The organism is Streptomyces malaysiensis subsp. samsunensis (genome assembly GCF_024519315.1).
GTDB lineage: Bacteria > Actinomycetota > Actinomycetes > Streptomycetales > Streptomycetaceae > Streptomyces > Streptomyces malaysiensis.
This window is the reverse complement of sequence record NZ_JANIIC010000060.1, coordinates 1-57,671: the sequence shown is the minus strand read 5'-3', so window position 1 is coordinate 57,671 and position 57,671 is coordinate 1. Positions and strand designations below refer to the sequence as shown.

The following is a 57,671-nucleotide window of genomic DNA, read 5'->3' as shown; positions in this document are numbered from 1 at the left end:
CTGGCTGCACACCGCGAGGACCGTGGTGCCGCCCTCCGCGATCTCCCGGAGCAGCGTCCAGATCCGCTCGCGCTCGGCGTCCGAGAGCTTCATGTCGGTGTCGTCGATGCCCAGCAGCCGCGGCCGGGCGACGAGGGCGAGCGCGATCGACAGCCGCAGCGCCTCCAGCCGCTCCAGGTCCCGTACGGCCGTACGCGGCCCCTTGGGCAGCGTGTCGGGGTCCAGCCCGGCGGCCGTGAGGGCCGCGTCGATCACGGCCCGGGACGCGGCGGCCCGTTCACGGCGCGGGCGCAGCAGCCCGCGCGGGGAGTCGGTGAACCGGCGCCGCAGCAGGGCCCGCTCACGCAGATGCTCGGCGACCGTGAGCACCGGGTCGAGCTCGGCGACGCCCGGCACATGCGCGAGCGCGCTGATCCGGCGGATACGCGCCATCTGTTGGGGAACCCGGAAGTCCCCGACGCGGCCGTGCCCCTCGGTGGGGCGCATCCGGCCGGTGAGCGTGAGCAGCAGGGCGGTGCGGCCCGAGCCGGACGGACCCTCGATCGCGATCAGCGACCCGGGTTCTGCGGCGATACCGGCACCGCGGAACGCCCAGCCGTGCGGCCCCTTGACGCCGAGTCCCCCGGCCGTCACCGCCGCCCCGGTCGCCGCCTCTGGGGTGCCCCCCACACAGATCACTTCCTTTGGTTTTGAACTGACTGGTCAGTGCAAAAATAGTATGGGGCATGGTGAAGCGGGGCTTGGTGTCGGGGTCGTTCGCGCTGGTCAGAGCCGATTGTCAGTGGTGTGCCCCAGGATGGGCCCATACGGCGGTCGCTCTACCACATGACCGGCCGCCACGCGACGACAGGAGGTTCGTCATGGCCAGTACCGCCGCAGCGCGCCGGCACCGTGCCGCCGCCCCTGCCCCCTCGTTGACCGGTCCCGCGAGCGATGTCCACCCCGTGCTGCGCCGCGCGTCCGCCCCGCCCGCCGCCGTCGGCCTGCTCACCCAGGCCCATCAGGGCCTGGAAGAGGCCGCCACACTCGGGACCCCCAACGAGCGCTTCGCGACCGCGCATCTGGCCGCCCTGCGCACGGCCGCCGCGGTGCTCGCCGTGCACGGCCGCCCCGAGCCCACCGCGCGCCGCCGCGCCCGGATCCGCAGCGCCTGGGAGGTGCTGCCGGAGGTCGCTCCCGAACTGGCCGAGTGGAGCGCGCTGTTCGCCTCCGGCGCCGAGCGCCGGGCCCGCGCCGAGGCGGGGATAGAGGGCGCGGCGACCCGGCGGGACGCGGACGATCTGCTGCGTGCCACCTCGATGTTCCTGCGGCTGGTGGAGCGCATGCTGATGTTGCAGCCCGCCCTGCCCCATCAGAGCCCACCGGGTGACGAGCCGGGCCCGGCGGGAGCCTGAGCCGGGCCCGGCGGGAGCCTGAGCCGGGCCCGGCGGGAGTCTGAATGCGGCCCTCCGGTCGCCCCGGTATCCGCTTGGAGGGCGGCCCCGGCCGCCCCAGCGCGGGTCGGTATCCGGCCGGGGACGGCCCGTGTCCGCTCCGGGGCGGTCCTTCGGCCGCCTCGGAGCACCCGGCCCCATGGAGGCAATAGGCTGGGAGCGCCGACGTCAGTAAGCCGTCGTCACCGCCTCCGGGCGGTGGCGGCACCGCGCCGAGGAGCCACCCGCCGTGTCAGACCCGCAGCGCCCCCGTGCGTCCCTCCGTACCGCCGTGGTCTGGGAGGTCCTGAAAGACGCCCTGGAACGGCGGGCCAAGGCCACGGGCCGGGAGGCGGTCGGGGGCGAGGCCGTGCATGGCGCGCTGGACGTCCTGGACACCGGTGGCGGCAGCGGCAACTTCGCCGTCCCCGTGGCCCGCCTCGGCCACCACGTCACGGTGGTCGACCCGAGCCCGAACGCGCTGTTCGCGCTGGAGCGGCGGGCCGCCGAGGCCGGGGTCGCCGACCGGGTGCGCGGAGTCCAGGGCGATGTCCACGGGCTGTTCGACGTGGTCGAGCGGGGCGGTTACGACGTGGTGCTCTGCCATGGCGTCCTGGAGTACGTGGACGACCCCGCCGAGGGCCTGCGGAACGCGGCGGCGGCCCTACGTCCCGCCGGAACCCTCAGCGTGCTTGCCGCGGGCCTGGGCGGCGCCGTGCTCGCCCGTGCCCTGGCCGGTCACTTCACCGAGGCCCGGCAAGCGCTTACCGATCCCGAGGGCCGCTGGGGCTCCGGAGACCCCATGCCGCGCCGCTTCACCGCCGACCAGTTGTCCGAGCTGGTGACCGCGGCCGGTCTGGAGATCGCCGCGGTGCACGGGGTGCGGGTTTTCGCGGATCTTGTCCCCGGCGTGCTCGTGGACACCGAGCCCGGAGCGCTGGACGCCCTGTTGCAGCTGGAGGAGGCCGCCGCCGAACTGCCCGCCTTCCGCTCGGTCGCCACTCAGCTGCACGTTCTCGCCGAGCGGGACTGAACGCTCCTCCCGCCCCACCGGACGACGGGCGGTGCAGGTGGAGTCGGCCACAGGAGACCCGCTTGGACGTCCGGCGCCGTATGATCGGGGTACACCGTCCGGCATGGCCAATCGGCGGGAGGGGAATGGACGTCTCAGCGTCAACTTTCGCCACGCCCGAAGGGGTGGGCGAATTGGCGTTGAGGGGCGGGTTTCACGGGGGCGATTCCCTGCCTATCCTGAAAGGGTCGCACCCCGGTCGCCCCCCGCGACCGACGAGTAGGAGGACTCCGTGCCGCTCTCGGAGCACGAGCAGCGCATGCTCGAGCAAATGGAGCGAGCGTTGTACGCCGAAGATCCCAAGTTCGCGACAGCGCTTGAGGGAAGCGGCCTGCGCACGTACACCCGGCGACGGGTCTACCAGGCGGTCGCGGGTTTTCTGGTGGGTATCGCACTCCTCATGGTCGGAGTGATCGTCCCCCAGATCTGGATCAGCGTGGTGGGCTTCCTGATCATGCTGGGATGCGCGGTGCTCGCGGTGACCGGTTGGCGTAAGGCTCCCAAACCCGGCGAGGCGCAGCAAGGAGGCGGCGGGGCGGCTCCCCGCCGTCAGGGCCGTCAGCGCCGTTCGATGATGACGCGTATCGAGGAGCGGTGGCAGCGGCGCCGCGATGAGCAGGGCCATTGAGAATTCAGGGATGAACGATTGAGGGGCGGTCGCCGACTGGCGACCGCCCCTCAACTGTGCTGTGCCCTTCCGCTGTGCTGTGTCCTTCCGCGCCGGTGCCCTTCAGCCGTGGAGTAGCCGTGGGCTGTGGGCGTGGCTGTGGCTGTGGGCCGTGGCCGTGGGCGTGCTGTGGCCTCGCGGCCCTGAACCCGCGGCCTGAGCCTCGCGGCCCTGGAGCCGCCAGGGCTCAGGGCCGCCCGGGGATCAGCTCTCCTGCTCGCCGCGCGGGGTCCGCAGCTGGGCGGCCCAGCGGGCCCAGCGGGGCGCTCCCCACCGCTCGACCAGCGCGGACCAGCGCTGTCCGGCCGCCCACGCCACCTGAGCCGCGGACCGCGGGGCCAGCAGCGCCCGCAGCCGCTCCCGCCGCCCCGCCTTGGCCCGGAGACCGGCCACCACCAGCCGGACGTCGTCGGCGACGCCCGCGGCCGGGCGCGGATGCGGTGCGTACAGCACCTGCTCGACCGCCGTGGCCACCCGCTGCGCCGCCTGGGCCGGTTCGTCGTCGAGCCCGGCGATCCGCACCATGCGGGCCACCGCCCTGCGCGAGGTCAGCGAATCGTCCGGCATGACGCCGAAGTCCCAGGCCGAGTCGGTGAGTTCACGCCATGCGGCGAGGATCCGGTCGGTGGCGTCCTGCTCCGTGCGCCCGCCCGAACCGTCCAGTCTGCGGGTGCGTGTCCGCCGCCGCCACAGCATCGGCAGCAGGGGCACCACGAGCAGCAGCACCGCCAGCGAACTCCAGCTGGTGACCTTGGTCGCCGACCAGCCCCCGCCCGAGGCGCCGTTGTCCGGCTGCTGGGCCGCGGCGCCTCCACACGTGCCCAGCTTCTTCATCTCCGGGGAGCAGCTGTCGGACGCGGTCGGCGCGGCCGTCGGCTCGGAGGTCTCGCTGGGCTCGGTCGTCGGCTCGTCGGTCGGGGTGCCGGAGGGCGTCTGCTCCATGGTGTAGTCGGGCTGGGTGCCACGGCTCGGGGTGGGCTCGAAACGCGTCCAGCCCACACCCTCGAAGTACAGCTCGGGCCAGGCGTGCGCGTCCTTCAGGCCCACCGAGACCGAGCCGTCCGCCTGAGCGGTGCCGGGGGTGAACCCGACCGCCACCCGCGCCGGAATGCCCAGCGTCCGGGCCATCGCCGCCATCGAGAAGGAGAAGTGGACGCAGAAGCCCTCCCGCTGCTTCAGGAACCGGACGATGGCGGCCGAGCCGCTGCCGGACTGCACCTGGGTGTTGTAACGGAACCCTCCGCTCACCGCGAACCAGTCCTGGAGCTTGACCGCCTTCTCGTACGCGTTGGACGCGCCGGCGGTCACCCCCCGCGCCGTATGGGCCACCACGGACGGCAGAGAGTCCGGCACCTTGGTGTATTCGCTCCGCAGCCGCGAGGGGGCGGCCGGTGCGTCCGCCAACTGCTCGGCCGTCGGCTCCACCAGCAGGCTGGTGACCCGGTAGCGCGCGCCCCGGGTGGTCTGGCCGCGGTCGCCGACCAGCGTGCGGCCCTCCGGCTCGTAGCGCCAGCGCCCGTCGATCTCGACCTTGGACGCCGGGTAGGGGAGGGGCAACCAGTTCTGCGCGTACCAGTCGGCGGCCGAGATCGAGGTGTCGATCGAGGAGACCTGGACCGAGGGGCCGAGCCCGGACGGCGAGGGAAGCTGGTCCGGCACATCGGTCACATGCCGCTCGGACGACTTCCACGAGGTGCCGTCGAACCGGTCGAGCGCCACGATCCGCAGATAGAGGTCCTGGGTGGTCTGCGAGGAGGTGCGATAGCGCAGCACCTCCTTGTTCTCCGGCTGGTTCAGGCTGTCCTGGAGCGACACCAGCGGATTGACCGCCGAGATGGTGCCACCGCCGCTGCCCGCCCCGCCGGCGCCGCCCTGCCGGTCCAGCAGCCCGCCGTCCAGGGACGGCAGCGCCGCGGGCACCGCGAGCGCGATGCCGAGCGCCAGCACGCCGATCCTGCGGCCGGTGCGGACCGGGGCGAGCGCCGGGCTGCCGCCGGCCCCGGCCAGGCCCGAGGGCGGCATACCCGACGGATGCGGGGCGCCGCCGCTGAAGACCCGGCCCCACTGGGACAGCCGGTCCCGGCCCTCGGCCAGGAGCAGCAGCAGATAGCCGGCCGCCGCCAGCAGGAACCACAGCCAGTCGCTTCCGTCGTCGGACAGACCGGCCGCGACCGAGTACAGCGCGAGCAGGGGCAGTCCGGCGGGGGCCGCGCTGCGGTATGTCACCGCGAGCGCGTCGACCACCAGGCCGATCGCCATCACCCCGCCCACCAGCATCAGCCGGATGCCGTCGGTGAGCGGCGCGGGGATCGCGTACTGCCCCACGTCGTCGGCGCCGTCGCGCAGCAGCAGGGCGAACTCGTGGAGGGCCTGCGGGCTGGGCAGCACCCCGCCCAGCGCCTGGTCGTGCGCGAAGACCAGGGTGAGCAGCAGCAGCGTCACCACGGCCTGCGCGACCACCGTCAGCGGGCGGGCCAGCGGCACCCGGCGGACCGCCACGCCCGTAGCGCTCTGGATCGCCAGCAACAGGACGGCCTGCAACAGCCAGCTCGCCGGATCCACCAACGGCAGCAGCGCACAGGCCGCCGCCACCGTGGCCAGCGCCGCGCATATCGCGAGCCGAACGCTCCCACTCATGTCCAGCTCCCTGTCATACCGCCGACCGCGGGACCTCCGGCGTCCGCCCGGGTGGCGCCCTGTGCGTCGGCCTGCCGCCACAGCTGGGCCAGCGAGGCCCCCGGGCCGACCGGCAGCGCCGTCCACCCCGCCTCGCGCAGCCGCCGCAGCGGCTCCTCCAGCTCCTGTGCGCCGCCGAACTCCGCCCCGCGCGACCATGCCGCGCCGTCCAGCACGAACGCCACCGCGGCCGTGGTGCGGTGCCGCATCCGGGCGGCCGTCGCCGCCTGCTCCTCGTCCAGATCGCCCAGGAAGGCCACCAGCAGCCCCTCACCGCCGCCGCGCAGCACCTCGAAGGCGGGCGAGAGCCCTCCGCCGTCGGAGTGGTCCACCACGGCGAGGGTGTCCAGCATCAGCCCGGCCGTCTCCGCCGAGTCATGGGTGGAACCGGCGAAACCGCCTCCGCCGTCCGGGCCCGGCACCGAGCTTCCGGTGTCGGTCAGCAGCCGGACCGCATAGCCCCGCTCCAGCAGATGGACCGCGGCCGAGGCCGCCCCGGAGACCGCCCATTCGAAGGCGGAGTCCGGCCCGGAGCCGTAGTGGGCCGTGCGCCGGGTGTCCAGCAGCACCGTGCAGTGGGCCCGCTGCGGCTGCTCCTCGCGGCGGACCATGAGCTCTCCGTAGCGCGCGGTGGACCGCCAGTGCACCCGGCGCAGATCGTCGCCGACGCGATAGCCGCGCGGGATGACATCGTCCTCACCGGCCAGCGCCAGCGAGCGGTGCCGCCCGTCCCCGTACCCCGCGGCCTCGCCGGTCAGGCGCACCGGGGGCAGCGGCTCGACCCGGGGCACCACCGTGAGCGTGTCGTAGGCGCTGAAGGTGCGGGTGAGCTCGCACATCCCGAACGGATCGCTCAGCCGCAGCTGGAGCGGGCCCAGCGGATATCGGCCGCGCAGATCGGAGCGGACCCGGTAGGACACCTCGCGCCGCCCGCCCGGCTCCACCCGGTCCAGCACGAACCGGGGGCGCGGCCCCAGTACATAGGGCACCCGGTCCTGGAGCATCAGCAGCCCGGTGGGCAGCCGCGAGACATTGTCCATCCGCAGATGCACCCGGGCCTCGGAGCCCGCCGGCACCCGCGCGGGCGCGAGCCGTCTGCTGCCCGCCACCCGGTACCGGGTGCGGTGGACCACGGCCACGCAGACCAGCGGCAGCGCGGCCAGCAGCAGCCCCACCCGCAGCAGATCCGCCTGGCCCAGCACATAGCTGCACACCGCGGCGGCCATCCCGGCGGCCAGGAAGGAACGGCCGCGGGTGGTCAGACCGGCGAGGGCGGCCCGCAGTCCGCCGGAGCGCTCGTCGGCACCGGGCCCCTCGGGGCCCATGTCCGTCCCCCCTGCGGCCATCACAGCCTCCGGGCGCCCGGCTGCGGCCGGCCGTAGTCGGCCGGAGGCATGGGCGGCATGGGTGGCATCCCACCCGTGCCGCGCGGGCCTGAGGTGGGCACCGGGGTGCGCTGCACGATGTCCGTGACGACCTGCTCCGAGGTGCGCCGGTTCAGCTGGGCCTGCGCGGTGGGCAGCAGCCGGTGGGCCAGCACCGCGACGGCGAGGGACTGCACATCGTCCGGCAGCGCGAAGTCCCGCCCGGCCAGCGCGGCGGACGCCTTGGCCGCCCGCAGCAGATGCAGCGTGGCGCGGGGCGAGGCGCCCAGCCGCAGATCGGGGTGGTTGCGGGTGGCGGCCACCAGGTCCACCGCGTAACGCCGGACGGCCTCGGCGACATGCACCGAGCGCACCGCCTCGACCAGCTTGACGATCTCATGGGCGTGCGCGACGGGCTGCATGTCGTCCAGCGGGGAGACACCGCCGTGGACGTCCAGCATCTGGAGCTCGGCCTGGGGGCTGGGGTATCCGATCGAGACACGGGCCATGAAGCGGTCGCGCTGCGCCTCGGGCAGCGGATAGGTGCCCTCCATCTCGACCGGGTTCTGCGTGGCCACCACCATGAAGGGGTCGGGCAGCTCGTAGCTCTCCCCGTCGATGGTGACCTGGCGCTCCTCCATCGACTCCAGCAGCGCGGACTGGGTCTTGGGCGAGGCGCGGTTGATCTCGTCGCCGATCACGATCTGGGCGAAGATGGCGCCCGGCTTGAACTCGAACTCCTTGCGCTGCTGGTCGAAGATGCTCACGCCGGTGATGTCGGACGGCAGCAGATCCGGGGTGAACTGGATCCGCCGCACGGAGCAGTCGATGGACCGCGCGAGCGCCTTGGCCAGCATCGTCTTGCCCACGCCCGGGACGTCCTCGATCAGCAGATGCCCCTCGGCGAGCAGCACGGTCAGCGAAAGCCGCACGACCTCGGGCTTGCCCTCGATCACACTCTCCACCGACCGGCGGATCCGCTCCGCTGTGGTGGTCAGATCGCTGAGGCTCGCTCGCTCGTCATAGGTCGTCACCCGGCCCTCCTCGGCCCGTTCTCAGGGCCGTTGCCCTCGGAACGGACCGGCCCACCGCAAACGCTGGCATCTGTCCCCCGCGTGGTTGCGGGGGACGATGTCACCTATGCATTCTTGCGGTCTCCGCGGCCTCGCGTCACTCGGCTGTGGATAACCCGGGGTTATTTGTCACGCTTGTACGAGTTCGGGCGCTGAATCCCTTCAGCGGTCCCTCACCTTCGCGGCGTGACCTCCCGCAGCAGACCGGTCGTCACATCGAAGACAAAGCCGCGGATGTCGTCGGTGTGCAACAGGAACGGCGAGGTGCGCACCCGCTGCATCGACTGGCGGACATCCGCGTCGAGGTCCCTGAACGCCTCGACCGCCCACGGCGGACGCTGGCCCACCTCCTCCTCCAGCTCATGCCGGAAGTCCTCGGTGAGGTTCAGCAGACCGCAGCCGGTGTGGTGGATGAGCACGACGCTGCGGGTCCCGAGCGCCCGCTGGCTGATGGTCAGGGAACGGATGATGTCGTCGGTGACCACACCGCCCGCGTTGCGGATGGTGTGGCAGTCGCCCAGCTCCAGGCCGAGTGCCTCGTGCAGGTCCAGACGGGCGTCCATGCACGCGACGACGGCGACGCGCCGCACGGGCCGCGCGTCCATCCCGGGGTCGGCGAACTGCTCGGCGTATTTGCGGTTGGCCTCTACAAGGCGGTCGGTGACCGTGTCTCCCGTGCGGGCGTCGCGGTCGGTGGACGGATTCGGCTGCGGCGCTGATATCGACATGATGACGACGCTACCTTTCACCAGCGGATTTTGTCTTCTCTTTAGGTAGGGCAAAAGAGGGCAACGGGGTGGGCCGAAGGGGTGATGTGAGACAGCCCACAACCCCCCGCACCTCGTGGTGTGGGGCCCGAGGGAGGCGATGCCACCCCCGGGGCGGGACGCGCTGGCCGGTTGGTTGACCGAAGGGACGAGTGGACTAAAGTGGCGCGAAGTGGGAGGCGAGACGCTCCCCTCGGATCCCGGAATTTCGCGTGAGCGCGGTGCGTACGTACCCCTCGGCCTCCTCCCGCTCCGGTCGCCTGACGTCACTTCCCCGGCGCCAGTAGACCTCTTCCCCTTCAGAGCGGGCGGGGACCCAGGAGGTGCGTATCATCCTCGCCCGATCCTCAGAAGGGCGCACGAGCAGCGCAATGAGCAGCAACGCTCTCCATGTTCCCGTCATGCTCCAGCGCTGCCTGGACATGCTGGCACCCGCTCTCGCCCAGCCCGGCGCGGTCGTGGTCGACTGCACCCTGGGCCTCGGCGGCCACAGTGAGGCGCTGCTGCGAGACTTCCCCGAGGCCCGGCTCATCGCCCTCGACCGCGACCCGTCCGCGCTGCGGCTCGCCGGTGAGCGGCTCGCCCCGTACGGCGATCGGGCCACGCTGGTCCACGCGGTCTACGACGAGCTGCCGGAGGTCCTCGACCGGCTCGGCGTCCCGCGCGTCCAGGGGATCCTCTTCGACCTCGGCGTGTCGTCCATGCAGCTGGACGAGGCCGAGCGCGGTTTCGCCTACGCCCAGGACGCCCCGCTGGACATGCGGATGGACCAGACCACCGGAGTCAGCGCGGCGGAGGTGCTCAACACCTACCCGCCGGGCGAGCTGGTGCGCATCCTGCGGGCGTACGGCGAGGAGAAGTTCGCCAAGAAGATCGTGGACGCGGTGGTGCGCGAGCGCGCCAAGGAGCCCTTCACCAACAGCGCCCGGCTCGTCGAGCTGATCCGTGATGCGCTGCCCCAGGCTGCCAAGCGCACCGGCGGCAATCCGGCCAAGCGCACCTTCCAGGCGCTGCGGATCGAGGTCAACGGCGAGCTCGCGGTTCTGGAGCGGGCCATTCCGGCGGCCGTGAGGACCCTCGCGGTCGGCGGGCGGATCGCCGTGCTGTCGTATCACTCGCTGGAGGACCGCCTGGTCAAGCGGGTGTTCGCGGCCGGTGCCAGCCATACGGCGCCCCCCGGGCTGCCGGTCATCCCCGAGCGCTACCAGCCCCGGCTGAAGCTGCTCACCCGTGGCGCCGAGCTGCCCACCGAGGAGGAGATCGCCGAGAACCGCCGGGCCACCCCGGCCCGCTTCCGGGGTGCGGAGCGCATCCGGGAGGAGGTCGGCCCATGAGCGTGCGGGGGACGCGGCCGAAAGGACGGCCGGTGCCGGGGGCCACCCCGGCCAGGCGCACACCCTTCGTGCTGCTCGTCGTGGTCCTGCTCGGCTCCGGCCTGATCGCTCTGCTGCTGTTGAACTCCTCCCTCAACCAAGGGTCGTTCGAGCTCAGCAAGCTCGAGAAGCAGACCAACGAGCTCACCGACGAGCGCCAGGCGCTCCAGCAGGACGTCGACAAGCTCTCCGCCCCCGCCGAACTGGAGCGGCGCGCCCGGCAGCTGGGGATGGTGCCCGGCGGAAACCCGGTCTTCCTCAATCCGGACGGTTCGGTCAGCGGGGTGCCCGCCCCCGTCACGGGGCAGCCCTCGGTGCTCGGCGCCCCCGGCGCGGTGTTGCCGTCCGCGCCCGACCCCGCGCCGTCCGAGGCGGCGTCCACCCGGTACGGGTCCTCGCCCACCCCGTCCGTCCTCGCACCGCCGGCGCCGCCGACCGCCACCCCGTCCGGGGCGGGCGCGGGCACGGCGTCCGCCACGCCCTCCGTGACCCCGTGGGCGCCGCCCACCGGCGTCTCGGCCTCGGCTTCCCACTCTGCCTCCGTCTCCGCCTCCGCGGAGGCCACCCCGGACCCTCAGTAGGTGACACGGTGACGCGATCCCCAGCCCGCGCCCAGCCCGGCCCGCCCGCGCGGACGACCGCCCGCGCGCCGTGGAGGGCCGCCGAGCCGTGGACGGCCACCGCCGAGCCGTGGACGGCCGCAGCCGGACCGGGGACGGCCACCCGGCCGCGGGCGGCCGCCGAGCCGGGGATGACCACCGGACCGGTGACCGCCACCGAGCAGACGGCGGCCGTCGCGTGACCGCGCCCAGGGACCCCCGCCGCCGCGGGGTGCCCGGCCCCGCCGGGCCGCGTGGTGACCGCCGCCCGCGCCAGGCCGCGGCACGCCGCCCCGGCGAGCGCCAGGGCGGGTCGTCCGGCCGCCCGGCCCAGCGCCCGCGCCCCGGTGGCCCCCCGGCGCTTCGGCTGGGCAGCCCGCGCCCCCGGCTGCGACTGATCAGCCTCGGCCTCACCCTCGTCATGCTGATCTTCGTCGTAAGGCTGCTCCAGGTGCAGGCCGTCGACGCCAGCGCCTACTCGGCCAAGGCCAACGTCAACCGCTACATCCCGGTGAAGCTGTCCGCCGAGCGCGGCTCCATCACCGACCGCAACGGCGTCGACCTGGCCACCACGGTGGACGCGTACGACATCACCGCCGCCCCCGACCTCCTCGCGCCCAAGACGGCCAAGACCCATGACGCGCCGCGCCAGGCCGCGGCCCTGCTCGCGCCGATCCTCGGCAAGGAGCCGGCGGACCTGGAGAAGAAGCTCACCGACAACCCCGCGTCGCAGTACGTCGTGCTCGCCCGGCAGCAGTCCCCGCAGGTCTGGAACCAGATCAAGGACCTGAAGAGCGCCCTGGACGACGCGGCGGCCAAGGGCAAGGGCACCAATGTCCTGGCCGGGGTCAACCGTGAGGCGCACAGCAAGCGGGTCTATCCGAACGGGGACCTCGCCGCCGGGATACTGGGATTCGTGGACGCCGACGGCCGTGGCGCCGCCGGGCTCGAGCAGCAGCTCGACAAGAAGCTCGGGGGCAAGGACGGCAAGCGCGTCTACGCCCAGTCCGGCGGCCACCAGGTGCCCACCGGCGACGTCAAGGAGCAGCCCGCGGTCCCCGGCAGCGACTTCGAGCTGACCATCGACCGGGACATCCAGTGGGCCGCCCAGAGCGCCATCGCCGACCAGGTCCGCAAGTCCGGGGCCGACCGCGGCTATGTGATCGTCCAGGACACCCGCACCGGACAGCTCCTGGCGCTGGCCAACGCCCCCGGCTTCGACCCCAACGACATCACCACCACGAACGCCGACGCCCTGGGCAACGCCGCCGTCTCCGACGCGTACGAGCCCGGCAGCGTCAGCAAGCTGATGTCCATGGCCGCCGTCCTCCAGGAGGGCGTGGCGCGCTGGGACACCCATGTGGTGGTCCCCAACCGGCTGCCGCGCGCCGACCGGGCCTTCGCCGACGACATCGACCATCAGACCTGGTACCTCACGCTCAACGGCGTGCTCGCCAAGTCCAGCAACATCGGCACGATCCTCGCCACCGAGCAGCTGGGCAAGACCAAGGCCGAGAAGAACCAGATCCTCTACTCCTACCTGCGCAAGTTCGGGATCGGCCGGCCCACCGGGCTCGGCTTCCCCGGCGAGACCCCGGGCATCCTGGCCCGGCCGCAGGACTGGAGCGCCTCGCAGCAGTACACGATCCCGTTCGGCCAGGGGCTGTCGCTCAACGCCGTCCAGGCGGCCTCGGTGTACTCCACCATCGCCAACGGGGGCGAGCGCATCGCGCCCACCCTCGTCCGCGGCTCCAGGGGGCCCGACGGCGACTTCACGGCCGCGCCCGCCCCCGAGAAGACGCGTGTCGTCAGCAAGGAGACCGCGAAGACGCTCGCCGAGATGCTCGAGTCGGTCGTCGACGACCAGCAGGGCACCGGCACCAAGGCCAAGATCCCCGGCTATCTTGTCGCGGGCAAGACCGGCACTTCCAACCGGGTGGACCCCAAGACCGGCCGCTACCGCGGGTACACCGCGTCCTTCGCGGGCTTCGCCCCGGCCGACAAACCGCGGCTGACCGTCTACTGTGCCGTTCAGAACCCGACCAAGGGCAGCTACTTCGGCGGCCAGGTCTGCGGGCCCGTCTACAAGAAGGTCATGGAGTTCGGCCTCAAGGCCCTTCAGGTCCCGCCGTCCGGGAAGCAGCCCAAACGGCTCCCCGTGAGCTACAACCCGGGCCAGTGAGCGGACCCAGCAGTGATGACGATCACGCCGGACCCCGGGAACCACGGTCCGGCGGGGCCCCTCTTCTCCGACTCATTTCGCGGGGGAGCGGGTGTCCCGGGTACGCTCACCGCCGTGCCCCAAGCTGATCAGTCCCAAACCCCTCAGAAGGACGTTTCTGTGGAATACCCGGGAGCGCCCCGTCCCCTCCAGGTCCGCCCGATCCCGCTGGCGGAGCTGGCGGATCAGCTGGGCGTCGAAACCCCCGAAGCGTCGGAGCGGGCCGCGGTCACCGGGATCACCCATGACTCGCGGGCCGTACGCCCCGGCGATGTGTACGCCGCGCTGGCCGGTGCCCGCCTCCACGGCGCGGACTTCGCCGCCCAGGCCGCCGACCTCGGCGCGGTCGCGGTGCTGACCGACCCGGCCGGTGCCGAACGCGCCGCCGCCACCGGACTGCCGGTCCTCGCGGTGGAGAACCCGCGCGGCCGGATGGGCGCGCTGGCCGCCACGATCTACGGCGAGCCGGGCAGCGACCTGCTCCAGATCGGCATCACCGGCACCTCGGGCAAGACCACGACCGCCTACCTCATCGAAGGCGGCCTCAAGGCCGCCGCGAAGCACGACGGCGGCCTTACGGGTCTCATCGGCACCGTGGAGACGCGCATCGGCGACGAGCGCATCAAGTCCGAGCGCACCACCCCCGAGGCCACCGATCTGCAAGCCCTGTTCGCGGTCATGCGGGAGCGCGACGTCCGCTCGGTCGTCATGGAGGTCTCCAGCCACGCCCTGGTCCTCGGCCGCGTCGACGGCTGCGTCTTCGACGTCGCGGTCTTCAACAACCTCAGCCCGGAGCACATGGAGTTCCACTCCGGCATGGAGGACTACTTCCAGGCCAAGGCCCAGCTGTTCACCAAGGCCCGCAGCCGCGCCGGAGTGATCAACTACGACGACGAGTACGGCCGCCGCCTGATCGAGCAGTCCGAGGTGCCCGTCACCACCTTCTCCGCCGAGGGCCACCCCGACGCCCACTGGCGCGCCGCGGACGTCGAGGTCGGCCCGCTCGGCTCGACCTTCACCGCCGTCGGCCCGAACGGTGAGTCCGTACGGGCCGCGGCGCCCCTCCCGGGCCCCTTCAACGTGGCCAACGCGCTCGCCGCCGTCGTGGCGCTCGCCGCCGCCGGGATCGACCCGCAGACGGCCGCGGACGGCATCGCCGCCGTCCCCGGTGTACCGGGTCGGCTGGAGCGGGTCGACGTGGGCCAGCCCTACCTCGCGGTCGTCGACTACGCCCACAAGACCGACGCCGTGGAGTCGGTGCTGCGTGCCCTCCGTAAGGTGACCGACGGCAAGCTGCACGCCGTCCTCGGCTGCGGCGGGGACCGCGACCGGCTCAAGCGCGGACCCATGGGCGCCGCGGTGGCCCGGTACAGCGACACGGCCGTCCTCACCTCCGACAACCCCCGCTCCGAGGATCCGCTCGCGATCCTCGCCGCCATGCTCGCGGGCGCCGCCGAGGTGCCCGCCCACGAACGCGGTGATGTGCTGGTCGAGGAGGACCGGGCCAACGCCATCGCGGCCGCCGTCGCCCGCGCCGAGCCGGGCGATACCGTCATCGTGGCGGGCAAGGGGCACGAACTGGGCCAGGACATCGCCGGCGTGGTCCGTGCCTTCGACGACCGCCAGGTACTCCGCGAAGCCATCGAGCTCAGTGAGCGAGCCCACGGGCGCGATGCCACGCGCCCCGGGGCGAGCCCACAGCACCGGGACAAACACCAAGACGACCAGGGATGACAGACCGCCATGCGCGCACCAGCCCCCTCCAGGCAGCTCTCCCGTACGGCCGGAGGTGATCAGTGATCGCACTGTCCCTCACCGAGATCGCCGGCCTAGTCGGTGGACAGCCGCACGACATACCGGACCCGGACCTGAAGGTCACGGGCCCCGTCGTGATCGACTCCCGTGAGGTGCGGCCAGGCAGCCTCTTCGCCGCGCTCCCCGGGGAGCGCGTGGACGGCCACGACTTCGCGCGAGGCGCGGTCGAGGCGGGCGCCACGGCCGTCCTGGCCGCCCGCCCCGTCGGCACGCCGGACGCCCCCGTACCGGCGATCGTCGTGCCCGATGTGATCGCCGCCATGGGAGTGCTCGCGCGCGCCGTGGTGGAGCGCCTGGGCGCCACCGTGGTGGCGCTCACCGGCTCCGCGGGCAAGACCAGCACCAAGGACCTCATCGCCCAACTGCTCCAGCGCCGCGGGCCCACCGTATGGACGCCGGGCAACTTCAACAACGAAATCGGGCTGCCTGTGGCCGCGCTCAGCGCCGATGAGGCCACCCAGCACCTGGTGCTGGAGATGGGCGCCCGCGGCAAGGGCCACATCCGGTACCTGGCCACCCTCACCCCGCCGCGCATCGGACTCGTGCTCAATGTCGGCACTGCCCATATCGGCGAGTTCGGCGGCCGCGAGCAGATCGCCGAGGCCAAGGGCGAGCTCGTGGAGGCCCTGCCCCCGGCCGAGGAGGGCGGGGTGGCGGTGCTCAACGCCGACGACCCCCTGGTGCGCGCCATGGCGTCGCGCACCAAGGCCCGTACCGTCCTGTTCGGCGAGGCCGAGGACGCCGATGTGCGTGCCGGGAATGTCCGGCTCGCCGACGGCGGCCGCCCCGCCTTCACGCTTCACACCCCTACCGGGTGCAGCGAAGTGACCATGCGCCTGTACGGTGAGCACCACGTGTCGAACGCGCTCGCCGCGGCCGCCGTCGCCCATGAGTTGGGCATGTCCGTCGACGAGATCGCCGTGGCGCTCTCCGAGGCGGGTCAGCTCTCCCGCTGGCGGATGGAGGTCACCGAGCGCTCGGACGGCGTGACGGTCGTCAACGACGCTTACAACGCGAACCCCGAGTCCATGCGAGCCGCGCTGCGCGCGCTGGTCGCCATGGGCGCTGTCACACCGGGGCGTCGTACGTGGGCGGTGCTCGGCCCGATGGCCGAGCTGGGCGAGGAGTCACTGGCCGAGCACGACGCGGTCGGGCGGCTGGCCGTCCGGCTCAACGTCAGCAAGCTCGTGGCGGTCGGCGGCCAGGAGGCCGCCTGGCTGGACATGGGCGCCAAGAACGAGGGTTCGTGGGGTGAGGAGTCGGTGCACGTGTCCGACGTGCGGGCAGCGGTCGATCTGCTGCGCAGCGAGCTGCGACCGGGGGACGTCGTGTTGGTGAAGGCATCCAGGTCGGTCGGCCTGGAGCGGCTTGCGCAGGCATTGCTCGACGGTGAGGGTGAGGTCGCCGGCCCATGGGCATGAGGCAGATCCTCTTCTCCGGAGCCATCGGGCTCTTTCTGACCCTGATCGGCACACCGCTGCTGATCAAGCTGCTGGCCCGCAAGGGTTATGGGCAGTACATCCGGGACGATGGTCCGCGGACGCACGGCAGCAAGAAGGGCACGCCCACGATGGGCGGTATCTCCTTCATCCTGGCCACGCTGATCGCCTACGCCCTGACGAAGGTGATCACGGGCAGCCAGCCGACCTTCTCGGGCGTGCTGGTGCTCTTCCTGTTCGCCGGCATGGGCCTGGTGGGCTTCCTCGACGACTACATCAAGATCGTCAAGCAGCGCAGCCTGGGTCTGCGGGCCAAGGCCAAGATGGCCGGACAGCTGATCGTCGGCATCGCCTTCGCGATCCTGGCACTGAACTTCGCCGACGCGCGCCAGCAGACCCCCGCCTCCGACCGGCTCTCCTTCGTCCAGGACTTCGGCTGGTCCTTCGGCCCGGTGATCTTCGCCATCTGGGCGCTGTTCATGATCCTGGCGATGTCCAACGGAGTGAACCTCACCGACGGTCTCGACGGTCTGGCCACCGGCGCCTCCGTGATGGTCTTCGGCGCCTACACCTTCATCGGCGTCTGGCAGTACCAGGAGTCCTGCGCCAACGCGGAGACCCTCACCAACCCGGCGTCCTGTTTCGAGGTCAGGGACCCGCTCGATCTGGCCGTCGTCGCCTCCGCCCTGATGGGCGCCTGCTTCGGCTTCCTGTGGTGGAACACCTCACCCGCCAAGATCTTCATGGGTGACACCGGTTCCCTCGCGCTCGGCGGCGCGCTCGCGGGCCTTGCCATCTGCTCCCGCACGGAGCTGCTGCTGGCCCTCCTCGGCGGTCTGTTCGTCCTGATCACCATGTCCGTGGTCATCCAGGTCGGCTCCTTCCGGACCACCGGGCGACGGGTCTTCCGAATGGCGCCACTCCAGCACCACTTCGAACTCAAGGGGTGGAGCGAAGTCCTTGTGGTGGTCCGGTTCTGGATCATCCAGGGCATGTGCGTGATCGTCGGCCTCGGCATCTTCTACGCGGGGTGGCGAGCTTCGTGACATCGGACGCCGCCGCCCTCGACGTGTCCGACCTCGCCGGACGGCAGGTCACCGTCGCCGGCCTCGGCGTCTCCGGGGTCCCCGCAGCGCGTGCGCTGCGGGGCCTCGGGGCCTCGGTGACCGTGGTCAACGGCAGCGACGGCGAACCGCAGCGCGCCCAGGCGGCCGAGCTGGAGCCGCTGGGCATCACGGTCCGCCTCGGAGACGGGGAGACTCTTCCCGAGGGCACCGAGCTGATCGTGACCACCCCCGGCTGGAAGCCCACCAGCCCGCTCTTCCTGGCCGCCGCCGAGGCGGGCGTGCCCATCTGGGGCGATGTGGAGTTGGCCTGGCGGCTGCGCGGCGCGGATGCCCCGCCCTGGCTCGCGGTCACCGGTACCAACGGCAAGACGACGACCGTAAGGATGCTCGCGGCCATCCTGGAGGCGGCCGGGCTGCGCACCGCCGCCGTCGGCAACATCGGCGTCTCGCTCCTGGACATCGTGCTGGGCGACGAGCCCTACGACGTGCTGGCCGTCGAGCTCTCCAGCTACCAGCTGCACTGGGCGCCCTCGCTGCGCGCCCACTCCGGGGCGGTGCTCAACCTCGCCCCCGACCACCTCGACTGGCACGGCTCCATGGCGGCCTACGCGGCCGACAAGGGCCGTATCTACGAGGGCAACCAGGTGGCCTGCGTCTACAACGTGGCCGACCCCGCCACCGAGGACCTGGTGCGCGCGGCCGACGTCGAGGAGGGCTGCCGGGCGATCGGCTTCACCCTCGGCACCCCCGGCCCCTCCCAGCTCGGCGTCGTGGAGGACATCCTCGTCGACCGGGCCTTCGTGGCCGACCGGGAGAAGCAGGCGCAGGAGCTGGCCGAGGTCTCCGATGTGAACCCGCCGGCCCCGCACAACATCGCCAACGCCCTCGCGGCGGCGGCCCTGGCCCGCGCCTTCGGCGTCCCGCCGCGGGCCGTACGGGACGGCCTGCGCGCCTTCCGGCCCGATCCGCACCGGGTGGAGCATGTGGCGGACGTCGGCGGCGTGGCATACGTGGACGACTCCAAGGCGACCAACACCCATGCCGCGGAGGCGTCGTTGGGCGCCTATGAGCACATCGTGTGGATCGCGGGCGGCCTCGCCAAGGGGGCCACTTTCGACGAGCTCGTCCTTACGGCGGTCAAGCGGCTGCGCGGCGTCGTGCTGATCGGCGCCGACCGCGCCCTGATCGGCGAAGCGCTCGCGCGACACGCAGCAGATGTCCCGGTCGTGGACCTCGACCGGACCGACACTGGGGCGATGGCGGCGGCTGTGCGCGAAGCGGCGCGGCTCGCCCGGCCGGGCGATACCGTCCTGATGGCCCCGGCCTGTGCCTCGATGGACATGTTCACCAACTACAACAAGCGGGGCGACGCCTTCGCCGCGGCGGTTCATGACCTGGCCTCCGGCCGGGTCCCGGACGATCAGTAGCCCGCCGGTCCCCCGCGAGGACCGCCCGCGCGGGGAAACCGGAGGGGATACGACATGACGCCCGACCAGCCCGCCGCCCCGCGCTCCCGGCCGGCCCGCCCCGGCACCGGCCGGTCCGCGCCGCGCCCGGGTGGCGCGCCGCGGGTGCGGGAGGCCGCACGGGCCAAGGGCCGGGCGGCGTCCCCGGCCCGTCCGCGCGGCACAGCGGGCGCCTCCCGGCTTCCGCGCCGCCCGTCGGGGGGGAATGTCCTGGACGCGCTGCGCGGGCTCCAGCAGCGCGTCAGGCGGGCCTGGGACCGGCCGCTGACCGCGTACTACCTGCTCCTCGGCGGCTCGCTGCTGATCCTGGTGCTCGGCCTGGTCATGGTCTACTCCGCCTCCCAGATCAAGGCGCTCCAGTCCGGGCTCTCACCGTCGTACTTCTTCCGCAAACAGCTCTTCGCCGCCGTGCTCGGCGGCGCGCTGATGCTGCTCGCCGTGCGGATGCCCATCAAACTGCACCGCGCCTTCGCCTATCCGCTGCTCGCGGTCTCGGTCTTCCTGATGTGCCTGGTGCAGGTCCCGGGCATGGGCATCGCGGTCAACGGCAACCAGAACTGGATCTCCTTCGGCGGCCCCTTCCTGCTCCAGCCCAGCGAGTTCGGCAAGCTGGCGCTCGTCCTGTGGGGCGCCGACCTTCTCGCCCGCAAACAGGACAAGCGGCTGCTGGCCCAGTGGAAGCATCTGCTGGTCCCGCTGGTGCCCGCGACCGGCATGCTGCTCGGCCTGATCATGCTGGGCGGGGACATGGGCACCGCGATCATCCTCACGGCGATCCTTTTCGGTCTGCTGTGGCTGGCCGGCGCCCCCACCCGGCTCTTCGTGGGCGTTCTGGCCCTCGCCGGGGTGATCGGCATGCTGTTGATCAAGACCAGCGCCAACCGGATGTCCCGGCTCGCCTGTATCGGCGCCACCGAGCCCGGTGCGCACGATCAGTGCTGGCAGGCGGTGCACGGGATCTACGCCCTCGCCAACGGCGGATGGTTCGGCTCGGGACTCGGGGCAAGCATGGAGAAATGGGGCGAACTACCTGAACCGCATACCGACTTCATCTTCGCCATTACCGGGGAGGAGCTCGGCCTGGCGGGGACGCTGTCGGTTCTCGTTCTCTTCGCGGCTCTAGGCTATGCGGGTATCCGCGTGGCCGGACGCACGGAGGACCCCTTCGTGAGGTACGCCGCGGGAGGCGTGACCACCTGGATCACGGCCCAGGCCGTGGTCAACATCGGCGCGGTGCTCGGTCTGCTGCCGATCGCCGGGGTTCCGCTCCCGCTGTTCTCCTACGGAGGGTCCGCTCTGCTGCCGACCATGTTCGCCGTCGGCCTGCTGATCGCCTTCGCGCGGGCTGAGCCCGCCGCGCGGGCGGCACTGGCCATGCGGCAGCCTGCTTTGCGGAAGAAGCTGGCTCGGGTGAGACGGAAGACGATGAGACGGCCCGTCAAGAGGCGGCCGTCCGGAGAGCGGTGAATTTCGGTGCATGTCGTACTCGCCGGTGGGGGGACCGCCGGCCACATCGAGCCCGCGCTCGCCCTCGCGGACGCCCTGCGCAGGCAGGACCCGACCGTGGGGATCACGGCGCTCGGCACGGAGCGTGGACTCGAGACCCGGCTCGTACCGGAGCGCGGCTATGAGCTCGGGCTCATCCCAGCCGTACCGCTGCCGCGCAAGCCCACCCCCGAACTGATCACCGTCCCCGGGCGGCTGCGCGGCACCATCAAGGCCGCGGAGCAGATCCTGGAGCGCACCAAGGCCGACTGCGTGGTCGGCTTCGGCGGCTATGTGGCGCTGCCCGGGTACCTGGCCGCCAAGCGGCTCGGAGTGCCGATCGTCGTCCACGAGGCCAACGCCCGCCCCGGCCTCGCCAACAAGATCGGCTCGCGCTACGCCCACTTCGTGGCGGTCTCCACCCCGGACAGCAAGCTCCGCAACGCCCGCTACGTCGGCATCCCGCTGCGCCGCTCCATCGCCACCCTGGACCGGGCGGCGGTCCGCCCCGAGGCCCGCGCGGCCTTCGGGCTCGACCAGAACCTGCCGACGCTGCTGGTCTCCGGCGGTTCGCAGGGCGCGCGCCGGCTCAACGAGGTGGTCCAGACCGTGGCGCCGTTCCTCCAGCGCGCCGGGATCCAGGTGCTGCACGCGGTCGGCCCGAAAAACGAACTGCCGCATGTGGACCACATGCCCGGAATGCCGCCCTATATCCCGGTACCGTATGTGGACCGGATGGACCTCGCGTATGCCGCGGCCGACATGATGCTCTGCCGCGCGGGCGCGATGACCGTCGCCGAACTGTCCGCCGTCGGGCTCCCGGCCGCCTACGTCCCCCTGCCGATCGGCAACGGCGAACAGCGGCTCAACGCCCAGCCGCTGGTGAAGGCGGGCGGCGGGCTGCTGGTCGACGACGCCGAGCTGAGCCCCGAGTGGGTGCAGGGCAATGTGCTGCCGGTGCTCGGCGATCCGCACCGGCTGTACGAGATGTCCCGGCGCGCTTCGGAATTCGGCCGCAGGGACGCCGACGAGCTGCTGGTCGGCATGGTGTACGAGGCGATCAGCGCACGCCGCCAGGCGTGAGGAGGCAGGGAGCGTGGCCGGACCGTCGACCGCCGAGCGCGGCGCACGAAGCAGACCGCGGTCCGGCCCGCCCCCACGCATTCTCCGGGCGCGGCGCCGGTTCCGGCTGCCCGGCCGCCGCCCCCTGCTGGTGACCGCGGTGGCGGTGACCCTGCTCGGTGCCGGTGCCGTCTGGTTGCTCTACGGCTCGAGCTGGCTGCGGGCCGAGCGGGTGCGGGTCGCCGGCACCGCCGTCCTCACCGCCGAGGAGGTGCGGGACGCCGCCGACGTTCCGCTGAACACCCCGTTGGTGGCGGTGGACACGGGAGCGATCGAACACCGCTTGCGTGAGCGGGTCCCCCGGATTGCGAAAGTGGACGTATCCCGCTCATGGCCGAACACCATCAGTCTGGTGGTGACGGAACGCAGGCCGGAAGCCATTGTCGAAGAGGACGGGAAGTTCCACGAAGTGGACGCCACGGGAGTGAGGTTCTCCACCCTGAGCAAGCGCCCGAAGGGGGTTCCGCTGCTGGAAATGGAGGCCGACCGGTCGCCGAGTTCGCGCCATTTCGGCCCGGCCGGACTGCGCCGCGAGGCGGTCCGGGTGGTCACCCAACTCCCCGAGAAGGTACGCCAGGACACCCGTTCCCTGCGGGTCCGCTCGTACGATTCGATCACCCTGGAGCTGACCGGAGGCCGTACCATCGCCTGGGGGAGCGGAGAGCGTGGCGAAGCGAAGGCGAAGACGCTCACCGCCCTGATGAAAGCGCGGCCGGACGCGGATCACTTCGACGTCAGTGCGCCGAGTGCCCCCGCGGTGTCTCGCAGTTGACCTGATAGGGGCAGGCCAGCACCCGGTTGGCTAGCCCACTGGGTGATCACATAGGGTGAAAAGAAAAGCGGGAGGTTCGGCGTGTTCATTGAACGCGCGACACTTGTCGACTTAGTGTCCTGTTCCGAAGAGTCCGGGAAACAGAGGCACTGGTAACCCTAAACTTCAGCGTTAGGGTTGGGGTCGGCAATCGGAACCGTCCCATTCGGCATCAGTCGGCGCACCGCGGCAACAGCGGGGTGGCGACACGTAACTCGAGGCGAGAGGCCTTCGACGTGGCAGCACCGCAGAACTACCTCGCAGTCATCAAGGTCGTCGGCATCGGCGGCGGTGGCGTGAATGCCATCAACCGGATGATCGAGGTCGGGCTCAAGGGCGTCGAGTTCATCGCGATCAACACCGATGCGCAGGCCCTGCTGATGAGTGACGCGGACGTCAAACTGGACGTCGGCCGGGAGCTCACCCGTGGCCTGGGAGCCGGCGCCAACCCCGATGTGGGCCGTAAGGCCGCCGAGGACCACCGCGAGGAGATCGAGGAGGTCCTCAAGGGGGCCGACATGGTCTTCGTGACGGCGGGTGAGGGCGGCGGCACGGGCACCGGCGGTGCCCCGGTGGTCGCGAACATCGCCCGCTCGCTGGGCGCTCTGACGATCGGTGTGGTCACCCGGCCGTTCACTTTCGAGGGCCGCCGCCGTGCCAATCAGGCGGAGGACGGCATCGCGGGTCTGCGGGACGAGGTCGACACCCTCATCGTGATCCCGAACGACCGGCTGCTGTCCATTTCGGACCGCCAGGTGAGCGTTCTCGACGCCTTCAAGTCCGCCGACCAGGTGCTGCTGTCGGGTGTTCAGGGCATCACCGACCTGATCACCACCCCGGGTCTGATCAACCTCGACTTCGCGGACGTCAAGTCCGTGATGTCCGAGGCCGGATCGGCGCTCATGGGCATCGGCTCGGCCCGCGGTGACGACCGGGCGGTGGCCGCGGCCGAGATGGCGATCTCCTCGCCGCTGCTGGAGGCGTCCATCGACGGCGCCCGGGGCGTGCTGCTCTCCATCTCCGGCGGCTCCGACCTCGGTCTGTTCGAGATCAACGAGGCCGCCCAGCTGGTGAGCGAGGCCGCCCACCCCGAGGCCAACATCATCTTCGGCGCGGTGATCGACGACGCGCTCGGCGACGAGGTCCGGGTCACCGTGATCGCGGCGGGCTTCGACGGCGGTCAGCCGCCGGCGAAGAACCGCGACAAGGTGCTCGGCTCCTACGGCGGCCGCGAGGAGGGGGCGGGCAGTTCGTCTGGTCGCTCGTCCGGCCAGGAGAGCGGCCGCCCGTCCTTCGGCGGGCTCGGCAGCGTCACTCCGCGTGACGAGGAGCCCGCCCCGGCGGACCCGGCCCCGGTCGCCGAGGTGCCCCCGCCCCCGGTGCCCACCCCGCACCCCCAGGTCCCGCCGGCCCGCCCCTACACGGACAGCCAGGCCGAGGAGCTGGACGTTCCGGACTTCCTGAAGTGAGCCGTCCGGTATGGCTCGACGGCGACTTTGAAGTGAACCAGACGTGATAGCGCAACAGCACGACGCGAGCGGCGCGCACTTCGCCTTCACCGACCGGTGGGGTGGGGTGAGCGCCGCTCCGTATGAAGAGCTCAATCTCGGCGGCGCGGTCGGCGACGACCCCCAGGCCGTACGGGCCAACCGCGAGTTGGCCGCCAAGGCGATGGGCCTGGACCCGGCGGCGGTCGTCTGGATGAACCAGGTGCACGGCCGGGATGTCGCGGTGGTCGAAGGACCGTGGTCGGACGGTGAGATTCCGGCGGTGGACGCGGTGGTGACACGGAGTCGGGGCCTCGCCCTGGCCGTCCTCACCGCCGACTGCACCCCGGTGCTGCTGGCCGATCCGGTGGCTGGAATTGTCGGCGCCGCCCACGCGGGTCGGCCCGGACTGGTCGCCGGAGTGGTCCCGGCGGTGATGAAGACGATGACCGAACAGGGCGCCGAGCCTGCCCGGATCGTTGCCCGTATCGGCCCCGCGGTCTGCGGCCGCTGCTACGAGGTTCCCGCGGATATGCGCGCCGATGTCGCGCAGGCGGTGCCCGAGGCGTGGGCCGAGACCAGTTGGGGTACCCCGGCGGTGGATGTGGTGGCCGGAGTACGGGCCCAACTGGTGCGCGCCGGTGTGCGGATGGATGAGCGGGATGGACAATCTCACATCTGCACCCTGGAGTCGGCGGACCACTTCTCGTACCGGCGCGAGCGCACCACGGGGCGGCTCGCGAGCTATGTCTGGTTGGGCGGCTGAGCTGTGACGGATCGCAAGACGGAACTGGCCGCGAATCTGACCCTGGTGGAGGAACGTATCTCTGCCGCCTGCGCCGGGGCAGGTCGCAAGCGTGAAGAGGTGACCCTGATCGTGGTCACCAAGACCTATCCGGCGAGCGATGTCCGTTTGCTCGCGGAACTCGGCGTACGGCATGTCGCCGAGAACCGCGACCAGGAGGCCGCCCCCAAAGCTGCGGAATGCGCGGATCTGCCGTTGATCTGGCACTTTGTCGGGCAATTGCAGACCAATAAGGTGCGTTCCGTGTCCAGTTATGCCGATGTGGTGCAATCTGTCGATCGTAAGCGATTGGTCGACGCGCTCTCCCGGGCGGCTGTGGGGGCCGGGCGGGAGCTGGGCGTCCTGATTCAGGTCGCGCTCGACGCGGACTCCGGTGAGCGGGGGGCGCGCGGAGGGGTGGGACCGGATGGAGTGGAACGGCTCGCCGAGTCCGTGACCGAGGCCGAAGGGCTCCGGCTCGACGGCCTGATGACCGTCGCCCCGCTGGCAGGTCCCTACGAGGGGCGGCCGCGGGCGGCGTTCGACCGGCTGATGGAAATCTCATCCCGCCTGCGCGTGGCCCATCCGGCTGCCAACATGGTCTCGGCGGGGATGAGCTCGGACCTGGAGGAAGCGGTGGCGGCGGGAGCGACACATGTGCGCGTCGGCACTGCGGTACTCGGAGTCCGACCCAGGCTCCGGTAACGTCGCGAAGAAGTCGGACCACAGCAGAAAATATGGTCATTCCCGTCAAAAGGCGGGCGGGCCACGTGGATCCATGGCATCCGGTGGCGGAGCCGATCCACCACAGAGCGGAGGACGCAGAGAATGGCCGGCGCGATGCGCAAGATGGCGGTCTACCTCGGCCTCGTGGAGGACGATGGGTACGACGGCCGGGGATTCGACCCCGACGACGAGTTCGAGCCCGAGCCGGAGCCCGACCGGGAGCGGGACCGTCGGCGGCATCAGGTAGTGGAGCCCGAACCGCGGCCGGAAAGGGGCGAATCTGTGCGAGTCGTCCACCCTCCCGCACAACGTGAACCCGCTCCGCTTGCGGTGGAAACCGGGCGACCCGCGCGAATTGCCCCCGTGGCGTCCATCACACCTGAACGTCAGAACTTGGAGAAGAACGCGCCAGTGATCATGCCCAAGGTTGTGTCCGAGCGGGAGCCGTACCGCATCACCACACTGCACCCCCGGACCTACAACGAGGCCCGTACTATCGGGGAACACTTCCGTGAGGGCACTCCCGTGATCATGAATCTGACGGAGATGGACGACACGGATGCGAAGCGACTTGTCGACTTTGCCGCCGGTCTTGTGTTCGGTCTCCATGGGAGCATTGAGCGGGTGACGCAGAAGGTGTTCCTGTTGTCTCCTGCTAACGTCGATGTCACGGCGGAGGACAAGGCCCGTATCGCAGAGGGCGGGTTCTTCAACCAGAGCTGAGACGCAAAAACGGCAAACCGGCAACACCGAGTCATCCGAGGCCGAAAGGCCGGGTACGAACCAGGGGAGAGGGACGCGCGGGATGGGCATCGCACTACAGGTGATCTACATCGCGCTCTATTGCTACCTGATCGTGCTGATCTTCAGGCTTGTGATGGACTACGTCTTCCAGTTCGCGCGCTCGTGGCAGCCCGGTAGGGCGATGGTGGTCATCCTCGAGGCCACCTACACTGTGACCGATCCGCCACTCAAGCTGCTGCGGCGGTTCATTCCGCCGCTGCGTCTCGGGGGTGTGGCGCTCGACCTGTCCTTCTTCGTGCTGATGATCATCGTCTGGATCCTGATCACCGTCGTGAGCAATTTTGCGAGCAGGGTGTGAACGATACGGTCTTGCCGATTGCCGACGACTACGTTGAGGTGAAGTAGAGATGCCGTTGACCCCCGAGGACGTGCGGAACAAGCAGTTCACGACCGTCCGCCTCCGAGAAGGCTATGACGAGGACGAGGTCGATGCCTTCCTCGACGAGGTCGAAGCCGAACTGACCCGGCTGCTACGGGAGAACGAGGACCTGCGGGCCAAGCTGGCCGCCGCGACGCGCGCCGCCGCCCAGAGCCAGCAACAAGGCATGCGCAAGCCTCCCGAACAGCAGGAGCGGCCAGGCGCACCTGTGCCCGCCGCCATATCGGGACCGCCGCAGCCGGTGCCGCCCGGCCAGCAGCAGATGGGTGGCCCGCCCCAACTCCCGGGCGGGGCCCCGCAGCTGCCGGCAGGTCCGATGGGGCAGAACGGCCCCGGCCCGATGCAGCAGGGCGGACCCGGCCCGATGGGCCAGAACGGTCCGATGGGTCAGAACGGCCCCATGGGCCCCGGCGGCCCCATGGGTGGTCCGATGGGCGGTCCCGGTGGCCCCGGCCCGATGGGCGGCCCCGGTGGGCCCGGCGGTCCTGGCGGCCCCGGTGGCCCGCAGCTGCCGCAGCCTGGGCAGGGCCCGGGTGGCGACAGCGCCGCGCGCGTGCTCTCGCTCGCGCAGCAGACCGCCGACCAGGCGATCGCGGAGGCCCGTTCCGAGGCCAACAAGATCGTCGGCGAGGCCCGTAGCCGCGCCGAGGGCCTGGAGCGGGACGCCCGCGCCAAGGCCGACGCGCTGGAGCGGGACGCGCAGGAGAAGCACCGTGTCGCGATGGGCTCCCTGGAGTCCGCTCGCGCCACGCTCGAGCGCAAGGTCGAGGATCTGCGCGGCTTCGAGCGCGAGTACCGCACACGGCTGAAGTCGTACCTGGAGAGCCAGCTGCGCCAGCTGGAGAACCAGGCCGACGACTCGCTCGCCCCGCCGCGCACCCCGGCGACGGCCTCGCTGCCGCCGTCCCCCTCGATGAGCGGCTCCATGGCCTCGGCCGGTGCCGGCACGATGGGCGGCCACACCATGGGCGGCAACCAGTCCATGGGCGGCCACAACCCGAACGGCGGAGCGCCGTCCTACGGTGGGCAGCAGCCGATGTCTCCCGCGATGACCCAGCCGATGGCACCGGTGCGGCCGCAGAGTCCGCAGCCGATGCAGCAGGCGCCGAGCCCGATGCGGGGCTTCCTCATCGACGAGGACGACAACTGACGCGGGCCGCGTAGCGCGGAGCGTTCGGCAATCACAAGGGCCGGGCCCCAGGAACACGTTCCTGGGGCCCGGCCCTTCGCCATGCGTACGGTCTGCCGGGGAGCTTTCCCCTGCCCGCCCCTCCCCACAACCGGGGCTCCGCCCCGGCCCCCGGACGCCCTCCGGGCGTGTCCTCAATCTCCCCCAGCTATCGCTGGGAGGTGCCCCCGGACGGGCTGAAATCAGCCCGTCCGGCAACCGAGAACCAGGGCCCGGGGCAGAACGCCGGGCCGGGGCAAGTCAGCCCGTCCGGCGCTTTGGGGCCGGGGTCCGGGGCGGAGCCCCGGTTGGCGGAGGGCTATGCCTTGCGGAGACGGAAGGTCAGGCCCAGGGGGGTGTCCTCGAAGGGGGTGCCGTAGGTGGCGTCGGCCTCGCCCGCGGCGAAGTCGATCGCGAGGACCTCGTCCGCGACCAGCTCGGCATGGTCGATGAGGGCCTGGCGGAGCTCCTCGTCGGCCGACTGCCAGCGCAGCGCGATCCGGTCGGCCACATCCAGCCCGCTGTTCTTACGGGCCTCCTGGATCAGCCGGATCGCGTCGCGGGCGAGACCCGCGCGGCGCAGCTCCGGGGTGATCTCCAGGTCGAGGGCGACCGTGGCGCCCGCGTCGGAGGCGACCGACCAGCCCTCGCGCGGGGTCTCGGTGATGATGACCTCGTCGGGAGAGAGGGCGACCGATTCGCCGTCCACGGTGACCGACGCCGTGCCCTCGCGCAGCGCGACCGACAGCCCGGCCGCGTCGGCCTCCGCGATCGCCTTGGCGACCGGCTGGGTGCCCTTGCCGAAGCGCTTGCCCAGGGCGCGGAAGTTGGCCTTCGCGGTGGTGTCGACCAGCGAGCCGCCGACCTCGCTCAGCGACGCCAGCGAGGAGACGTTCAGCTCCTCCTCGATCTGGGCGCGCAGTTCGGCGCCGAGGGCTTCGAAGCCGGAGGCGGCGACCAGCGCGCGCGACAGCGGCTGGCGCGTCTTCACACCGGATTCCGCGCGGGTCGCGCGTCCCAGCTCCACCAGGCGCCGCACGAGCGCCATCTGGGCCGAGAGGGCCGGGTCGATCATCGACCGGTCCGGCTCCGGCCAGCTGGTCAGATGCACCGAGGCGGGGGCCTCCGGGGTCACCGGCACGACCAGGTCCTGCCAGACGCGCTCGGTGATGAAGGGCACCAGGGGCGCCATCAGCCGGGTGACCGTCTCGATGACATCGTGCAGGGTGCGCATCGCGGCGGTGTCGCCCTGCCAGAAGCGGCGGCGGGAGCGGCGCACGTACCAGTTGGACAGATCGTCGACGAAGGCCGACAGCAGCTTTCCGGCGCGCTGGGTGTCGTACGCCTCCAGGGACTCGGTGACCTGCTCGGTGAGCGTGCCCAGCTCGCCGAGCAGCCAGCGGTCCAGCAGCGGCCGCTCGGCCGGGGCCGGGTCGGCCGCGGAGGGCGCCCAGCCCGAGGTGCGGGCGTAGAGCGCCTGGAAGGCGACCGTGTTCCAGTAGGTGAGCAGCGTCTTGCGGACGACCTCCTGGATGGTGCCGTGGCCCACTCGGCGGGCGGTCCAGGGCGAGCCGCCCGCGGCCATGAACCAGCGCACCGCGTCCGCGCCGTGCTGATCCATCAGCGGGATCGGCTGAAGGATGTTGCCCAGGTGCTTGGACATCTTCCGGCCGTCCTCGGCCAGGATGTGACCGAGGCAGACCACGTTCTCGTACGAGGACTTGTCGAAGACGAGCGTGCCGACCGCCATCAGCGTGTAGAACCAGCCGCGGGTCTGGTCGATGGCCTCGGAGATGAACTGCGCCGGGTAGCGCCGCTCGAAGAGCTCCTTGTTCCGGTACGGGTAGCCGTACTGCGCGAACGGCATCGAGCCCGAGTCGTACCAGGCGTCGATGACCTCGGGCACCCGCTCGGCCGTCAGCGAGCAGCCGTCGGCGGCGCAGCCGAAGGTGACCGAGTCGATGTAGGGCCGGTGCGGGTCCAGACCGCTCTGGTCGGTGCCGGTCAGCTCGGAGAGCTCGGCGAGGGAGCCGACGCAGGTCAGATGGGACTCGGCGCAGCGCCAGATGGGCAGCGGGGTGCCCCAGTAGCGGTTGCGCGACAGCGCCCAGTCGATGTTGTTATTGAGCCAGTCGCCATAGCGACCGGTCTTGACCGACTCGGGATACCAGTTGGTCTTCTCGTTCTCCCGCAGCAGCGCGTCCTTGATCGCGGTGGTGCGGATGTACCAGGACGGCTGGGCGTAGTAGAGCAGCGCGGTGTGGCAGCGCCAGCAGTGCGGGTAGCTGTGCTCGTACGGCACATGCCGGAACAGCAGCCCGCGCTCCTTGAGGTCCGCCGTCAGCGCCTCGTCGGCCTTCTTGAAGAACTGCCCGCCGACCAGGTCGAGGCCCTCCTCGAAGGTGCCGTCCGGGCGCACCGGGTTGACCACCGGCAGACCGTAGGCACGGCAGGTCAGCAGGTCGTCCTCGCCGAAGGCGGGGGACTGGTGGACCAGACCGGTGCCGTCCTCGGTCGTCACATACTCGGCGTTGACGACGAAGTGGGCGTCGGGGATCTCCACCAGCTCGAAGGGGCGCCGATAGCTCCAGCGCTCCATCTCGGCGCCGGTGAAGGACTCCCCGGTGGTGGTCCAGCCCTCGCCGAGCGCCTTCTCGACCAGCGGTTCGGCGACGACCAGCTTCTCCTCGCCGTTGGTGGCGACCACATAGCGCACTCCCGGATGCGCGGCCACGGCGGTGTTGGAGACCAGGGTCCACGGTGTGGTCGTCCACACCAGCAGCGCCGCCTCGCCCGCCAGCGGGCCCGAGGTCAGCGGGAAGCGGACGAAGACCGAGGGGTCGACGACCGTCTCATAGCCCTGGGCCAGCTCGTGGTCGGACAGCCCGGTGCCGCAGCGCGGGCACCAGGGGGCCACCCGGTGGTCCTGGACCAGCAGCCCCTTGTTGAAGATCTCCTTCAGGGACCACCACACCGACTCGACGTACTCGGGGTTCATGGTCCAGTACGCGCCGTCGAGGTCGGTCCAGTACCCCATCCGCGTGGTGAGCTCGGCGAAGGCGTCGGTGTGCCGGGTGACGGACTCCCGGCACTTGGCGTTGAACTCGGCGATGCCGTACGCCTCGATGTCCTTCTTGCCGTTGAAGCCCAGCTCCTTCTCGACCGCCAGCTCGACCGGCAGGCCATGGCAGTCCCAGCCCGCCTTACGGTCGACGTGGTAGCCGCGCATGGTGCGGAAGCGCGGGAAGACGTCCTTGAAGACGCGGGCCTCGATGTGGTGGGCGCCCGGCATGCCGTTCGCGGTCGGGGGGCCCTCGTAGAAGACCCACTCGGGCCGTCCCTCGGACTGTTCGAGGCTACGGGCGAAGATCTTGTTCTCCTGCCAGAAGTCGAGCACGGCGTGCTCGAGGGCGGGCAGGTCGACCTGGGCGGGCACCTGGCGGTACTGCGGCGTCATCGGGGCTCTTCTTCCTCCGGCGGACACGTGCTCTTCCGTTTCCGTCGGAGGGACGAGAGACGTGCGCTCCCGCGGTACCACCCTCCTTGGCCGGCAGCGGGTCGGCTCCCGGCCCCCTCATTGGGATCGCGATGCCGGTTCTACTGACCCCGGGGGGCGTTCTTCCGGCGGCTCCGGGGTGATCCTTCACATCGCGCCTGCCCCCGGGCTCACACCGTCCCCGGGTCGCTCTGGGCCGCCTACGACGCTACTCGTCCCCATCCACGCCTTTCGCTGCGCTCCAGTGTACGGGGCCGGGGAGACCGGGGCCGACCGATCAGGGCGCTGGGCCGATCGGGGGACCAGCGGCCGCGGGGACCGACCCGAATGGCGATACGCCGGGCGTCGTTGTCAGGGTCGTCACGCTGGGTCACTCCCGGGTACCGGAACCCGGACGGATTACCGGGCGCGGAGTGGGGCACAACGGTGGAGACCGGGTTGTCGTACGGGCAAGCCGGGCGAATCGGGCGGCGTGCCCCGTTGCCGCCCGTCCGAAGTCGATTTATCGTTCCGGAACGATTCGCGCGCAAGATCACAATATGTGAAGGGGCCGCGGCCATGGTGGCGAGAAAGACCACCGTGCAGAAGAGCACGGCGAAGGCGACGAAGGCCGCGCCCGGCAAGAAGAGCGCCTCGGGCAAGAAGGCCGTCGATAAGACCGCGGCGCCCACCCGGGCGACCGCGCAAGGCGCCGCCAAGGCGGCGAAGAAGAGCGCACCGAGGAAGAAGTCGGAGACGCCCGTCGGGAAGACCGCATCCGCCGAGGCGGTCGCGCCGACCGAGGAGGGCGCGGCCGGGGAGACCGTGGCCGGAAAGGCCATGGACAACAAGGCCGCATCCGCCGACAAGGCGGTGCCCGCGAAGAAGACGGGAGCCAGGAAAGTGGTTGCGAAGAAGACCCCGGGTGGTGCGTCGACCGACAAGAAGGCCACGACGACCGCGCCCCCCGTACCCAAGGCCCGTGTGTCGGGCGGACCCGTCGACCCCAGTGAGCTCGCGGTTCGCCCGGGGGAGGACCCCTGGACGGCCGAGGAGGTGGACGAGGCGCGCAGCGGGCTGCTGACCGAGGCCGGCCGGCTGCGCACCGAGATCCTCGCCTCCGAGCAGGCGATCACCGGGCTGATGCGCGACTCCGGTGACGGCGCCGGTGACGACCAGGCCGACACCGGCACCAAGAACATCACCCGCGAGCATGAGATGGCCCTGGCCGGAAACGCCCGCGAGATGCTGCTCCAGACCGAGCGAGCCCTGGAGCGGCTGGACACCGGGACGTACGGGCTGTGCGAGAACTGCGGCAACCCGATCGGCAAGGCCCGGATGCAGGCGTTCCCCAGAGCCACGCTGTGCGTCGAGTGCAAGCAGCGCCAGGAGCGGCGCTGACGCCCGTACGCCTGTGCCGTACCCTCGACCCTCACAGGGGGAGACTGGCCCGGACGAGTTGAGGGACTCACGTGACAGAGGCGGAGCAGGCCATCGGTACGCCGGACGCGGGGAAGGCAGAGGAGGGCGCCGGGACCAGCGCTGCCGGAGCCGATGAGACCGCGGGCAGGGGGCGGCGGCGGGTCGGGGTGCTCCTCGCGGTCGCGGCGCTGGCCTATCTGATCGACCTGGTCAGCAAGCTGGCCGTGGTCGCGAAGCTGGAGCACCACGCTCCGGTCGAGGTGATCGGCACCTGGCTACAGTTCGAGGTGATCCGCAACCGGGGGGCGGCCTTCGGCTTCGGCGAGGCTATGACCATCGTCTTCACGGTGATCGCGGTCGGGGTCATCGTGGTGATCGCCCGGCTGGCCCGCAAGCTCTACAGCCTGCCCTGGGCCATCGCGCTCGGGCTGCTGCTCGGCGGCGCCTTCGGCAATCTCACCGACCGGATCTTCCGGGCGCCGGGGGACCTCCAGGGGGCGGTCGTGGACTTCATCGCGCCCTCCCACTTCGCGGTCTTCAACCTCGCCGATTCGGCGATCGTCTGCGGTGGCTTCCTGATCGTGATCCTGTCCTTCCGAGGTCTGGACCCGGACGGCACCGTCCACAAGGACTGACACACGGTCCACAAGGACCGACGCACGGTCCGCGACGACTGACATCGCTCCGGCCCGGGAGCAGGGACTGATATCCGCCCGGCCCGGGAGAGGGCCGGACGGCCGGTCTCCGACGGACGTACGAACCGGTGCTCCCGGTCCGGCATACTCGTCGGGTGAGTACGATTCCCGAGATCCGCACCTTGCCCGTACCGGACGGTCTGGAGGGCGAGCGCGTCGATGCCGCGATCGCCCGCATGTTCGGTTTCTCCCGGACCAAGGCGGCCGAGCTGGCCGCCGCCGGAAAGGTGCAGCTCGACGGCAGTGTGGCCGGGAAGTCCGACCGGGTCTCCGGGGGCGCCTGGCTCGAGGTCGAGATGCCGCAGGCCGCGCCGCCGGTGCGGATCGTCGCCGAGCCCGTCGAGGGCATGGAGATCGTGTACGACGACGAGGACATCGTGGTCGTCGCCAAGCCGGTCGGTGTCGCCGCCCACCCCAGCCCCGGCTGGACCGGTCCCACCGTGATCGGCGGGCTCGCCGCCGCCGGCTTCCGCGTCTCCACCTCGGGCGCCGCCGAGCGCCAGGGGATCGTGCACCGGCTGGACGTCGGCACCTCCGGGCTCATGGTCGTGGCCAAGTCCGAGCTCGCGTACTCCGTGCTCAAGCAGCAGTTCCGCGAGCGCACCGTGGACAAGCGCTACCACGCGCTGGTCCAGGGCCATCCGGACCCGCTGAGCGGCACCATCGACGCCCCGATCGGGCGCCATCCGCAGCACGACTACAAGTGGGCGGTGACGGCGGAGGGCAAGCCGAGCGTCACCCACTACGACCTCATCGAGGCGTTCCGGGCCGCGAGCCTGCTGGACATCAAGCTGGAGACCGGCCGCACCCACCAGATCCGGGTGCATATGGCGGCCCACCGCCACCCCTGCGTCGGCGACCTCACCTACGGCGCGGACCCGACGCTCGCCAAGCGGCTGAAGCTGACCCGGCAGTGGCTGCACGCCGTGCGGCTCGGCTTCGAGCACCCCGCGCACGGCGGGTGGGTCGAGTTCGAGAGCGCCTACCCGGACGATCTGCGGGGGGCGCTGGACATCGTGAAGGCGGAGAGCGCGTGATCGAGGTCGTCACCGACGGGGACCTGTCCGGCTGCTTCGCGGTGCGCCGGGAGGTCTTCGTGGTGGAGCAGCGGATCCCCGTGGAGGAGGAGATGGACGCGTACGACGAGCACGCCGTCCACCTCCTGGCCACCGACGGCGCGGGCCGCCCGGTGGGCACCGTCCGCTTCCTGCACGGTGCCGCCGCGGACAAGAAGTACGGCCACGCCGGTGTGGACGGCGCCACCACCGCCGTGCTCGGCCGCCTCGCGGTGACCAGGGCGGCGCGCGGCACCGGGCTGGGCGCCGATCTGGTCCGGGCCGTCGAGGCGGAGGCGCACCGGCGCGGTCTGGCCCAGGTCTATCTGGAGGCCCAGACCCATGCGCTCGGCTTCTACGAGCGGCTGGGCTACGAGGCGTACGGCCCCGAGTTCGAAGAGGGCAGCGGCATCCCGCACCGGGCGATGCGCCGGGCGGTCTAGCGGCCCGCGGAGCCCTCACCGGGCGGGCGGGACGTCCTTGTGCAGCCCGCCCTCGAAGCGCGCGAAGTGATCGTGGCGGTCATGGCGGCGGTCGCGGTCCGGCGCGGCCTGCGGAGGCTGGGCGGCCGGGGCGGTGGCGATGCGCGGCAGGGCGTACGGATGGGTGTCCCGCAGCCACGCGATCATCTTCTCGCGCACCTCACAGCGCGCGGCCCACGCGTCGTCCGGGTCCCGTGCCGTGATGAGCGCCCGTACCACGATGGTGCTCGGGGTGGTGTCCGTCACCACCAGGTTCCAGTTCCGGCCGTCCCAGGCCGGGGACTTCCGCACGATCTCGCGCAGTTGCTCCCGCATCTCCTCGATCGGCGTGGTGTGGTCGAGGTGGAAGAGGACGGTGGCCACCTTCTGGGTGCCGCCCCGCGACCAGTTCTCGAACGGCTTGCTGGTGAAGTACGACACCGGCATGGTGATCCGGCGCTCATCCCAGGTCCGTACGGACAGGAAGGTCAGCGTGATCTCCTCGACCGTGCCCCACTCGCCGTCCACGACCACCGTGTCGCCGATCCGCACCATGTCGCCGAAGGCGATCTGAAGCCCCGCGAAGAGGTTCCCCAGCGTGGACTGGGCGGCGACACCGGCGACCACACCGAGGATCCCGGCCGAGGCCAGCATCGAGGTGCCGACCGTACGCATCGTCGGGAAGGTCAGCAGCATGGCGGAGGCCGCCACCACGCCGACGACCGCGGCCACCACCCGCTGGATCAGCGTCACCTGGGTGCGCACCCGGCGCACCCGCGCGGGGTCGTGCGCGCTGGAGGCGTAGCGGAAGTAGGAGGACTCCACGACGGCCGAGGAGACCCGCACCATGAGCCAGGCCGTGGCCGCGATCAGCACCAGCGCGAGCAACTGGCCGATCGCCGACCCGTGCTGCTGGACGACCCGGGCCTCCGTCTTGTCGTACGAACCGCTCAGCAGCGCCGTGCACACGGTCACCTGGAGAGGGAGTCGGCAGCGGCGCAGCTGGCCCCATAGGGGGGTCTCGGGATGCCGGGCATCGATCCTCCGCAGCAGCCAGTCGACGGCCCAGCCTATGAACAGCGTGATGGCCAGTGAGCCGCCGATGACGATGAGCGGACGCAGCACGTCCTCCATGGACACCTACCTCATCCTTTCCTGGGGAGACTTCCGGGCGTCCTGCCCCGCCTTCCCCGGATCAGGCATCCTCAGACCGCTACTGGCACGATGGGAGGGGGCGATCCACGGAAAGTGAAACGGGAAGGAAAGTGACGGCGGTGGCCGGTACCTCGACGATTGTGCTGTTCCACTCCGCGTACGGGCTGCGGCCCGCCGTGCACGAGGCGGCCGACCGGCTGCGCGCGGCCGGGCATGAGGTGGTCGTACCGGACCTCTACGAGGGGCAGACCGCCGAGACCGTCGAGGACGGCATGGTGATCAAAGAGCGGATCGGCCGCGACGAGCTGCTGAAACGGGCCGTCACCGCCGCCGCGCCCTATTCGGACCGCGGGCTGGTCTACGCAGGTTTCTCGCTCGGCGGCTCCCTGGCGCAGAACCTGGCGCTGGCCGACGACAAGGCGCGCGGACTGCTTCTGCTGCACGGCACCTCGGACATCGTCGACGACGCCACGGCCGACGACCTGCCGGTGCAGCTGCATGTGGCCGACCCCGACCCGTTCGAACCGCACGACTGGCTCAACGCCTGGTATCTGCGGATGCGGCGGGCCGGTGCCGATGTGGAGGTCTTCCGCTACACCGGGGCCGGGCACATCTTCACCGACCCCGAGCTGCCGGACTACGACAAGGAGGCCGCCGAGGCCGCCTGGCGGGTGGCGCTCGGCTTCCTGGCCGACCTCTGAGCCCGTGAACCGCCGCTGAGCCCGTGAACCGCCGCCGTCAGCGCACCGGCGCGTCGGCGCGCTCGACCCGCTGGCTGCCCGCACGGGTGCGGTACGACCGCGCCCAGGCGGCCGTGGCGCGCGGATCGGTGCGGTCGGAGACGGTGTAGTAGTCCATCTGGGCCCGCTGGGGGGTGACATCGAGCACGCCGTAGCCGTGCGAGTCCATGTCCACCCACTTCACATGGCGGTTGGCGGTCCTGATCGCGGCGACCGCCGCCAGGGACACCGTGTGCGGTGGCACATGGAGCAGATCGTCGAGGTTGTCGGAGGTCACCGAGGTGACCACGAACTCGGTGGCGGCCGAGGGCGAGAGCGGATAGGTGCCGGCCCTCACCGGTACGTCGTTGGCCCACGCCATATGGATGTCACCGGTGAGGAAGACCGTGTTGCCGATTCCGCGGTCGGTGAGGTGCGCGAGCAGCTCGCGCCGGTCGTCCGTATAGCCGTCCCACTGGTCGGTGTTGATGGCCAAACCGCCCTTGGGCAGCCCCAGCAGCTCGGCCAGCGGGGCCAGCAGCTCGGCGGGGAGGGCCCCGAAGGCGACCGGTGAGATCATCACCGAGTTGCCCACCAGCCGCCAGGTGGTGTCCGAGGCGGTCAGGCCCGACTTCAGCCAGTCGAGCTGGGCGCGCCCGGTCATGGTGCGCTCCGGGTCGTCCACGTCCCCGCTGCCGGTGGCCGCCTGCTGGGAGCGGAACGAGCGCAGATCGAGCAGATGGAGATCGGCGAGGGTGCCGTAGCGCAGCCGCCGGTAGGTGGTGCCCTGGGTGGAGGGGCGCACCGGCATCCACTCGAAGTACGCCTGCTTGGCGGCGGCCACTCGCTGGGCCCAGGCCCCCTCGGTGCCGGGTGTGTGGTTCTCCGCCCCGCCGGACCAGGCGTCGTTGGCGAACTCGTGGTCGTCCCAGATCGCGATCAGGGGGAGCGCGGCGTGCAGCGCCTGGGCGTCGGGGTCGGTCTTGTAGTTCCCGTGCCGGACGCGGTAGTCGGCGAGCGTGACGATCTCGTGGGTGGGGGCGTGCGGGCGGAGGACGTCTTTGGTCTGCGGGTATTCGCCGCTCTCGTACTCGTAGATGTAGTCGCCGAGGTGGAGCACCGCGTCCAGGTCGGCGCGGGCGGCCAGATGGCGGTACGGGGAGAACCAGCCCGCCTCCCAGTTGGCGCAGGAGACCACGCCGAAGCGCACCCCCTCGGCCGCGGCGTCGTGCGCCGGGGCGGTGCGGGTGCGGCCCACGGCGGAGCGGACGCCGCCGTCCACCGCGAAGCGGTAGAAGTAGCCGGTGGCGGGCCGCAGCCCGCGCACATCGGCCTTGACGGTGTGGTCGGTGCCGGCGGCGGCCTTGACGGTGCCGCGGGCGACGACCGAGCGGAAGTCCCGGTCCTCGGCGACCTCCCAGGTCACCTCGACGGCCGGGCCGAGCCCCGAGCCGGGCACGGCGTCAGGGGCGGGCGTGATACGGGTCCACAGCAGGATCCCGTCGGGCAGCGGGTCGCCGGAGGCGACGCCGTGCAGAAAGGCGGGACCGGCGTCGGCGTGGGCCGCGGGGCCGGGGACGAGGGGCAGCAGGGCGGCGGCGGCCGCCGCGACCGTGACGGCGCTTCTTCGCGATATGTGGAGGTCGGTCACGGCCGAGGAGATTACTGACAAGTAGCGGGCACGGACAGGGGGCTCGGGGGATGTTCGCCCACCCGTCGCACGAGGTCACCACGGCTGTGGCCGGGAGGTCATCGTGGCTGTGGCCGAGCGGTCGCCGCCACCATGGCCGGGCGGTCACCGTCGCCGTGACAGGGCGGTCACCGTCGCCATGGCCGGGCCGGAACGCGGTCGGCGGGCGCGCCCTGGGGGCACGCCCGCCGACCGGCCGGGAAGGGCCGGACGCTACTTCTTGAGCCCCTGCTTGACCAGCGGGGTGAACTGGTCCGGGGTCATCGGCGGGTTGCCGCCCACCTCCAGCTTCTTCCCGTTGAGCTTGAAGGACGGGGTGCCGGTGACGTCCTTGGTGTCGTTGAACGTCTTGGACATGGCCAGCGCCCACCGGTCGTAGGTGCCGTTCTTCACGGCCTTCTCGAAGGCCGTGTTGCCCTTCAGCTCCTTGACCTGCTGGGCGATGTCGATCAGCTTCTGGTCGCCGGCGAAGGAGTCCTTGGTCTCCTCCGGGTGGTTCTTCGGCGCGTACAGCGCCTCCTTGTAGTCCAGGAACGCCTGCGGGCTGACGTTGAGCGCCGCGCCGAGCGCGCTCAGCGCGTTCTTCGAGCCGGCGCCGGGCATCTGCTTGTTGTCGTCGAGGAAGGTGCCCAAGGTGAACTGCGCCTTGTAGGTGCCGTCCTTGATGTCCTTGAGCACGGTCGGGCCGGTGTACTGCTCGAACTGGGCACAGACCGGGCAGCGCATGTCCTCGTAGACATGCAGGGTGTTCTTGGCCTTCTTGTCGCCGATGACCACCGTCGTGCCCTGGGGGCCGGTGGCGTTGGCGGGCTTGGTGAACGTCTTCTTCTCGGCCGCCGCCCGCCACTTCTGGTTGGCGTTGTCCGAGTTCATGTTGGTGACGGCGTAGCCTATGCCGCCGGCTATCGCGAGGACCGCGACGACCGCGCCGCCGACGAACAGCTGGCGCCGCACCCGGTCCTTCTTGGCCTGGCGCTCACGCTCGGCGCGCAGCCGCTCGCGGGCGGCCTGCTTGTTCTGGTGGTTGTTGCGGTTGCTCATGATGGATCGGTCTCCGTGGGGGTGCGTCGTCGGATATGCGTACGGGGGTGTGGATCGCTGTGCTCAGGCAGCGGCCGAGCAGGGCGGTCCACGACGCACCACGGAGTGCACGAGAAGAGGGAGGGCCGGTGCCGGGCGCACCGGCCGTGCGGGCCGCGCGGCCGGGTGACGGGGCCGCAGGGCCGCCGTGTGGGCCGCTACGGCCAGCAGCAGCGGCCGGAAGGCGAAGGCGGCCAGGGAGCCCAGCAGACGGCTCAGGGCGGCCTCGCCGCGCCGCAGCCAGGCCGCGGCGATCAGACCCACCGCGACATGCGCGGCGAGCAGCAGCCAGGGGGTGGCGGAGCTCACGGCGGCCGCCAGCGGGGTGCCGACGCCGTTCTGGGAGACCCCGGGCAGTGGACTGCCGAGATCGCCGCCGCCGCACAGCACGGTGACGCCCATGGAGCGCAGGGAGCCCGCCACCGGGCCGCCGGACTGTCCGTAACACGCCTGCTGGCCGGTGGTGAAGATCGTGTCGGCGGCCAGCTCCAGGGGGATCAGCAGCGTCGCGATGGACCAGAAGCCCCGCTCCCGGCCCGCGAGGGCGTAGGCGACGGCGAAGACGGCCACCGAGAGCGCGGCGACGGTGCCCAGCGGCAGCGGGGTCCGCGACAGCAGGACATGCGAAGCCGAGGACAGCGTGACGCACAGCGCCGTGAAGAGCGCCGCGCGCACTGCCCTCAGCTGCGGTCCGGTGCCGTCCATGACTTCGAATTCTGCCATGAACGTCTGTAGGGACCATGTGAGGAACCGGCCCCCGAGGCCGGCCGACCGCCCTCGAGCCGCTTTGCGGCGGGCCCCGGGGCGGCGGCCGACCCGGCTGGGGGGGACGGTCAGAGGCCGGGGATGCGGCCGTTGCGGAAGAGATCCACGAAGATCTGGTGGTCGGCTCGGGCGCGGGCACCGTAGGAGTGCGCGAAGTCCACCAGGAGCTCGGCGAAGGCGTCCTCGTCGGCGGCGATCACCGCGTCGATGGCGCGCTCGGTGGAGAACGGCACCAGCGAGTGGCCGCTCTGGTCGTCGGCGGCCGCGTGCATGGTGGCCGTGGCCCGCCCCAGGTCGGCCACGACCGCCGAGATCTCGACCGGGTCGTCGATGTCGGACCAGTCGAGGTCCACCGCGTACGGCGACACCTCGGCGACCAGCTGCCCCGCGCCGTCCAGCTCGGTCCAGCCCAGCCACGGGTCGGCGTGGGCCTGGAGGGCGCGCTGGGAGATCACCGTGCGGTGGCCCTCGTGGCGGAAGTACGACCGCACCTGCTCATCGGTGATGTGCCGGGAGACCGCCGGGGTCTGCCCCTGCTTCATGTAGATCACCACATCGTTCTCCAGGGCGTCGCTGTTGCCCTCCAGAAGGATGTTGTACGAGGGGAGCCCGGCGCTGCCGATGCCGATGCCCCGGCGGCCCACGACGTCCTTGACGCGGTAGGAGTCCGGGCGCGAGAGACTGGACTCGGGGAGCGTCTCCAGATAGCCGTCGAAGGCGGCCAGGACCTTGTAGCGGGTGGCGGCGTCCAGCTCGATGGATCCGCCGCCGGCCGTGAAGCGGCGCTCGAAGTCGCGGATCTCGGTCATCGAGTCGAGCAGCCCGAAGCGGGTCAGCGAACGGGCGTCGCGCAGCGCGTCCAGCAGCGGACCCTCCGCGGTCTCCAGGGTGAAGGGCGGCACCTCGTCGTTCTTGGCGCCGGTGGCCAGGGCGTGGATGCGCTCGCGGTAGGCGCCGGCGTACGTCCGCACCAGCTCGGTGATCTTCTCGTCGCTGAGCGCCTTGGTGTAGCCGATGAGCGCCACGGAGGCGGCGAAGCGCTTCAGGTCCCAGGTGAAGGGGCCGACGTACGCCTCGTCGAAGTCGTTGACATTGAAGATCAGGCGGCCGTTGGCGTCCATGTAGGTGCCGAAGTTCTCGGCGTGGAGGTCACCGTGGATCCACACCCGGCTGGTGCGGTCGTCCAGGTACGGCCCGCCGGAGCGCTCCCGCTCCACATCCGAATAGAACAGGCAGGCGGTGCCGCGGTAGAACGCGAACGCCGAGGCGGCCATCTTCCGGAACTTGACGCGGAAGGCGGCCGGGTCGGCGGCGAGCAGCTCGCCGAAGGCGGTGTCGAATACGGCGAGGATGTGCTCCCCGCGCTGTTCCGCCTGGGTCTGCTGGGTCGACATCGCGGAACGCCTCCTGGGGCATGAGGGAACTGATCGGTGTGGCAGGTACGACAGGGTATGTTCCGTCTCGCCGGGTGCGCGGGAGGACCGGATGACCCGTCGGGATCAACGCCTGAGGCTACTCGCGAGTGCCCGGCTCTTGTCAGTGCGGAGGGGTAACCTTCGGAGCTGTCTCGCCCTGCCGTCATCGATTGTTCGCCGGAGGTCTTCCACCGTGACCAAGCCGCCCTTCACGCACCTGCATGTCCACACCCAGTACTCGCTGCTGGACGGTGCGGCGCGGCTCAAGGACATGTTCAACGCCTGCAATGAGATGGGCATGACCCATATCGCCATGACCGACCATGGCAACCTCCACGGGGCGTACGACTTCTACCAGCAGGCGACGGGCGCCGGGATCACCCCGATCATCGGGATCGAGGCGTATGTGGCGCCCGAGTCGCGGCGCTACAAGCGGCGTGTCCAGTGGGGGCAGCCGCACCAGAAGCGCGATGACGTCTCCGGTTCCGGTGGTTACACCCACAAGACCATCTGGGCGTCGAACAAGACCGGTCTGCACAACCTCTTCCGGCTCTCCTCGGACGCCTACATGGAGGGCTATTTCGTCAAGTGGCCGCGGATGGACAAGGAGACCATCGCCCAGTGGTCCGAGGGCCTGATCGCCTCCACCGGCTGCCCCTCGGGCGAGTTGCAGACCCGGCTGCGGCTGGGCCAGTTCGACGAGGCCCTCAAGGCCGCCTCCGAGTACCAGGACATCTTCGGCAAGGACCGGTACTTCCTGGAGCTGATGGACCATGGCATCGAGATCGAGCGCCGGGTCCGGGACGGGCTGCTGGAGATCGGCAAGAAGCTGGACATCCCGCCGCTGGTGACCAACGACTCGCACTACACCTACGCCCGCGAGTCCGAGGCGCATGACGCGCTGCTGTGCGTCCAGACCGGCAAGAACCTCTCCGACCCGGACCGCTTCCGCTTCGACGGCACCGGCTACTACCTGAAGTCCACCGACGAGATGTACGCCATCGACTCCTCGGACGCCTGGCAGGAGGGCTGCCGCAACACGCTCCTGGTCGCCGAGCAGATCGACAACACCGGGTGGTTCGACAAGCGCGACCTGATGCCGCGGTTCGACGTCCCCGAGGGGTACACCGAGGTCACCTGGTTCCAGGAGGAGGTCAAGAAGGGGATGGCCCGCCGCTTCCCCGGCGGCGTCCCCGAGGACCGTCAGAGCCTGGCCGAGTACGAGATGGACGTCATCATCCAGATGGGGTTCCCGGGGTACTTCCTCGTGGTCGCCGACTTCATCATGTGGGCCAAGAACAACGGCATCGCGGTCGGCCCCGGCCGGGGCTCCGCGGCCGGTTCGATCGTCTCGTACGCCATGGGCATCACCGACCTCGACCCGGTCGAGCACGGGCTGATCTTCGAGCGGTTCCTCAACCCCGAGCGCGTGTCCATGCCGGATGTCGACATCGACTTCGACGAGCGTAGGCGCGGCGAGGTCATCCGGTACGTCACCGAGAAATACGGCCACGACAAGGTCGCCCAGATCGGCACCTACGGCACCATCAAGGCCAAGAACGCCATCAAGGACTCGGCCCGGGTGCTCGGCTATCCGTACGCGATGGGCGACCGCATCACCAAGGCCATGCCCGCCGACGTCCTCGGCAAGGGCATCCCGCTCTCCGGTATCACCGATGAGAAGCACCCCCGCTACAGCGAGGCGGGCGAGGTGCGCGGGATGTATGAGAACGAGCCGGATGTGAAGAAGGTCATCGACACCGCGCGCGGTATCGAGGGCCTGGTGCGCCAGATGGGTGTGCACGCCGCGGGTGTGATCATGTCGAGCGAGACGGTGACCGACCATGTGCCGGTCTTCTCGCCGAAGAACGACGGCCAGGTCGTGACCCAGTGGGACTACCCCACCTGTGAGTCGCTCGGCCTGCTGAAGATGGACTTCCTGGGCCTGCGCAACCTCACCATCATGGATGACGCCGTCAAGATGGTGCGCGCCAACAAGGGCATCGATCTGAAGATGCTCGATCTGTCCCTGGACGACCCCAAGACCTTCGAACTGCTCTGCCGCGGTGACACCCTCGGCGTCTTCCAGTTCGACGGCGGCCCCATGCGCTCCCTGCTGCGCATGATGAAGCCCGACAACTTCGAGGACATTTCCGCCGTCTCGGCCCTCTACCGGCCGGGCCCGATGGGCATGAACTCGCATATCAACTACGCGCTGCGGAAGAACGGGCAGCAGGAGATCACCCCGATCCACCCCGAGCTGGAGGAGCCGCTCAAGGAGGTCCTCGGCATCACCTACGGCCTCATCGTGTACCAGGAGCAGGTGCAGAAGGCCGCCCAGGTGCTCGCCGGCTATTCGCTGGGCCAGGCCGACCTGCTGCGCCGCGCCATGGGCAAGAAGAAGCCCGAGGTGCTGGAGAAGGAGTTCGTCAACTTCCAGAAGGGCGCCCGCGACAAGGGGTACTCCGACGAGGCCATCCAGGCGGTGTGGGACGTCCTGGTCCCGTTCGCCGGATACGCGTTCAACAAGGCGCACTCCTCCGCGTACGGCCTGGTCACCTACTGGACCGCGTACCTCAAGGCCAACTACCCCGCCGAGTACATGGCGGCGCTGCTCACCTCGGTCCGTGACGACAAGGACAAGTCGGCGGTCTATCTGAACGAATGCCGCCGCATGGGCATCAAGGTGCTGCCGCCGAACGTCAATGAGTCCGAGGCCAACTTCACCGCCCAGGGCGATGATGTGATCCTCTTCGGTCTCACGGCGGTCCGGAACGTCGGTCAGAACGTGGTGGAGGCGATCATCCGGGGCCGTAAGGCCAAGGGGAAGTACGGCTCGTTCCCGGACTACCTGGACAAGGTCGAGGCGGTCGTCTGCAACAAGCGCACCACCGAATCGCTGATCAAGGCGGGCGCCTTCGACGAGATGGGCCACACCCGTAAGGGGCTCACGGCGCACTACGAGGCGCTGATCGACAATGTGGTCGCGGTCAAGCGCAAGGAGGCCGAGGGGCAGTTCGACCTCTTCGGCGGCATGGGCGGTGACGGCGGTGACGGCGACGGGCCGGGCTTCGGCCTCGACGTCGAGTTCTCGGACGTCGAATGGGAGAAGACCTATCTGCTGGCCCAGGAGCGGGAGATGCTGGGCCTGTATGTCTCCGACCATCCGCTGTTCGGCATCGAACATGTGCTGAACGAGAAGGCGGATGCCGCGATCTCCGCGCTCACCGGGGGTGAACACGCGGACGGCGCGATCGTCACCATCGGCGGCATCATCTCCGGCCTCCAGCGCAAGATGACCAAACAGGGCAACGCCTGGGCCATCGCCACCGTGGAGGACCTGGCCGGCTCCATCGAGTGCATGTTCTTCCCGGCCACCTATCAGCTGGTCTCCACCCAGCTGATCGAGGACGTGGTCGTCTTCGTCAAGGGCCGGCTGGACAAGCGCGAGGACGTGCCCCGGCTGGTCGCCATGGAGCTGATGGTCCCCGATCTGTCCGAGGCGGGTGCCGACGCGCCCGTGACGATCACCATTCCCACGGTCAAGGTCACCCCGCCGCTGGTCGAGAAGCTCAGCGAGGTGCTCACCCACCACCGTGGCTCCACCGAGGTGCGGATCAAGCTCCAGGGGGCGCGGAAGACCACCGTGCTCCGGCTCGACCGGCACCGCGTCACCGCCGACCCGGCGCTCTTCGGTGATCTCAAGGTGCTGTTGGGGGCGTCCTGCCTGGCCGGGTGAGGTCCTGGCCGGCCGGGGACCGCCCGGCCCCGCCGACCCGGCCCTGACGAGAACGCACAAGGGGCGCGCCCGCATCGGGCGCGCCCCTGGGGCCACTTCACACGGTCCGCCACTCACGCGGCCTGCCGCCGCGGTGGCCCGGCGCCGGTGCGCGGCGCGTCAGTTGTGGCCGAAGCTCTTCTGCCGCTTGCGGCTCGTCGAGGGGCTGTCCTCCGACCGCATCGGCTGCGACTGCGCGTCCATCGAGGACTGCTGGTCGGCGGGGCGGCCGTCCATGCCGCGCTCCTGACGCCGCTCGTCCTGCTGCTGCTTGCGATCGCGGTTCTTGTTCTTACCCATGGTGGTGTTCCTCCAGTTGGGATCAGCCCCCCGGCGAAGGGCCCTCCGGGGAGAAGCCCCTCCGGAAGAACAGTGACATGTCACAGTAACCCGTGCATTTCGGGCAATTACGGTGAGTGAGAAGGAGGGTATTGGCGGGTAAGCCGTATCCGCCACGCCGGTGATCCAGTTCGGACTGATAACCCCCGCGCGGTCGGGCAGACTCGAAGGAAAGCCGAAGAACCACATCCGGGGTACGGCTGTGTGCGGGGGCGACCGAGGACTGGACCGTCAGGAAAGAGGGTGGAACGTGGACCGCTGCGTCGTCCTGGTGGACGCCGGGTATCTGCTGGGCGCCGCCGCGAGCCTGCTGGCCGGGGAGCCTGCCCGGTCGCGTATCTCCGTCGACCACGCGACCCTCATCCAGGGGCTGCGGGAGCGGGCCGAGGCCGAGACCGAGCGCCCGCTGCTGCGCATCTACTGGTTCGACGGCGCCCCCGACCGCGTACCCCAGCCCGAGCACCGGCGGCTGCGTGTGATGCCGCGGGTGACCGTGCGACTCGGTGCACTCACCCGCAGTGACGGCCGCTGGGCCCAGAAGGGCGTGGACGCCGCCATGCACGCCGAGCTCACCGAGCTCGCCCGCAACCGCGCCTGCTCCGACATCGTTCTCGTCACCGGCGACGGCGATCTGCTGCCCGGGCTGATGTCGGCCAAGGAGCACGGCGTCGCCGTCCACCTCTGGGCCGTCCAGGCCGCCGACGGCGACTACAACCAGTCCGAGGACCTCGTCGCCGAGGCCGATGAGCGGCGCGTCCTCGACCGCGCCTGGATCACCCGGGCGGTGCGCGCCAAGGAGCTTCCCGGGCCCTGTGCGCCCGTCTCCGAGCCGCGCCCGGAGATCGCGGCCATTCTCTCCGCCCCGCTGCCGGAGACGGCCGCCGCTGCCGCCGCTGCCGCGGCGCCCGGCGCCGCGGAGGCGGCCCCCGGCCGCAACGGCGCCTCCCGGCCCGGCGCCGAGGTGACCGGCCCGGCCGCCGCCCCCGGCCGTCCCGCCGCCCCGGACCCCCGGGCGGGCACGGATGCCGTGGCGGGCGGCGCCGGTAAGGGCGTGCCGACCCCCAAGGACCTCGCCGACCTGGGCCGCGGCCCGGCCGGGCCCGGCGGCCAGGCGGAGCGGCAGCAGGGCGCCGGGGCCACCCTGCGGTGGTCCTCCGACAAGGGCTGGATCGACCGGGGCCCCGGCGCCGGGGTGGGGGAGCCGCCGGAGACCGCCAACCTCCCCATGCTGGCCCAGCTCACCAGCGCCGAGCAGCGCTGGGCCGACCGCGAGGAGGACATCACCGCCGTCAGCGGCGACCCGTTCGAGGTCGGCCAGGTCTTCGCGCGCCGCTGGACCGACCGGCTCGCCGATCCGGCCCACCTCCAGCAGCTCTCCACGGAATACCCCCGTATCCCGCACCGCATCGACGGTGAACTGCTCCGCTACGCGGCGCGCTTCGGGCTGCTAGCCCACAAGGACGACCAGATCGACGAGCACGACCGCTATGCGATCCGGGCGGGCTTCTGGCGCGAGATCGACCTGCGGTCGGCGGCGGAGCACGCCCAGCCGGGCGGGTAGCGGGAGCCCGACGGGCCTCGCCGCCTGCGGCGCACTGCTCCCCTCCCCTCCCCGCCCCTCCCCGAACCCGGGACTCCGCCCCGGCCCCCGAAACTTGGGGCTCCGCCCCGGGCCCCGGACCTGGGGCTCTGCCCCAGACCCCCGAACCGGGGTTCTGTCTCGGGCCCCGGGCCTGGGGCTTCGCCCCGGACCCCCGAACCCAGGGTTCTGCTCCAGACCCCCGAACCGGGGTTCTGTCTCGGGCCCCGGGCCTGGGGCTTTGTCCCGGATTCCGGAAGCCGGGGTTCTGTCTCGGGCTCCGAACCTGGGGCTCTGCCCCAGACCCCCGAACCGGGGTTCTGTCTCGGGCCCCGGACTTGGGGCTTCGCCCCGGACCCCGGAACCGGGGGTCTGCCCCAGATCCCTGAACCGGGGCTCTCCCCCAGACCCGGGGCTTCGCTTCAGGCCCCGGAAGCGGCGCTGTCGTCTCTGCCTCCGGTCCGGGGCTCTCGCCCCTTCCCGTGGCCCTTTCCCGCGGTGTTGGTATGCGGCTCCGCCGCGTGGCGGGGATTCGGCTCGGGCCCCCGACCTGGGGCTTTGTCCCGGATTCCGGAAGCCGGGGTTCTGTCTCGGGCCCCGGACTTGGGGCTTCGCCCCGGACCCCGGAATCCGGGGCTTTATCCCGGATCCCCGGATCCGGGGTTCTGCCTCAGATCCCGGAACCGGGGCTCTGTCCCAGGCTCCGAACTCGGGGCTTCGCCCCAGACCTCGGAACCGGGGCTCTGCCTCAGGCCCCGGAAGCCGGGGCTTGGCCCCAGCCCCCGGATCCGGCGCTGTCGTCTCTGCCTCCGGTCCGGGGCTCTCGCCCCTTCTCGTAGCCCTTTCCCGCGGTGTCGGTACGCGGCTCCGCCGCGTGGCGGGGATCAGCCTCGGGGCTCGGGGTCCAGGGGCGGAGCCCCTGGTAACGGGAAGGGGCGGGGAGGGGGAAGCATCGGTATGCGGCTCCGCCGCGTGGCCCGACGGACGCCCCGAAAGTCGTAGTCCGGCTCCGCCCGGCGAACCGTGCCCGGAGGGACCCGAGGACGGGAGCGGGTGTTTGGGCGCGTACCCTCATAGCTCGTGAGGACGGGCGCGAAACAGGCGACGAGTGGCGATGTGGTGTGCACCGTGCGCGGCCTGGTCAAGACCTATCCCGCGGCGCGCGGCCGGCGCGGCGCGCCCGCCACGCCCGCAGTCCGGGCCAGCGACGGCATCGACCTCGATGTGGTGCGCGGTGAGGTCTTCGGGCTGCTCGGGCCCAACGGCGCGGGCAAATCCACCCTCGTACGGCAGCTCACCGGCCTGCTCCGGCCCGACGAGGGCAGGGTGCGGGTGCTGGGCCACGATCTCGTACGCCACCCCGAGCGCGCCGCCCGTCTGCTGGGCTATCTCGGCCAGGACTCGACCGCGCTGGACGAGCTGACCGTCTCCCTCGCCGCCGAGACCACCGCGCGGCTGCGCGGTCTGGAGACCCGCCCGGCCCGCGCCGCGCGGGACGCGGTGATCGAGGAGCTGGGGCTCGGGGAGGTCGCCGGGCGCCCGCTGAAGAAGCTCTCCGGCGGCCAGCGGCGGCTGGCCTGCGTCGCCGCCGCGCTGGTCGGGGAGCGGCCGCTGCTGGTGCTCGACGAGCCCACCAGCGGGATGGACCCCGTGGCCCGGCGCGCCGTGTGGGCCGCCGTGGACCGGCGGCGGGCCGAGCGCGGGGTGACGGTGGTGCTGGTCACCCACAATGTGATCGAGGCGGAGACGGTCCTGGACCGGGTCGCGGTGCTGGACCGCGGCCGGGTCATCGCCTGCGACACGCCCGCCGGGCTCAAGGCGCTGGTCGCCGACGAGGTACGGCTGGAGCTGGTGTGGCGCACCGAGCCGCCGCTGGACGTGCCCGAGGTCGCCGCCCTGCGGAAGGCCGCCGAGGCGTGCCGGGCCGCCGGCGGCGGCTCCGGGCGGCGCTGGACGCTCCGGCTCCCGCCGGACGACGCGCGCGCCGCCATCGCCACCGTGACCGGTGGCCCCGCCTTCGCCGCGCTGGACGATTTCACCCTTGCCACGCCGAGCCTGGAGGATGTGTACCTGGCCCTGGGCGGCCGTGCGGAGGGAGCGGATGGGCTGGTGAAGGCGTGAGGGCCGGGGCGAGCCGGTGAACACGTCGGTGACCGTGACCGTATTCGAGCCGTAGAGGCGAAGAGGAGCAGCACAACGTGAGTGTCATGCCCGCCGTGTCCGGTGTGTCCGGGACCACTGGTGTGCCTGGTGTGTCCGGTGCGTCTGCTGGGCTGCCCGGTGCGTCCGGTGTCTCCGGTATGCCGGGGGCGTCCGGTGACGCCGACGCCGGTGAGGCCGGTGACATGCCCGCGCCGCTGGCGGCGCGGGCGCGGCTCTTCCCCGCGCTCGTCGCGGTCTACCGCGCCCAGCTGTCGCGGGCCCGGGTGGCCCGGATCCCGCTGCTCTTCGTGGCGACCTTCCAGTCCATCGGGATCATGATCCTGATGCGTGGGGTGGTGGACGGCGGGAGCGAGGCGCGGTCGGTGGTGGCCGGGTCGAGCGTGCTGGTCGTCGCCTTCGTGGCGCTCAACCTGCTCGCCCAGTACTTCGGCCAGCTGCGGGCCAGCGGTGGGCTCGACCACTACGCGACCCTGCCGGTGCCGCCCTCGGCCGTGGTGCTCGGGGCGGCCGCCGCGTACGCCTCCTTCACCGTGCCCGGGACCGCCGTCACCGCGGTGATGGGCAGTCTGCTCTTCCAGCTGCCCATGGCGAACCTGTGGATCCTGCTCGCGGTGATCCCCCTCTCCGGCGCCGCCCTCGCCGGACTCGGCGCCGCGCTGGGGCTGCTCGCCCCGCGTCAGGAACTCGCCACGCTGTGCGGGCAGTTGGGGATGTCGGCGGCGCTGCTGCTGGGGGTGTTGCCCGCGGCCCGGATGCCGCAGGTAGTGTCGTACGCGCGCGATCTGCTGCCGTCGACGTACGGTGTGGAGGCCCTGGCGCGGTCCTTCGACGGGCAGCCCGACTGGTGGGCGGTCTGTGCCGACCTCGGGGTGTGCGCGGGGGTGGCCGTGGTATCCCTCGCCGCCGCGACCTGGGCCTATCGGCGGGCGGCGGTGCGGTGACGCGCCGCAGCGAACGTCCCGCCGACCGAAGTACGCCATCCGCCTGGCACGATGACGGGGTGACCGCACCGTTGACGCCGCATGATCAGCATTCGCCGCACGACGAACCCGGCGAGGGCCGGCCGCCGTCCCACGGGCAGCCTTCCGGGGACTCCGGCGCGCCGTACCCCTCGGGGTACCCCGAGCACCCCGGGCACGCTTCCGGGCATCCGGAGCACCCCGGGTACGCCGAGCACGCTGAGCTCTCCGAGCACTCCGAGCCGGGGCCCGAGTTGCGCGCGGAACTGGTGCGGGCGTCGCTGGTCGCCATCGCGGTGGCGGTCTCGGGGGTGCTGCTCGGGCTGCTGTGGCTGTGGCTGGCGCCGAAGGTCCCCCTGGTCTCGGACGGCTCCGCCGTCTATCTGAAGAACTCGGAAGGGGAGGACGCGGTCGGCGCGGACGGTGTGTTCACGCTGCTCGGGCTCGCCTTCGGAGCCGTCTCGGCGATCATCGTCTTTCTGCTCTTCCGCCACGGCGGTATCGCGCTGGTCGTCGGGCTGGCGATCGGCGGGGTGCTCGCCTCGGTGATCGCCTGGCGGCTGGGCGTATGGCTGGGGCCCACCTCGGACGTGGTGGCCCATGCCAAGGCCGCCGGTAAGGGCGTCACCTTCGACGGGCCGCTCAAGCTGGGCGCGAAGGGCGCGCTGCTGGCGTGGTCGGTGGCGGCGATGGTGATCCACCTGGTGCTGACCGGGCTGTTCGGCCCCCGGGACCCGGAGCCCGCCCTGCCGCCCGCGCCGCAGCCGGAAGCGCACTGAGCGCTCCGGCGGGAAGCGCACGGAGCTGCCGTCGGTCGTCCGCGGCGCCGCCGTGGCCGCCCGCGCCCACGCGGCACGGCCCCCGCGTCCCTTCAGGGCGCCACCGAACCGCGGGTCGGCTTCCGTACTTCCATCGATCCGCTCAGGCCCGGACCGGGCCTGAGCGCCCTTGACCATCCCCGACCGGCACATGGTGCGGGTCGGGGAGCTCCATGAGCGCCTACAACCGTCACGAATGCCTACAAGGCGAGCACCCGAAAGCGCACTGCGCGCACGGGCGCTAGGAGCGGGCGATCGGCGCCAGCACCGCCTCGGTCAGCGACGCCAGGTCCTTGGGCGCCAGCTCCACCTCCAGCCCGCGCCGGCCCGCCGAGACGCAGATCGTCTCGTAGCCGGTGGCCGACGCGTCCAGGGCCGTGGGGAGGCGTTTGCGCTGACCGAGCGGGGAGATCCCGCCCCGCACATAGCCCGTGGTGCGCTCGGCCACCGCGGGGTCCGCCATGGTGGCGCGCTTGCCGCCCACCGCCGAGGCGAGCGCCTTGAGGTCGAGGGTGGCCGAGACGGGCACGATGGCGACCGTAAGGCGGTCATCGACACTCGCGACCAGGGTCTTGAAGACCCGGCCCGGTTCGACACCCAGCGCCTGGGCGGCCTCCTCGCCGTACGAGGGGGCCGCCGGGTCGTGCTCGTAGGAGTGCAGGGTGAACTCGGTGCCCGCGGCGGTGAGGGCGGTGGTGGCGGGGGTGCCCGCCGAGGTCTTCTTGGGCTTCTTGGGCATGTTCGTCCGCGTCAGTTGGGGCTGGTGGGACCGCGGGTCAGATCGACGGCCGGGAGGGACGGGAGCTTACCGATGACCGCGCTCTCGGCGCGAAGGAGTTTCAGCTCGTCGGCCAGCCGGCTCGCGGTGTCCGGCGCCTGGAGCAGCCGCTGCTTCGCGGGCGTGTCGAGCACGGCCGCGGCCGCCACCAGATAGGAGAGGACGGACGGCTCGCCCGGCAGGTCCTGCTCGGCGGCCAGGGTCCGCTCACGGGCGCCCGCGAGCCGCTTCTGGTACATCCGGAAGGCCCGTACCACCCCCGAGGCCAGCGCCCCGGCACCGTCGCCCTGCTCCTCCTCCAGCTCCTTGACCTCGGCCGTCAGATACGGGCCCGAGGAGTCCACGGAGACCAGCTCGAAGCGGGTGGTGCCGGTGGCCAGCACCTCGAAGGTGCCGTTCTCCTGCTCCCGGATGGTGGCCGCGTCCGCCACACACCCCACCGAGTAGAAGGATTTGGCCGGGTCCGCGCCGAACCCGGCCGTGGGGCCGGGGTCGGGCCGCGAGGCGGTGTCCGGGAGGCCGATCGCGCTCGGGGCGACTTCGTGGCCGTCCCGGATCGCGATCACCCCGAACCGGCGCGGCGCGTCCTCGGGGAGCGCGGACAGATCGCGCATCAGGGAGCGATACCGCTGCTCGAAGACGTTCAGGGGCATGACGAGCCCCGGGAACAGCACCGTGTTCAGCGGGAAGAGCGGAAGGCGCGCGGAGGTCACGGGGCGTAAGCCTAATGGCCCCGCGCGTCCCCTTTCACTGGCGCCGCAGCAGTCGGGACGCGCCGGCGGCGACCGCGGTGGCCAGGACCCAGCCCAGCAGGATCATCACGATGGACGCCCATTGGACGGCGCCTTCGGGTTTCCAGTAGCCGTCCATGCCCAGATCGATGACCGGAATCAGCAGATCGAGCGTGTACAGCGAGGCGTTCCAGTTCGGCGATTCCCCCGGTTTCAGCGCCTCCGGCCGGTTGTGGGCGAAGAACACCGAGCCGACCGCCCACAGCACCGCCATCCACACCGCGGCCCGGCCCGGACGGTAGCCGTAGGCCACCGTCCAGTCCTGAAGATAGCCCCACACCTTCCCGGCGAGCGGCAGCGTCTCCCGGCGGCGGCGCTGCTTGGCGAGCTGCACCTCGCGCGCGTCGGCGTCCTCGCCGCTGGCCCGCATCGTGTTGGCCAGCATCTCGTACGGCTCGGGCGCGTACTCGGGGGTCGCCGCGGCCACCCACTCCAGCCGCCGGGCCAGCGGGAAGTGGCCGCGCGGGATCAGGCACTCATAGCTGAACCCGGCCATGGTGAGCCCGCCGGGCCCCGGCCAGCTCACCGACTTGTCGACAAGGTTGACCACCCGGGCGCCGGAGAGGATCACCCGCCCGCGCTGCGGCCGCTCCCCGAGGAAGCGCAGCTCCGGCGTCTGGACCCGGCGCAGCGACAGCTCCTGGTCGTTCTCCATGATGAAGCGGGCCTGGTCGAAGTCGATGGCGTCGCCGATCCGCCCGTCGTCCAGCCGGACCCCGCCCTCGCATTCGAAGCGCTGGATGCGGGTGCCGCGGGTGGGGGTGGAGGCGGTGCCGTACGGCGGGGTGGAGCCGCTGGAGTATGTGCTCACCCCGCCCGCGGTGAGGTAGAGGCTGCGCTCCACGGTCAGCTGCGGCGCGTTGAGCGCGCGACGGCCGTAAGGGTTGCGCAGCCGGCTGCCGCGCAGGCTGAGCGACACCCCGATCTGCGCCCCGCGCAGACTCAGCTCGCCATAGGACTCGATCATGTCGGCCTGGAAGTCCTGGGCGACGGTCAGCCCGTCGGCACTGATCGACATGCCCCGGCGGTCGCGGCGCACGATGAGCTGGTTGAGCAGTAAATCGGTGCCTATATGGGCGTCGGTGAGCCGGATCCCGTGTTCGACCACACAGCGCGGCAGATGCAGATCGCCCTCGGTGCGCAGCCGGGCCGCCTCCAGCCGGGGGAGGGCACAGCCCACCAGGCGCAGGGTGGTGAACTGTGCCTCGGGGACCAGCACCTCCCGCTCGAAGCGGCAGTTCTTGAGCTCCACATAGGGCTCGATGTTTCCGCCGGCCAGATCGAGCGTGCCGGTGATGTGCACCCCGTTGAGCTTGAGCGCGGAGACCCGGCCCGGCTGCGCGGGCGGCCCGTCCAGCAGCAGGAGGGCCACGACGCGCGCCCGGACACTGCGCTCCGGGCCCCATGCGTACGGGCCGGAGGGGTCGTTCCGCTGGGGGTGCGAGGTGCGCAGATCGTGGGTGCTGCCATTGCGGAACGCCTGCCACATGCCCCATTCGGCGGTGGTCAGATCGAGACCCGGGGGTGGATCGCCATCGTGCGGCTCGGTCACAGCCGTGTCCCCTCCTGATTCTCCGTGTCCCCGTACGGAGCACATTCCCGCTGAGTAACCGGTTGAACGCCAACGGTCAGGGTCAACTTAGGGGGTGCGTATCACTGACTGATACGGGGGGAGGGGCGTCGTGGCGGGTCTGAGACAATTGATCGCGTGATCTCCCGTATCGATCTGCGCGGCGCCGCCTTCCCGGAGGGCGGGATCGACCGCGACCTGCTGCCCCGTGCCGAGCTCGACGTCGAGGCCGCCCTGGAGAAGGTGCGGCCCATCTGCGACGACGTCCGCCATCGCGGTACCGCTGCGCTGATCGACTACGCCCATCGGTTCGACGGCGTGACCATAGAGCGGGTGCGGGTCCCCGTGGGGGCGCTGGAGAGCGCCCTCGCCGGTATCGACCCCGCCGTGCGGGCCGCCCTGGAGGAGTCCATCCGGCGGGCCCGGCTGGTCCACCGCGACCAGCGGCGCACCGACCACACCACCCAGGTGGTGCCCGGTGGCACGGTCACCGAGCGCTGGGTGCCGGTCGAGCGCGTCGGGCTGTACGTACCGGGCGGCCGCTCGGTCTACCCCTCCTCCGTGGTGATGAACGTGGTGCCCGCGCAGGAAGCCGGGGTCGGCTCGATGGCCGTCGCCTCCCCGCCGCAGGCGGAGTTCGGCGGGCTGCCGCACCCCACGATCCTCGCGGCGTGCGCGCTGCTGGGCGTGGACGAGGTGTACGCGGCGGGTGGCGCCCAGGCCGTCGCCATGTTCGCCTACGGCACCGAGGAGTGCCGTCCGGTCGCCATGGTGACCGGGCCGGGCAATATCTGGGTCGCCGCGGCCAAGCGGCTGCTCAAGGGCCGGATCGGCATCGACGCCGAGGCCGGCCCGACCGAGATCGCCATCCTCGCCGACGCCACCGCCGACCCGGTGCATGTCGCCGCGGATCTGATCAGCCAGGCCGAGCACGATCCGCTGGCCGCGTCCGTGCTGGTCACCGACTCCGAGGAGCTGGCCGCCGCGGTCGAGAAGGAGCTCGAGGTCCAGGTCGGGGCCACCAAGCACATCGAGGACCGGATCCGTCCGGCGCTGTCCGGGCGGCAGTCCGGCATCGTGCTGGTCGACGGTCTGGAGCAGGGCCTGGCCGTCGTGGACGCGTACGCGGCCGAGCATCTGGAGGTCCAGACCGAGGACGCGGCGGCCGTCGCGGCCCGGGTGCGCAACGCCGGGGCGGTCTTCGTCGGGGCCTTCGCCCCGGTGTCGCTCGGCGACTACGCCGCGGGCTCCAACCATGTGCTGCCCACGGGCGGCTGCGCCTGCCACTCCTCCGGGCTGTCGGTGCAGTCCTTCCTGCGCGGTATCCATGTGGTGGACTACAGCCGGGAGGCGCTGGCCGAGATCGCCGGCCATGTGGTGACGCTGGCCGAGGCGGAGGATCTGCCCGCCCACGGCGCCGCGGTGAAGGCAAGGTTCGACTGGAAGGTGCCACCGAGCAAGTGACCGGCATTGACGATCTCCCGATCCGGGACGAGCTCCGTGGCAAGTCCCCGTACGGCGCTCCCCAACTCGATGTGCCCGTACGGCTGAACACCAACGAGAACCCCTATCCGCTGCCCGAGCCACTGGTCGCCCGGATCGCCGAGCGGGTCGCCGAGGCGGCCCGCGACCTCAACCGCTACCCGGACCGGGACGCGGTCGAGCTCCGCACCGAGCTGGCCCGCTATCTCAGCCGTACGGCCGGTCTCGAGGTCGGCGTCGCCCAGGTCTGGGCGGCCAACGGGTCCAACGAGGTGCTCCAGCAGCTGCTCCAGACCTTCGGCGGGCCGGGGCGCACCGCGATCGGCTTCGAGCCCTCGTACTCGATGCACGCGCTGATCTCGCGCGGCACCGGCACCGGCTGGATTTCCGGTCCCCGGAACGCCGATTTCACCATCGATGTCGAGGCCGCCCGTAAGGCCATCGCCGAGCACCGCCCCGATGTCGTCTTCATCACCTCGCCCAACAATCCGACCGGGACGGCCGTGGCCGCCGAGACGGTGCTGGCGCTCCATGACGCGGCGCAGGCCGCCCGATCGGACGCCGCCGGGGCGCTCGTCGTCGTGGACGAGGCGTACGGGGAGTTCAGCCACCGCCCGTCGCTGCTGCCGCTGATCGAGGGGCGGCCGCGGCTGGTGCTCTCGCGGACCATGTCCAAGGCGTTCGGCGCGGCCGGGCTGCGGCTCGGCTATCTCGCCGCCGACCCGGCGGTCGTCGACGCCGTCCAGCTGGTCCGGCTGCCGTACCACCTGTCCGCCGTCACCCAGGCCACCGCGCTGGCCGCCCTGGAGCACACCGATACGCTGCTGGGGTACGTCGAGGCGCTGAAGGCCGAGCGCGACCGGCTGGTGAGCGAGTTGCGCACCATCGGCTGCGAGGTGACCGACTCCGACGCCAACTTCGTCCAGTTCGGCCGCTTCGAGGACGCCCACGCGGCGTGGCAGGGCCTGCTGGACCGGGGTGTCCTGGTCCGTGACAACGGCGTACCGGGGCGGCTGCGGGTCACCGCGGGGACCCCCGCCGAGAACGACGCGTTCCTCGACGCGGTACGCGAGCTGATGAAGGAGAAGAGCGCATGACCCGCGTGGGACGCGTGGAGCGCAGCACCAAGGAGACCTCGGTCGTCGTCGAGATCGACCTCGACGGCACCGGCCAGGTCGATGTGGCGACAGGTGTGGGCTTCTACGACCACATGCTCGACCAGCTCGGCCGTCACGGCCTCTTCGACCTCACGGTCAAGACCGAGGGCGATCTGCACATCGACACCCACCACACCATCGAGGACACCGCCCTCGCGCTCGGCGCCGCCTTCAAGCATGCGCTTGGCGACAAGGTGGGCATCTACCGCTTCGGCAACTGCACGGTGCCGCTGGACGAGTCGCTGGCCCAGGTGACGGTCGACCTCTCCGGCCGCCCGTACCTGGTGCACAGCGAGCCCGAGAACATCGCGCCGATGATCGGCACCTACGACACCACGATGACCCGGCACATCCTGGAGTCCTTCGTGGCCCAGGCGCAGATCGCCCTGCACGTCCACGTGCCCTACGGGCGCAACGCCCACCACATCGTGGAGTGCCAGTTCAAGGCCCTGGCGCGGGCCCTGCGCTACGCCAGCGAGCGCGACCCCCGCGCCGCTGGGATCCTCCCGTCCACGAAGGGGGCCCTGTGACTGTGAGCGTCGCACGCG

General features: G+C 71.4%; 48 protein-coding genes (1 of these 48 running past the window's edge). 33 read left to right on the top strand and 15 right to left on the bottom strand.

Annotation, left to right across the window (positions count from 1 at the left end):
• Positions 1 to 669 carry the 5' portion of an ATP-binding cassette domain-containing protein gene (locus NQU54_RS37795; RefSeq protein WP_257634939.1) on the bottom strand. The gene continues 186 nt to the left of window position 1, outside the view, so 669 of the gene's 855 nt are visible here — the first part of the coding sequence; it begins with the start codon at positions 667 to 669; its stop codon lies off the left edge, out of view.
• Between the two features lie 191 nt (positions 670 to 860).
• Between NQU54_RS37795 and NQU54_RS37790 the strand changes: the two genes are divergently transcribed.
• The 3 genes from NQU54_RS37790 (at position 861) to NQU54_RS37780 (ending at position 3,112) form a co-directional block, all read left to right on the top strand.
• Positions 861 to 1,394, top strand: coding sequence for an SAV_6107 family HEPN domain-containing protein (locus tag NQU54_RS37790; RefSeq protein ID WP_257634938.1), 534 nt, complete (start codon positions 861 to 863; stop codon positions 1,392 to 1,394).
• A gap of 268 nt (positions 1,395 to 1,662) precedes the next feature.
• Positions 1,663 to 2,445 (top strand): methyltransferase, encoded by a 783-nt coding sequence (locus NQU54_RS37785; RefSeq protein WP_257634937.1) that lies wholly within the window; start codon positions 1,663 to 1,665, stop codon positions 2,443 to 2,445.
• 271 nt (positions 2,446 to 2,716) lie between these two features.
• Positions 2,717 to 3,112, top strand: coding sequence for an SCO2097 family morphological protein (locus tag NQU54_RS37780; protein WP_069870194.1), 396 nt, complete (start codon positions 2,717 to 2,719; stop codon positions 3,110 to 3,112).
• A 243-nt stretch (positions 3,113 to 3,355) separates the two neighbouring features.
• Here the strand turns inward: NQU54_RS37780 and NQU54_RS37775 are convergent, their stop codons facing one another.
• From NQU54_RS37775 to NQU54_RS37760, 4 genes are all read right to left on the bottom strand, one after another.
• On the bottom strand, positions 3,356 to 5,788 hold the full coding sequence (locus NQU54_RS37775; RefSeq protein WP_257634936.1) for a transglutaminaseTgpA domain-containing protein: 2,433 nt from the start codon (positions 5,786 to 5,788) through the stop codon (positions 3,356 to 3,358).
• On the bottom strand, positions 5,785 to 7,173 hold the full coding sequence (locus NQU54_RS37770; RefSeq protein ID WP_257634935.1) for a DUF58 domain-containing protein: 1,389 nt from the start codon (positions 7,171 to 7,173) through the stop codon (positions 5,785 to 5,787). The genes NQU54_RS37775 and NQU54_RS37770 overlap by 4 nt, the downstream gene beginning before the upstream one ends.
• Positions 7,173 to 8,225 carry an AAA family ATPase gene (locus NQU54_RS37765; RefSeq protein WP_257634934.1) on the bottom strand — a complete coding sequence of 351 codons (1,053 nt, stop codon included), beginning with the start codon at positions 8,223 to 8,225 and terminating at the stop codon, positions 7,173 to 7,175. The genes NQU54_RS37770 and NQU54_RS37765 overlap by 1 nt, the downstream gene beginning before the upstream one ends.
• A 212-nt stretch (positions 8,226 to 8,437) precedes the next feature.
• Positions 8,438 to 8,992, bottom strand: coding sequence for a beta-class carbonic anhydrase (locus tag NQU54_RS37760; RefSeq protein ID WP_257634933.1), 555 nt, complete (start codon positions 8,990 to 8,992; stop codon positions 8,438 to 8,440).
• 410 nt (positions 8,993 to 9,402) lie between these two features.
• Here NQU54_RS37760 and rsmH point away from each other — a divergent pair, with 410 nt between their 5' ends.
• From rsmH to NQU54_RS37675, 17 genes are all read left to right on the top strand, one after another.
• Positions 9,403 to 10,365, top strand: a complete 963-nt coding sequence (gene rsmH / locus NQU54_RS37755; RefSeq protein WP_257634932.1) for a 16S rRNA (cytosine(1402)-N(4))-methyltransferase RsmH — start codon at positions 9,403 to 9,405, stop codon at positions 10,363 to 10,365.
• Positions 10,362 to 10,985 carry a cell division protein FtsL gene (ftsL, locus tag NQU54_RS37750; RefSeq protein ID WP_102934316.1) on the top strand — a complete coding sequence of 208 codons (624 nt, stop codon included), beginning with the start codon at positions 10,362 to 10,364 and terminating at the stop codon, positions 10,983 to 10,985. Before rsmH ends, ftsL begins: the two co-directional genes overlap by 4 nt.
• Before the next feature lie 8 nt (positions 10,986 to 10,993).
• Entirely contained in the window at positions 10,994 to 11,206 is a 213-nt protein-coding gene (locus tag NQU54_RS37745; RefSeq protein WP_257634931.1) for a hypothetical protein, read from the top strand.
• Complete coding sequence (locus NQU54_RS37740) at positions 11,203 to 13,185, top strand: peptidoglycan D,D-transpeptidase FtsI family protein (protein ID WP_257634930.1); 1,983 nt, start codon at positions 11,203 to 11,205, stop codon at positions 13,183 to 13,185. Before NQU54_RS37745 ends, NQU54_RS37740 begins: the two co-directional genes overlap by 4 nt.
• Before the next feature lie 12 nt (positions 13,186 to 13,197).
• Complete coding sequence (locus tag NQU54_RS37735; RefSeq protein ID WP_069870180.1) at positions 13,198 to 14,958, top strand: UDP-N-acetylmuramoyl-L-alanyl-D-glutamate--2,6-diaminopimelate ligase; 1,761 nt, start codon at positions 13,198 to 13,200, stop codon at positions 14,956 to 14,958.
• A 62-nt stretch (positions 14,959 to 15,020) separates the two neighbouring features.
• On the top strand, positions 15,021 to 16,460 hold the full coding sequence (locus tag NQU54_RS37730) for a UDP-N-acetylmuramoyl-tripeptide--D-alanyl-D-alanine ligase (protein WP_257634929.1): 1,440 nt from the start codon (positions 15,021 to 15,023) through the stop codon (positions 16,458 to 16,460).
• Positions 16,457 to 17,524 carry a phospho-N-acetylmuramoyl-pentapeptide-transferase gene (gene mraY, locus NQU54_RS37725; RefSeq protein WP_069870268.1) on the top strand — a complete coding sequence of 356 codons (1,068 nt, stop codon included), beginning with the start codon at positions 16,457 to 16,459 and terminating at the stop codon, positions 17,522 to 17,524. Before NQU54_RS37730 ends, mraY begins: the two co-directional genes overlap by 4 nt.
• Positions 17,521 to 18,972: a UDP-N-acetylmuramoyl-L-alanine--D-glutamate ligase gene (gene murD / locus NQU54_RS37720; RefSeq protein ID WP_257634928.1), complete on the top strand. Its 1,452-nt coding sequence runs from the start codon at positions 17,521 to 17,523 to the stop codon at positions 18,970 to 18,972. Before mraY ends, murD begins: the two co-directional genes overlap by 4 nt.
• Positions 18,973 to 19,026: 54 nt before the next feature.
• The gene (ftsW, locus tag NQU54_RS37715) at positions 19,027 to 20,478 is read left to right on the top strand and encodes a putative lipid II flippase FtsW (RefSeq protein ID WP_257634927.1); all 1,452 of its coding nucleotides are present in this window, start codon (positions 19,027 to 19,029) and stop codon (positions 20,476 to 20,478) included.
• Positions 20,479 to 20,484: 6 nt separating this feature from the next.
• Positions 20,485 to 21,579: an undecaprenyldiphospho-muramoylpentapeptide beta-N-acetylglucosaminyltransferase gene (gene murG / locus NQU54_RS37710; RefSeq protein ID WP_069870176.1), complete on the top strand. Its 1,095-nt coding sequence runs from the start codon at positions 20,485 to 20,487 to the stop codon at positions 21,577 to 21,579.
• Between the two features lie 13 nt (positions 21,580 to 21,592).
• Complete coding sequence (locus NQU54_RS37705) at positions 21,593 to 22,390, top strand: cell division protein FtsQ/DivIB (RefSeq protein ID WP_069870174.1); 798 nt, start codon at positions 21,593 to 21,595, stop codon at positions 22,388 to 22,390.
• Positions 22,391 to 22,665: 275 nt separating this feature from the next.
• Positions 22,666 to 23,898 carry a cell division protein FtsZ gene (ftsZ, locus tag NQU54_RS37700; protein WP_257634926.1) on the top strand — a complete coding sequence of 411 codons (1,233 nt, stop codon included), beginning with the start codon at positions 22,666 to 22,668 and terminating at the stop codon, positions 23,896 to 23,898.
• A gap of 43 nt (positions 23,899 to 23,941) precedes the next feature.
• Positions 23,942 to 24,682 carry a peptidoglycan editing factor PgeF gene (gene pgeF, locus NQU54_RS37695; RefSeq protein WP_257634925.1) on the top strand — a complete coding sequence of 247 codons (741 nt, stop codon included), beginning with the start codon at positions 23,942 to 23,944 and terminating at the stop codon, positions 24,680 to 24,682.
• Between the two features lie 3 nt (positions 24,683 to 24,685).
• On the top strand, positions 24,686 to 25,405 hold the full coding sequence (locus NQU54_RS37690) for a YggS family pyridoxal phosphate-dependent enzyme (protein WP_099013435.1): 720 nt from the start codon (positions 24,686 to 24,688) through the stop codon (positions 25,403 to 25,405).
• 123 nt (positions 25,406 to 25,528) lie between these two features.
• Positions 25,529 to 26,149 carry a cell division protein SepF gene (locus NQU54_RS37685; protein ID WP_069870166.1) on the top strand — a complete coding sequence of 207 codons (621 nt, stop codon included), beginning with the start codon at positions 25,529 to 25,531 and terminating at the stop codon, positions 26,147 to 26,149.
• 82 nt (positions 26,150 to 26,231) lie between these two features.
• Positions 26,232 to 26,528 (top strand): YggT family protein, encoded by a 297-nt coding sequence (locus tag NQU54_RS37680; protein WP_014060001.1) that lies wholly within the window; start codon positions 26,232 to 26,234, stop codon positions 26,526 to 26,528.
• Positions 26,529 to 26,577: 49 nt separating this feature from the next.
• Positions 26,578 to 27,759 (top strand): DivIVA domain-containing protein, encoded by a 1,182-nt coding sequence (locus NQU54_RS37675; RefSeq protein WP_251771664.1) that lies wholly within the window; start codon positions 26,578 to 26,580, stop codon positions 27,757 to 27,759.
• Positions 27,760 to 28,096: 337 nt separating this feature from the next.
• On the opposite strand, the gene ileS is transcribed toward NQU54_RS37675, so the two are convergent.
• Entirely contained in the window at positions 28,097 to 31,234 is a 3,138-nt protein-coding gene (gene ileS, locus NQU54_RS37670; protein ID WP_257634924.1) for an isoleucine--tRNA ligase, read from the bottom strand.
• 597 nt (positions 31,235 to 31,831) lie between these two features.
• Between ileS and NQU54_RS37665 the strand changes: the two genes are divergently transcribed.
• From NQU54_RS37665 to NQU54_RS37650, 4 genes are all read left to right on the top strand, one after another.
• A complete protein-coding gene (locus NQU54_RS37665; RefSeq protein ID WP_257634923.1) occupies positions 31,832 to 32,653 on the top strand; it encodes a TraR/DksA family transcriptional regulator in 822 nt (273 codons plus the stop codon).
• A gap of 71 nt (positions 32,654 to 32,724) precedes the next feature.
• Entirely contained in the window at positions 32,725 to 33,309 is a 585-nt protein-coding gene (locus NQU54_RS37660) for a signal peptidase II (protein ID WP_257634922.1), read from the top strand.
• A 155-nt stretch (positions 33,310 to 33,464) separates the two neighbouring features.
• On the top strand, positions 33,465 to 34,406 hold the full coding sequence (locus NQU54_RS37655) for an RluA family pseudouridine synthase (RefSeq protein ID WP_257634921.1): 942 nt from the start codon (positions 33,465 to 33,467) through the stop codon (positions 34,404 to 34,406).
• Positions 34,403 to 34,867 carry a GNAT family N-acetyltransferase gene (locus NQU54_RS37650; protein ID WP_093706715.1) on the top strand — a complete coding sequence of 155 codons (465 nt, stop codon included), beginning with the start codon at positions 34,403 to 34,405 and terminating at the stop codon, positions 34,865 to 34,867. The genes NQU54_RS37655 and NQU54_RS37650 overlap by 4 nt, the downstream gene beginning before the upstream one ends.
• Before the next feature lie 15 nt (positions 34,868 to 34,882).
• Here NQU54_RS37650 and NQU54_RS37645 read toward each other — a convergent pair whose 3' ends face one another.
• A complete protein-coding gene (locus NQU54_RS37645; RefSeq protein WP_257634945.1) occupies positions 34,883 to 36,019 on the bottom strand; it encodes a mechanosensitive ion channel family protein in 1,137 nt (378 codons plus the stop codon).
• A 131-nt stretch (positions 36,020 to 36,150) separates the two neighbouring features.
• Here NQU54_RS37645 and NQU54_RS37640 point away from each other — a divergent pair, with 131 nt between their 5' ends.
• Positions 36,151 to 36,741 (top strand): dienelactone hydrolase family protein, encoded by a 591-nt coding sequence (locus NQU54_RS37640; protein ID WP_257634920.1) that lies wholly within the window; start codon positions 36,151 to 36,153, stop codon positions 36,739 to 36,741.
• A gap of 37 nt (positions 36,742 to 36,778) precedes the next feature.
• Here the strand turns inward: NQU54_RS37640 and NQU54_RS37635 are convergent, their stop codons facing one another.
• The 4 genes from NQU54_RS37635 to NQU54_RS37620 all read right to left on the bottom strand — a co-directional run bounded on the left by NQU54_RS37635 (position 36,779) and on the right by NQU54_RS37620 (position 41,688).
• Positions 36,779 to 38,410 (bottom strand): alkaline phosphatase D family protein, encoded by a 1,632-nt coding sequence (locus NQU54_RS37635; RefSeq protein WP_257634919.1) that lies wholly within the window; start codon positions 38,408 to 38,410, stop codon positions 36,779 to 36,781.
• Between the two features lie 252 nt (positions 38,411 to 38,662).
• Complete coding sequence (locus NQU54_RS37630) at positions 38,663 to 39,490, bottom strand: thioredoxin domain-containing protein (RefSeq protein ID WP_257634918.1); 828 nt, start codon at positions 39,488 to 39,490, stop codon at positions 38,663 to 38,665.
• A 63-nt stretch (positions 39,491 to 39,553) separates the two neighbouring features.
• Complete coding sequence (locus tag NQU54_RS37625; RefSeq protein ID WP_079257274.1) at positions 39,554 to 40,252, bottom strand: hypothetical protein; 699 nt, start codon at positions 40,250 to 40,252, stop codon at positions 39,554 to 39,556.
• A 110-nt stretch (positions 40,253 to 40,362) separates the two neighbouring features.
• On the bottom strand, positions 40,363 to 41,688 hold the full coding sequence (locus NQU54_RS37620) for a DUF2252 domain-containing protein (protein ID WP_257634917.1): 1,326 nt from the start codon (positions 41,686 to 41,688) through the stop codon (positions 40,363 to 40,365).
• Between the two features lie 214 nt (positions 41,689 to 41,902).
• Between NQU54_RS37620 and dnaE the strand changes: the two genes are divergently transcribed.
• A complete protein-coding gene (gene dnaE, locus NQU54_RS37615) occupies positions 41,903 to 45,448 on the top strand; it encodes a DNA polymerase III subunit alpha (RefSeq protein WP_257634916.1) in 3,546 nt (1,181 codons plus the stop codon).
• A 159-nt stretch (positions 45,449 to 45,607) separates the two neighbouring features.
• On the opposite strand, the gene NQU54_RS37610 is transcribed toward dnaE, so the two are convergent.
• Entirely contained in the window at positions 45,608 to 45,787 is a 180-nt protein-coding gene (locus tag NQU54_RS37610; RefSeq protein ID WP_167501168.1) for a hypothetical protein, read from the bottom strand.
• A 289-nt stretch (positions 45,788 to 46,076) separates the two neighbouring features.
• On the opposite strand from NQU54_RS37610, the gene NQU54_RS37605 reads away from it, so the two are divergent.
• The 4 genes from NQU54_RS37605 (at position 46,077) to NQU54_RS37590 (ending at position 51,306) form a co-directional block, all read left to right on the top strand.
• Positions 46,077 to 47,387, top strand: coding sequence for an NYN domain-containing protein (locus NQU54_RS37605; protein ID WP_087684196.1), 1,311 nt, complete (start codon positions 46,077 to 46,079; stop codon positions 47,385 to 47,387).
• Between the two features lie 1,137 nt (positions 47,388 to 48,524).
• Positions 48,525 to 49,526 carry an ABC transporter ATP-binding protein gene (locus NQU54_RS37600; RefSeq protein WP_257634944.1) on the top strand — a complete coding sequence of 334 codons (1,002 nt, stop codon included), beginning with the start codon at positions 48,525 to 48,527 and terminating at the stop codon, positions 49,524 to 49,526.
• Between the two features lie 179 nt (positions 49,527 to 49,705).
• Entirely contained in the window at positions 49,706 to 50,509 is an 804-nt protein-coding gene (locus NQU54_RS37595; protein ID WP_069870135.1) for an ABC transporter permease, read from the top strand.
• 59 nt (positions 50,510 to 50,568) lie between these two features.
• Positions 50,569 to 51,306 (top strand): magnesium transporter, encoded by a 738-nt coding sequence (locus NQU54_RS37590; RefSeq protein WP_257634915.1) that lies wholly within the window; start codon positions 50,569 to 50,571, stop codon positions 51,304 to 51,306.
• A gap of 280 nt (positions 51,307 to 51,586) precedes the next feature.
• Here the strand turns inward: NQU54_RS37590 and ybaK are convergent, their stop codons facing one another.
• Genes ybaK through NQU54_RS37575 form a run of 3 tightly spaced genes read right to left on the bottom strand, consistent with a single transcriptional unit; the run spans position 51,587 to position 54,466 of the window.
• On the bottom strand, positions 51,587 to 52,084 hold the full coding sequence (gene ybaK / locus NQU54_RS37585) for a Cys-tRNA(Pro) deacylase (RefSeq protein WP_257634914.1): 498 nt from the start codon (positions 52,082 to 52,084) through the stop codon (positions 51,587 to 51,589).
• A gap of 11 nt (positions 52,085 to 52,095) precedes the next feature.
• Positions 52,096 to 52,836, bottom strand: a complete 741-nt coding sequence (locus NQU54_RS37580) for an LON peptidase substrate-binding domain-containing protein (RefSeq protein ID WP_100807522.1) — start codon at positions 52,834 to 52,836, stop codon at positions 52,096 to 52,098.
• Between the two features lie 34 nt (positions 52,837 to 52,870).
• Positions 52,871 to 54,466, bottom strand: a complete 1,596-nt coding sequence (locus NQU54_RS37575; RefSeq protein WP_069870128.1) for an oxidoreductase — start codon at positions 54,464 to 54,466, stop codon at positions 52,871 to 52,873.
• Between the two features lie 156 nt (positions 54,467 to 54,622).
• Between NQU54_RS37575 and hisD the strand changes: the two genes are divergently transcribed.
• From hisD to hisB, 3 genes are read left to right on the top strand one after another with little or no spacing between them, the layout of a single operon-like run.
• Entirely contained in the window at positions 54,623 to 55,948 is a 1,326-nt protein-coding gene (gene hisD / locus NQU54_RS37570) for a histidinol dehydrogenase (RefSeq protein WP_257634913.1), read from the top strand.
• The gene (locus NQU54_RS37565; RefSeq protein ID WP_257634912.1) at positions 55,945 to 57,063 is read left to right on the top strand and encodes a histidinol-phosphate transaminase; all 1,119 of its coding nucleotides are present in this window, start codon (positions 55,945 to 55,947) and stop codon (positions 57,061 to 57,063) included. Before hisD ends, NQU54_RS37565 begins: the two co-directional genes overlap by 4 nt.
• On the top strand, positions 57,060 to 57,653 hold the full coding sequence (hisB, locus tag NQU54_RS37560) for an imidazoleglycerol-phosphate dehydratase HisB (RefSeq protein ID WP_257634911.1): 594 nt from the start codon (positions 57,060 to 57,062) through the stop codon (positions 57,651 to 57,653). Before NQU54_RS37565 ends, hisB begins: the two co-directional genes overlap by 4 nt.
• Positions 57,654 to 57,671 lie beyond the last annotated feature (18 nt).

Coding starts and splice junctions, on each gene's coding strand:
- ileS (WP_257634924.1), bottom strand. CDS start 31,234: ATGACGCCGCAGTACCGCCAGGTGCCCGCCCAGGTCGACCTGCCCGCC.
- NQU54_RS37680 (WP_014060001.1), top strand. CDS start 26,232: ATGGGCATCGCACTACAGGTGATCTACATCGCGCTCTATTGCTACCTG.
- NQU54_RS37685 (WP_069870166.1), top strand. CDS start 25,529: ATGGCCGGCGCGATGCGCAAGATGGCGGTCTACCTCGGCCTCGTGGAG.
- NQU54_RS37760 (WP_257634933.1), bottom strand. CDS start 8,992: ATGTCGATATCAGCGCCGCAGCCGAATCCGTCCACCGACCGCGACGCC.
- NQU54_RS37770 (WP_257634935.1), bottom strand. CDS start 7,173: ATGGCCGCAGGGGGGACGGACATGGGCCCCGAGGGGCCCGGTGCCGAC.
- ybaK (WP_257634914.1), bottom strand. CDS start 52,084: ATGCCCAAGAAGCCCAAGAAGACCTCGGCGGGCACCCCCGCCACCACC.
- NQU54_RS37620 (WP_257634917.1), bottom strand. CDS start 41,688: ATGTCGACCCAGCAGACCCAGGCGGAACAGCGCGGGGAGCACATCCTC.
- NQU54_RS37675 (WP_251771664.1), top strand. CDS start 26,578: ATGCCGTTGACCCCCGAGGACGTGCGGAACAAGCAGTTCACGACCGTC.
- NQU54_RS37630 (WP_257634918.1), bottom strand. CDS start 39,490: ATGAGCAACCGCAACAACCACCAGAACAAGCAGGCCGCCCGCGAGCGG.
- NQU54_RS37790 (WP_257634938.1), top strand. CDS start 861: ATGGCCAGTACCGCCGCAGCGCGCCGGCACCGTGCCGCCGCCCCTGCC.
- hisB (WP_257634911.1), top strand. CDS start 57,060: ATGACCCGCGTGGGACGCGTGGAGCGCAGCACCAAGGAGACCTCGGTC.
- NQU54_RS37625 (WP_079257274.1), bottom strand. CDS start 40,252: ATGGCAGAATTCGAAGTCATGGACGGCACCGGACCGCAGCTGAGGGCA.
- ftsW (WP_257634927.1), top strand. CDS start 19,027: ATGACGCCCGACCAGCCCGCCGCCCCGCGCTCCCGGCCGGCCCGCCCC.
- NQU54_RS37775 (WP_257634936.1), bottom strand. CDS start 5,788: ATGAGTGGGAGCGTTCGGCTCGCGATATGCGCGGCGCTGGCCACGGTG.
- NQU54_RS37595 (WP_069870135.1), top strand. CDS start 49,706: ATGCCGGGGGCGTCCGGTGACGCCGACGCCGGTGAGGCCGGTGACATG.
- NQU54_RS37610 (WP_167501168.1), bottom strand. CDS start 45,787: ATGGGTAAGAACAAGAACCGCGATCGCAAGCAGCAGCAGGACGAGCGG.
- NQU54_RS37645 (WP_257634945.1), bottom strand. CDS start 36,019: ATGGAGGACGTGCTGCGTCCGCTCATCGTCATCGGCGGCTCACTGGCC.
- rsmH (WP_257634932.1), top strand. CDS start 9,403: ATGAGCAGCAACGCTCTCCATGTTCCCGTCATGCTCCAGCGCTGCCTG.
- ftsL (WP_102934316.1), top strand. CDS start 10,362: ATGAGCGTGCGGGGGACGCGGCCGAAAGGACGGCCGGTGCCGGGGGCC.
- NQU54_RS37665 (WP_257634923.1), top strand. CDS start 31,832: ATGGTGGCGAGAAAGACCACCGTGCAGAAGAGCACGGCGAAGGCGACG.
- mraY (WP_069870268.1), top strand. CDS start 16,457: ATGAGGCAGATCCTCTTCTCCGGAGCCATCGGGCTCTTTCTGACCCTG.